A 56336-nucleotide genomic window follows, 5' to 3' on the forward strand; every position below is an offset into this window, starting at 1 on the left:
AAACCCGTTAAACGCTGTTAGCCCACGCTCGTGAGGCCCTGTTTAACAGATGGTGTGAACAGCAAAAGTCATAAAAAATAAAACCTGAGTAACGCTTTATATGAGCATTTGTTTATTCCCAGCCCCTCATCACAAGATCAGGTGGCGAATAAAATCTTACTCAGCACGGCAAATTGCCGCAACATAGTATTGATAAACGCCATTTTACGATATATTGTGCTATTTTTATAAAAAATTACGATACTAATTATCGCGCGTTGATTTGTTCAACGTTATTTTGGATAAGTTGATGAATGAAAATTGAGAAGGAATACAAGCAGAGCGCGTAAAAAAAACGCCAGGGCGGGATGCAGAACGTGAGTTAAGGTGAAAAAAAAGAATGATTTTTTTTCTAATGTGGATTTTTAGTAAAAAAAAACGCCAAGCCCATTCAGGTTTAGCGTACAAGTGGCGCAGTGGAGTCGTCTTACGTCCTTCTGAGTCCGCTACAGAACGTTAACCCGTCTTGCAAATAAAAGCAGGGATGATATGCGTTCCGATAAGGAATGCACTATCAATTTTGGATATCCGGTTTATCGTAACATAGGAAAAATTCGTAATGAGTAAGTCATTGGGTACCGTATCCCGGTTCCCCACAATAAGCTCTTTATCAGAGAGTTTGTATAGCGAGGAACTAAAATGCGAATATGTAAAGTTAAGTGTTCGTCGGACGACGTATTCCTTATTGTTCGAGCGATAAAAACCGTCTAATGAAATGACGCCATGCGAATTTTCAGCCATAGAGAAGACCACGCTGACGCTGATGACCTCATTGCTTAGCTCATTTTTTTGAAGAACGTTTCCTGAGCAGGCAAAGTTGTAAGTGTATTTTTTATGTTGATGATAGTTATAGAATGCATATGCAAGAAGAAATACAGATAAAAACAACGCTCCCAATTTTAAAATTTTTTTATTGGCTGTCATTTCGTTGACCTCCAGTTAAGGTATGTCGCGTTCTGACATGACTCATTCCCTTTGGATACTTTCCGGCAATAGGCAACAAAGACGTTGCCAATGTCTCCAGCATGAATATTTCGGTCAGCATAAAACATAATTTCATCACCTTCTGAACAGGTAAAACCGCTCGTCTTAATGATTTCGCCGACAGTCTCTTGATTAGGGTAAGCATGATGATCCGGATAAACCGGCAGAAAACTCACCTGACATTTTCCAATGGTTGCCAGGTATTGTGGATAGATAAGGTTGGGTTCGCTAAGAAACATCGATAATGTTGCCAGTCCCCCTGAAATAAGCATCAGCAGGTAAAAAAACCATTGCTTTGACTGTGATTTATAAACCGTTTCAGTATTAACTTTCGGCGTCACTGAAGGTACGGCAACGGCCTCATTTTTCTCGATAGAAATGAGTAAATCCGGATTAACGACAAAACCGACTTTGTATACTGTTGTGATGACCTCCTGCGACAATCCCAGTGAAACAAATCCTCTTCGTATGGCTGACACATAAGAGTTTATACTGTTTGAAGACGGTGTTGTGCCGGCATTCTTCCAGAAGTAATCCAGTATGACCTCCCGCGAGAGGACGACGCCCTGATTATTTAAAAAGAGTTCAAGAAGTTGATTACACGCAGGTGTGAGGGGGACGTTTGCCTCCGGACTGTCCTTCAGGCAAAGGAGACATTGAGACGGTATGAAACGGATTAACTCCTCAATGATATAATTACTATTCTGAGCTGGTTGGGGGGGTATTGGTACTGATATATCATTCATATTTAGCATTTCCATAGTCAACAGAATGCGTTACTGGGTGAATGTTAACGAGTTCTCTGTATTGTGCTTCGAAGTGAAGACTGCTCTACGCGTTTTTTGCCAAAAAACGTATCCCGCCTCCTCACGTCTGTCGTGAAAGTTAAGATAACCGACTCCCGACTGTATATCAGGTTGTGGACTGAAAGTGTAAGGCTTAACGAACTGCGATGTTATTTATCACTGAATTAACAAAGAGATGGCTATTTTTAAATAGCGATTTGACAAGGTGGTTAGCAACCCTTTTTACATGAAAACGGACGGTCGCAAAATAAGCATATATATCTTCTCCCCTGGACTATTTTGCGTAAATATGGCGAAAAAAAATAATAACCCGAAGTAAGCTTTTTCTATAACTGTGCGGGTCAGCGGCGTGCGTGCAAAAAAGAACGATAACAGTCGATGGACGATACTGCTACCGCTCCAAATCACAATATATAACAGTCATTCTTGTTTTTAGAAAATGCCTTTCTGTCGTATCTTCTGCATTTTCTCTGTGGGGGCATCAAACTTGTCCAGCTCAACTTCTTGCGTTGTAGGCGCTCGTGGGCCTTCCTGATTGTTAGACGGTTTCGTCGTCAAGCGTAGCTGCTGCATGGCCAACTTTTGTTGTTCCAGCAGCGTTTTGAGTACCGCCACCTCTTGTAAAATCTTATCGAGCTGCTCGCCAGATGTTTCAGGCTGTGGAGCGGGAAGTTGCAGAGGCAGCAACTTCTGCTCGACCAGTTCTTGCATCAGCGCTGTCAGCGTAAGATTTTCTCGTCCAACCGATTCGGCGATATGCCGACATAATGCCGGTTCCATCTGGTGGAGCTGCAGCCCCGCCAGATAGATACTCCGATGAAATGACCGGATTTCCATATTCGCGTCATCAATATCATCAGTGTGGTTCAGCGATCGATGCCACTGCTCTAATTGTTGCATTGCACGGAAATCGGCACGGGACTGTTCTGGCGTCAGATAAAGGGACAGATTGACGCGGCGTATCTGTCCCTTACGCATTATCATCCACCTCAGCCATTACGGGCTCTTCAACCGAGGTGGCTCCGGCCCCAGAGTGATACAGGCAGATTTCACGAGACAATGCACTCTGAGGATTTTCGATAGTAACCACACGATCGCCGAGCGAGAGATACGCCTGACGAACAGCGCCTTCAACCAAATGCGCCCCGCCACCGACTAAATAAACCCGGTTGGGGTTTTTGGCAAATTTCTTCGCTTCATAGGCAACCTGATCACCGAGCTCTTGAATTTTAATTTCGATTTTTTCCAGAATCGAATCAATACGCGAATCATCATTGATGACACTGGCAACGAAATGGCTGTCATGGCGACGTTTTATCAGTTCATTTGCCACCAGGTAGCTTGAATCACTGTCTGCCGCAGCCAGTAGTTTACGGGTTGCATCTGTGACCATCGCCACGCCAATTTCATTGTTCCCGTATATCGCAGAAACATCGTCAAACTCACCGATCACTATTCCCATATCCAGGGTGGTACCACCGCAGTCAATCACCAAAGATTTCGTAAACTCATTAACATCAGAATTCAATAAGTGCGACAGCGCAGCGGGCAAACTTTCCGGCATAACTTCAACATCTACAATGCGAAATAATTCACCTTTATTCAGCGAGATATCACGCATGAGGTTACGCCGTTTTGCTTCTATGCACTCTTCATTGCGCTGACAGTCATCCGGTTTATAAAACTGGGTGATGGGCAGCGTGACAATGACGGTGACGTCACAGGGTGTGATACCGGTCTGCAGCAGGGCATGATGTACAGCCAGTAAATTCAGATCGTCATATTGATAGTCAATATGCGTGGTTGACAGCGCTTTATCTGACGTCGCGTCATAAGTATATTTTGTGGTGCCAATGGTATAGTTATAAACGGTCTGACCACGAAGTAAGGCCGCACTTTTCCAGTCTTTGCGGAAGGAGTTAGGTGAAACCACCGTTTTCAGAATACCGTTGTCAATCCAGCTAATTTTTACGTTAGTTGACCCATCGTCAATGGCGAGTTTCATGTGTGTCTGTGTCATGGTTTGTTCTCAATCAATTTCATAATAAAGCTGTCAGATTACAGCGTCGCGTTTTAAGCATAAGCGGCAGCGTTACAGAATCGCCTCTTCCGTTAAAATTCGTCGCGCCCCAAGAAAACGTGCCTGCCAGAAGGCATTAGAAAGCTGGCTGATGCGAATATTCAGACCATGCCGTGGCGCTTCAATAAACTTGTCATCACCGAGGTAGACGCCTACGTGATCGGCTCCCGGACGCTGATTAATATTAAAAAAAACCAAATCGCCAGTGCGTAATTTATGCGGTTCAACCTGATGTAAGGTCCGGTCCTGATACAGGCCATCTGCGGTACGGGGTAATGTGCGATTGAGCACCGGCGAAAAGGCAAAAAATACCAGGCCACTGCAATCAAAGCCTTGCGCAGGGCTTTGTCCACCCCATACATAAGGTTTGCCAATCTGCTCGTGCAGGCGGCTAAGCACGTTTGTCAGCGAGGCGTGCAGTCGTTGGCTAATGTGTTCGTCGAACCGCAATTCCTCACGCGGGTCTTTTGACGTGTGTCCGGGCTTACGGCGTTGATACATGGCCAGCATGTTACGGTTAGCGGCACGTTCAAGCCGACGTTGCTCGCTGAGGCTGTGTTTCTGTTCAGGCGTAAGCGGTACCAGGGCGGCACGGCTGCGCCCTTTTTTAAGTAACACATCACGGTTATGCATACGTGCTTGTGCTGCTTGCAATGCTGTATCTGGGTTATTATTGGGCCGTTTATTATTGTGGGCTTGAGCGGGTATTACCGCACTCACGAATAATATTGCAGCAAACACCTTAATGCGGCTGCGGCCTGATTTAACTATGCTGAACATCCGATAACCATTTAATTCCGCTGAGAAAGCCTGTTAGCGATTGGTTTGATAACTTTCCCCCCATTAGTGCCAAAAAACTGATATAGCGACTCACTCGCCGATTTTGTTAACACCATAATTTCAATACGTCGGTTAGTCGAGTTGAGCGGATTAGCCTCGTCGATTAACATCTGATCAGCCATGGCGCTGACCTGCAAAATCTTTTTCTGATCCAAACCCGCCGCCGTTAATATCTTTCTGGCCTGTAAGGCACGTTCCCCTGATAAATTCCAATTGTTGTAGCGATTTTGATCGCGAAAACGGGTCGAATCCGTATGACCGGTAATAATGATTTTATTATCAATGGTGTTAAGTACCGAGGCGAACTCTGTGAGTAATCGTTTAAAAAAAGGTGTCAATATGGCGCTACTGCGCTGGAACATTTCTCGTTTCTGATCGTCAGCGACCAGGATACGTAGCCCTTGCGGCACAATTTCTATCTTGAGATTCGAGTGGGCATCGTAAGCAGACGTGATCTCCATAATAATGCGCGCCAGTTCCTCTATTTCACGCTGTGAGCGCGCATTAACATCTTCAAGGCTTTCACCACTTGCCGCCAGCACCTGATTTTTTACTGTCTGAGCGTGCTCCTGTTTAGCGTCTTCTTTATTTTTTTGCGCGTCGCGATCGCGCTTATCGGTAACCGCAATTTTCCCGCCGCTGCCATTGGGCTGAGTAATGGCTTTTAACGTATGGCCTTCAAAAATAGATTCGCCCTGAAGCTGTGAAACAATCTCTTTGCGTTCGTCTTCCGTGACCGATCCCATAATCCACAGCACCATAAACAGCGCCATCATCGCCAGTGTAAAATCGGCAAAGGCCACCTTCCATGCACCGCCATGCATAGCATCATGACTTTTGTGCATTGAACGCTTGATGATGGTTGTATTTTCTTTACTGCGATTACCACGCATCAGAGTTCACCCGTCATCTGATTGACCCAACCGTCCAGGGTGGCAAAGGTCGGTTTTGAATCCAGAGGTAACATTTTGCGCCCGGCATCCACCGCTAACAGCGTGGGTTTTCCTGCCACATGGCCAACCAGCACGGTGCGAATGCATTCAATCACCGACATCAGCTTCTTAGTCCGTTGTTCCATGGCATTTGCCACAGGGTCCATCAGGCAGTAACAAAAAAACACGCCAAGAAAGGTGCCGACTAATGCTGCCGCCACTTTTACGCCAATAATGGCAATGGAACCATCAATAGACTGCATGGTGATAATAATCCCCAGTACCGCAGCACAGATACCAAACCCCGGCATGGCTTCAGCGGTACGTTGCAGTGAGCGTGAGGGCTGCAGCAGATTATCTTCCATTGAAACCAACTCTTGTTCCAGAATGCCTTCAAGCTCATGCTCATTGATTTTACCCATCGCCATGAGCCGAAAATTATCCGCAATAAAGGTGATGATAGTGACGTTCTGTAAAATTAACGGGTATTTTTGAAACAGCGCGCTGCTTTGGGGGACTTCAATATGCTCATCCAGTACCTTTAACCCACCGTCCTGTACCAGTTCCAGTAATTCATATAACAGCATGAGTAGCTGACGCTGATATTCCTCCGTGTTGTACTCATTTTTTTTCATTATGCCCCGAAACTGACGATACATTTCTGCCAGCACAGGCCGCGGATTGGCCAACACCATGGCACCCAATCCGGCTCCTAAAATAATGATAATTTCGCCCGGCTGCCAAAATGAAGACAGGTTGCCGCCGGACATCATAAAGCCACCAATTACGCAGCCGAAAATAATAAAAACACCAAGAATCTTTTGCATTAAATTTTCACTTCTGAAAAAAAGATTGAATTTTCTGAGCTATCTTTTTATTGATCTGACAAACTCTGGCCTCAGTCAGGTCGAGAACCAGTGCAATTTCTTTCAGGTTCATTTCTTGCTGATAATAAAGCGTAAGAATTAACTGTTCACGCTCATCGAGTTCAGCCAGTGCAGCTCGTAATGTTCGGCCAATGATAATTTCATCTTCCAGCGGTCTGCTGTTCAGGCCGTTTTGAATGGCATCCTCACTGAGTAAATCATCAAGGCTCTCCAGAGATTTGGCACAATCCAGCAGCAGATATTCCTGATACTCCTCAGCCGTAATGGTGAGATGCTGTCGCAGGTCGTTAAGGTCAGGAACCCTTCCCAGCTTACGTGTCAGTTCGCGTATGGCGTCATTGGTTTTATGACTTTTCTGTCGTAAACGACGTGGACGCCAGTCGAGCTGCCGTAACTCATCCAGCACCGCTCCACGAATACGCTGTACGGCATAGGCCGCGAATTGATCGTCAGGATGCCCATAGCGGCGGAGGGAAGTGAGCAGGCCCATCAGGGCTATCTGCTCCATATCTTCCCGGTCCATAACACTACTGGTTTGCCATGCTAATTGTTTAACCACTTTGTGAACCAGCGGTAAATAGGCGTCAACGTATTGCGCCTCCTGTTTGGGCGTCAATGCGTCATGAGCAATAAAATCCATCATTTCCATCAGCGATTGTTCATTACTGGAAAACCATTTTATTAATGATCACGTCTTTAAATGGGATACGCGTATTCAGACTCTTAAAGCTTTCCCTATAGGCATCCATCAACCTGTCGTGAAGTTCTTCGATGCTCATTGCCCGCACGGCTTTATAATCTATGCTGGATAGCAGATTCACCGTGGCACCACGAATCGCCGGCGACATATCTTCGGTACGCGTGGCATCCTCTTTTGAATTTGTCGTCAGTGCGAATTCAAGTAATAAATATCGGACACTTTTTTCATCACTTCTTAAAGTAACTACAACATTTTTTATTTCAACAAATTCCACCACACTCTCTTTTGATGCACTAAAAAAGTCATTTATCAGTGAGCGCTTTTGTTCATCCCCATTCAGATACTGTGTCGCAAAAACAGTTAGCCCGGCGGCAAAAATGGCCGCGATAAGGGCAATAACCAGCCCCAGAGAAAAATTTTTAATTGTCATAATAAATCGTTAAACCGTTAGTAAAAGTAAATCGTCTTCCCCTTCTGCGGACGAATGATCCTCAGAAGCGATCTTAGCGCCAGCGTCGGGGCTTTTTATCGGGGTGTACATCTGCTGTCCGCGTTCCTGCTGTTGCCCGGACTGGGATGAAACATTAATGTTTACCTGCAAAGCATATTGCTCAGTTAAATGCTGCCTTAACTCGTTACAGCTCTGCTGCAAGGCACGAAGCGTCTCATGGTTGCTGGCGCTGATATGTATGTTTAAACGCCCATTATCAAATTGCAGGGAAATATCCATTTTTCCCATTTCGGGTGGGTCCAGTCGCAACGTCGCATGCTGGACCCGATTATCTATCTGAACCTGTAAACGCGCCTTCAAGGCTCCCTGGAGTTGCTGTGCCCATAATGAATCGTCAGTATCGGGGTTGATCGTAGAAAGCATCACCGGTTGAGGGTGTTCTGACGTCATCACACCCGGTGACATGGCCCCTGCTAATGCTGGTGAAACGACCGCGGTCATTCCCGGCTTTGTATTATCAACGGTCATTTGCCGTAGCTGGTTAACCGCTGTTTCAGTTAAAGCCGGCGGCAATGCGGGCGACGGCGTTGCCGATAAACGCGCAGACGACGCTGGTTCTGCTGAAAAATCCATCGTTATCAAACGGTCATCAGCCCGGAGGAACGCGTTCCGGTTTGCCGTATTGTTCAGTGGCAACTCGCTTGCCATCAGCAATGTATCAAGTAGTTGTTGAGGATCGGTTTCCTCCGTCAAATAATGTGCTTCGGCGGGATTCTCAACGTCATTCCCGGCGAGCACCAGGCTGGTATCTGGCTCTGCATCTGGCGTGATCAGGGTGTTTAGCATACCCAGCAGAGCATCATTAAAGGCGGACGAGGGCACATCTTCACTCAGTATCGCCGCTGTGCCAGTGGAGACAGGCAACGCGGATTCACTTTTAACGGATAACGGCGTCAGCTGTGAAAGAACCGGATTCATTTTTAATCCTTTGCGTCAGAAAACTGCGCGTATGCCATTGCACCTTGCTGGTTATTACGCGTGCGGGCCATCTCTGTTTCCAGTTCGTCACGCTTATGTTGGCAATATTGATTAACGCGCTGGTGAACAGCGCGAAGCTGCTGGAGAGCTTCGCGCTTTTCCGTATCCATCGACTGCCCTTTCAGGGAGATCAAGAGCGATGCAATCTGCGCATCCACCTGTTGTAGCCTTGACCAGTCCTGATGCGCGGCGGCCTGCTCAAGTGAGTCAGCCAGCGAGCGCATGACGTCGATATCATCCATTTGCCTGTCCCATTTTTACCCATCCGTCCTGAATATTGCCCAGAATGAGTTCAACCTCCTCAATGGCAACCACGGAAAGCTTATGGCTGGCATCGTAAAGCCGATAAACGCAGTAGTCATAAAGATTGGCCAGGCTCAACGCCAGTTCGTTGCCTTTATCAAAATCCAGGGCACTCGTCAGTGCATTCAAAATATCGATACATTTATTGATACTGTTGGCTTTACGGTCATAACGACGGGCATCAATGTGACCTTTGGCACGGACCAGTTCATCCATCAGACCGCTAAAAAGCATAAGAACCAGCTGGTGTGGATTAGCCGCCGCTGCCTGAATAGACAGGTCGGATTGCTGATATTCACTGAGGCTTGGTTGTTCGGGGTGATACATGACATCGTGTTCCTTAAACTAATCCAAACATACTCATGGTGCTATTCATCTGCGCCATGGCCTGTTGTAACTGGGTAAATTGTTTCAGATAGCGGTTATAAGAAGAGTTGTAGCGGGTATTCATGGCGTCAGTTTTGGTATCAATATCTTTTTGCTGACGATCGAGCACATCCTGACGGCTTTGTAATAATCCAGAGTTGGAATTAAGGTAGCGATCAAGGGATTTATCGATAGAAGACAGCAGACCTTCTTTACCATTAAATAAGTTGGTTAAAGACTGTGGATCGTCCTTCAACACGGCCGTGAGCTTGGTATCATCAATTTCGAGCTTGCCCTCTTTATCGGCGGTAATACCGAAGGCTGACATCTGTTTACCACCAAAAACCTGACGCATGACCTGATTTAATTCACGATCAAGCGACACCATAGTGGCATCCCCAGCAAAAGCACCGCGCGTCTCCTCTTCACCACTGCCGCTTTTGGTCAGTTTGCCTAAGGTGTCCTGCAAGGTGTTATAAGCGTCAACAAAGGTTTTTAATTGTTCTTTGGTCCCTTCCGTGTCAGTTTCCACGGAGATCGTCAACGGCTTGCCGGCTTCTGTTGTTGATTTCAGATTTATGGTCACGCCATCAATCAGCTTATCCAGTGTGTTAGTACTGTTGGTGAACGTCATATCACCCATAGCAACAATGGAATCGGCCGCTTTGGAAATTTCCGTGGCATTGGCTGAATCAATGCCTGCCGTTCCCCCAATGGATATGGTGTTGGCAGCACCCGTTTCATCACTGCTGAACATCAGAGCCACATTGCCATCGGTGCGCATCAACGAAGCGGTTACACCGGGATTATCCTCATGATTGTTTATTTTCCTGGTCAGGTCGCTGAGTGTTTCCATGTCAGTGAGATCGACCGTGATGGTTTTTGCCGTCTCCCCTTCACCAAGCGTAATCTCCATCGTTCCGGACGCGTTTCTAATGGATTCGTCGGTCAGGTCGCTAAAGCCAATTTGGTGTGAGGAGGCAAGTTGCTTAACATCCAGGTTATAGGTGCCCTTTAACGCGTTCGAATTCGCCGTCACATTTGCAACACTGGCACTGCTGAGCGTTGCGCTGTTCTTCAACACGCCGTCGTTCGTGCTGTTTAAGCCTGACATCGCAGTGCGGAAATCAGTCAACGCCGTGCGTAATTCATTCAATGCCTTCTTTTGAGAATTCATTGTTGTCGTTTTGGTACTCAGCTGGTTTTGTAAAGATACGATGTCATACGCTGCCAACTGCTGAGCCAGGCTCTGCGGATCAATACTGCTAAAATCGGCCATGTCTATCTCCTTGTTCGCACCTGCTACTAAAATGACACTTCTGTATAGCAAGGTTCATGCCAACTTAATAATTACGTATTTACAATGAGTTATATTGAGCCACGGAAAGAAAACTTCCTTCCTCCTGGATAAAGGCGGAAGCGCTTTCCGCAAAAAAAAACACCGCGCAAAGCGGTGTTTTTTCTGACAGTGTGACTTAGCCCAGCAGGTTCATTACCATGCTTGACATGCTGTTAGACTGTTTCAGCATTGACATACTGGTTTGCACCAGCATTTGGTTACGCGTCATGTTCGATGCTTCTGAAGCAAAGTCAGCGTCACGAATATTGCTCAATGCTAAATCCGTGTTGTCTTTCATATTCGCCAGGTTAGAAGACGTATGACCCAGACGATTAATATTGGCACCTAATTTGGAACGCAGTGTACCCACCTGGGTCAGGGCATCTTCAACTTTGCCAATCATCTCCTGCGCACCGGATGAGGTGGTTAATGCATCAGCGGTTTGTAATCCTGTCATACCGCTGGCACCAGTCACGCCGGTCAATTCCGCGCTGAAGTCGACTTCCAGTTTTTCATCTTTCGACGCACCGATCTGGAAGTTCATTGCTTTACTTAATTTGCCAGTGCTGCCAAACAGGCTTTCCCCGGCATATTTGGTGTTGTCCATAATGTTGGTCAGTTCTTTATTCAGTTCATCCATTTCAGACTGCAGGGCTTTGCGATCCTCTGCACCGTTGGTGTCATTCGATGCCTGGGTAGCAAGATCTTTCATGCGATACATAATGTTGCTTACCTCATCAAACGCGCCTTCAGCCGTTTGCAAAAGTGCAGTGGCATCCGAGATATTACGCTGAGCCACGTCCATGCCGTTCGTTTGCCCTTGCAGACGCGTGGCAATCTGTAAACCGGCTGCGTCATCGGCTGCAGAGTTAATACGTTTACCGGTGCCCAGGCGCTCCATCGCAGTAGAAAGCATACTGTTGGATTTATTCAGCGCGTTCACGGAAGCCATAGAAGAAGCGTTAGTAAAAATTGAAAGTGCCATATTTATAATCTCCTGGTGAATCTGCCTTTCAGATTCATTCATCTGGTAGTCCTATAAAACGGCACAGGGATTCGGCAAATTAAACAGGTGATGAAAATAATTTTATGATAAGAAAAAAAAGAACCAGGCCGTGCAATAAACAGGCACTAAAAATGCCTGTCAGACGACACCCAGGGGCTGAGGTTAATATTACTTACCTGGCATAGCGCGCTATTTCTCTTTCTTCATCCTGCACTGACAGCGCATTACAATATTGTTAATTTACGTCATAAAAAATCCCATTTCGCGTTATTAGTTAACGTTAAGCCTATTAGCGCTACAAGTTTGCAGCATCAAACCTTAATAATGTGTTGCGCATCACGTTATTTCGCGTGAAAATAGCCCCCCATAGGAAATCGCCCTCATCCGGGCGATGCGGTACAGACTACACTTATGGCAGGTAAGCTAATAAGGAGGTCAATAAAAAGCGACGTTATTAGCCGAAATAATCAGGCCCCGTGGCAAGATCCGCAAGGCACACGAAAGAATAACGATTCATGTACGGTTAATAATATTCATCCGTATTATACTGCAGCTTGAGGATAGTCCATTCAGGAGTGGTAATTCACCTTCACCTAACATGTGTAAGACTCACTACGTTGTTAATAACTGGCTCCTTGACGTGCCATCTTGCTCAATCATCCATTTAAAATCGGGTGAGAAAAAACGTCTGGGTGAATTTCAATTAAAATTACTCGGTATTTTAACTGAAAACGCGGGAAAAATACTCCTTCGTGATGAGTTGACTACGCTGGTATGGGAAGGCCGGATTATTGGCAACAACAGTCTGCCCAGTGCAATTCATGCGCTGCGTATTGCGCTTGAAGATGACGGTAAAACGCAAAAAATCATTAAAACCGTGCCGAAGAAAGGCTATGTGTTAGAAAAGAAATGGTGCCAGTCTTTTGAAAAAGATGTCACGGAGAGTGAACCGCCCCCTAAAACAGATGCCGATCTGGTTATCCCCGAGCCCGTCATTGCCATAGCGAAAAGCGACACGCCCACGCTTCCCCTTCTCTTGCCTTCACCCGCAACATCGCCGCTTCCCGGCTCAAATCTGCCCACCGCAGACGGCCCGATGCCGGGCCGCCATTCGCTGACCGGCTTTCTTATTATGCTGCTTGTCGTTGTATTCAGCGCGGCAATCAGTTGGGAGTGTGCGAACTCCCGCACTGCACGGTTGGCCGCTGTCGAACAGCACGCCGGAGAATACAGTCATATTCAAATGTATGAAATAGCCAGTCCTGACCGCACCGCGATCGATGAAGATCATGTTTATTTCAGCATTAAAGATACGCTTTTTGCTTTGAATGAGCAGATCAAAAGCAGGGGAATGACCCTGAAAATCTACTACCGTACACAGGATCAAACGCTCAATTACTCTTTTGCTTTAGCCAGTCAGTGTGACAACAAACAACTGGTTATGGTCATTTACCACTGGCGTACCAGTCATGCGCGGTCAAACAGCCTGATATTTAATGAAACAATGAGAAAAATGAATGAGATGGTTAGTTGTTCCTAAAGGCAAATGGCTTGGAGCCGGCGTGCTTTGCGCGGCGCTCGTTTTTGCATTTGTTTTCTATTTTCACCCCATTATCCCTGCCCCGAATCATGCGGGTGCTTCGTTGCAAATTGGGTTTTACGACGTGATGTCAGAGCGACAGGAGATTTATAACGCGGAGGTTAAAACCGAAGACGGCAAACATCTCGCGACAATAACCAGTGCGCAAGATAGCCACTTCATGCTTAAAACGAATTTTACGGAAACCAATGAGATCAGCGGACATCATTTTTTTTCTTACAATCCCGTCATCTACCAGCCTTCGCAATCAAATGCGATGCTTGAAGGCATGGCAGACATGTTGCAGCATACAGGTATCTGGGCACAAACGATGGATGTGCATGGGCAGCCCCTGATAGCAACTGAAAATGGCGTGCTCATACTTTACACGCCGCACTCCCCACCACCGCTTCCCCCTGCAAGCCCTTCTGAAAATCTGCACCCCCATGATGGCTGAAACATCAGGCCGGAACCCGACAAAGAGGGATAGGTTCCTGTTGTCGCGCGGTTAACCGGTTTCAGTGCGTCACCGTGCTTGCACGCTTTTATCCGCAACCTACCGCATTACCCCAGGATATTCCTGACGGTTGCTGCCCGAACGTTTCCCTGTACCGACAGCGCTTTTGACAGCAGTTGATACTGGTCGATGCTGTTTGCCAGAATCTGGCTCAGCGCACGGGACGTTTCCAGTGCCTCCTTTGGCGTATAGAACGTCGACATATCCTTGATGCGGGAGGAAACCCGCTCCTGATGATGATGCAGGGTTGTTCTTTCGCGGGTGATTTTGTTTAGCGTGTTCTGAAGCTTAGCCGAAGCACCGCGCGTCCATTGTTGGCTTAATAAACCGATTTCATCTTCGCGACTGGCTTCAGCCTGCGAGGTTAGCAGGGTAAATGCATCAGCAGGAAAATGCAGACCTTCACCGCGAACACTCAGGTATTGGTTTACCCGTGTCCACCGATCTTCACTTACCTGAAAAACACACTTGCCCTGATCGTTTAAAGCGGCGTGAATCCCCAGGCGTCCGAGCCCGATATTCAGTTGTATCAATGTCTGGCGAGGGGAAGGCTGCTGCGGTAAAGACACTGCCGTATATTCACGTTTATTCCCGCCCAGGGCAAATACCAGTATCTCCCCTCCTGGCTGTTGCAGGACGTTTTCTATCGCAGGCAACGTGAAATTAACATGGCTTTTTTGTTGCAGCGTCACGTTAAGATTTCGATCTACGGTGCCGCCTGAAGCCTGACTACGCTGTTGAAGCAGTTGGTGTAGTGACGCCAGCGGCGCGACGACATTGCCTCTTGCTGCCTGGTGACGCAGCACTAACAGGTGCTTCTCGGTTTCAGAAAGATAGTTTTCCGCCTGCTGCATGGCGGTCAGCTGGCGGTTGAGTTGAATATTGTAACGTAGCGGCCGACGGGAAAGCAGCGCAGCTTCTGGAAACTGCGCCACAACCGCACGATCGCGAGCTGTACGATCAATGGCCGTAATGGGCTGCGTCGTGTCGGCCGGCGTCCGGATAAACGCAGCCGTCGCCGACCCTGTGGTTGTTTTTAAGCCTATTTGCATGGCATCACAACATGCTGAACAGCGATAGCTCATTGATCATGCTATACGCTTTGTTGGTAATCTGGACGGAATTAACATACAGCTGCAAATTGATACTCGATGTTGCCAGGTCAGTATCCGACAAATCACTTATCACTCGCTCATTCGCCATGCTGACATCGACATGCGCATCCCCTATCATCGTCAGACGATTTTGGCGGCCGCCGAGTTCGGTAAACAGGGCGGCCACTTTATCGCGGCTGGTTGATGAAAGTGCAAGCACATCATCTATCTCACTTTGGTATTCCGTGCTCGGTATATCGGGGTTTTTCATCTTCTCACTCAGGTCTTTCAGTTTATTCAGTAACGCCAGGTCGTCACCTTCACTGGAAAATGCCTGAACCACATTGGTGTTCTCTGTAATGTTAACGCCATTTGCTACCGTTGTTTCACGCACGCCGTGGTTGCCCTGATAAAGATACGCGCCTTTCTCTTCATCCCAGACGATCGGCTGTGCATCCGTTTTCGTGCCAGAAAACACATAACCACCGCTTTCATTTTGGGCATTCACAGACGCCACCAGAGAATCCAGCATCGACGACAATTCGTTACCGAAACCTGCCATGTCGCTGCTGTTGTGCGTACTATTTGCGGCGACCAGCAACTTATCATTTAGCGCTAAAAGCTGATTACTCATTGCACTGACGTGGGACTCCTGAATAGCCAGTGAGCCACTCAGTGCCGTAATGTTCTTTTGATACTGCTTGATGGCTGCCTGCTCGCGGTTAAGTTGTACCATACGCGTCGCGGCGACAGGATCATCCGACGGGACGTTGACCCGCTTCAGCGTCGACATCTGCTCCATCAGCTTAATCAGGCGTGATCCGTTTACATTGAGCTGAGATTGCATGGCATCGGAATTATAAAGACTACTCACTCGCATAATTACGCTCCTTGCTGAGGTTAAAACAGGCCAAGTAAATCACCGAAAATCTGATTGCCTGTAGAAATGACTTTAATGTTTGCCTGATAGGCTTGCATGTAGACCTGCAGATTGATGGCCTCTTCATCCTGATTGACCGAGCTAAGATTGTTGCGTTGCAACTGCGACTGTTCATACACACTTTGTGCCGCCTCCAGCTCACTCTGCGATTTTTTACTGGCAATGCCGATGTTAGAAATAATCGCCGCCGCCCCTTCGTTAAGGCTCATGTTGCCCATTCCGCCGATATTGACCTTTTGATTTTTCAGATCGATCAACTTTTGCAGGTTATCCCCGTTCCCCTGCTCATCCGGGTTCGCAGACAGGGCCAGTTCATCCGGCTTAAGATCGTTAACCTTTAAGATGCCATCAGGGTTTTTCAGATCAAAAATAAACAGGGGCTTACCGGGTTCGCCATTCTTGTCAAAACCCTGGGCCAGCTGTTCATTGAATACGTTGGTGAGCGCTTCGGCCATCCCCTGAATGGATGACTGCATGTCAGCCAGATCGCCGGTTTCATAGTCGTACAATGCGCCCAGCTGTCCTCCTGTCGAGGGCGTTAATGAAAACTCGCTTTCGGCGAAACGCAGACCTAACAGCTGATTGCCATTGCTGTCTGTGGTGATGTTTAGCTGCCCGGCGACATTGCCGCTGACGAGCGGCTGACCGTTTTTCATGGCAACGGTGTAACTGCCCGTGCTGTCTTCAGTCACGTTAATATCACTGTAGGTACTAAGCTGTTTTACCAGTTCGTCGCGTTGATCGCGCAGGACATTGCTATTCCCGCCCGTCGACTCCATCTGGATGATTTTTTGGTTATAATCCGCGATACCGGATGTCAGCGTGTTCATCTGCTCAACCAACGTATTACGCTGGCTCGCGATGGCGCTTCTCTGGCTATTGATGAAGTCATTCATATTATTGAAGCGCGTTGCCAGCGAATCTGCCTGATTGAGTAACTGCTGGCGGTTAGCTTCACTTTCTGGCTGGGTGGTTAACGCATTCAGTGCCGAAAAGAAGTCATCCAGTCCTGTGCCCAGACTGGTTGAATCCGTGCCAATCACCTTTTCCAGTGAGCTGAGATATTGATTGCTGAGGCTGTAATAGTTAGCCTGGCTGTTACTCTGCCAGACCTGATTGGTTAAATATTGGTCGGAAATGCGGCGTATGCTTTCAACCTTTACCCCGGCACCGCCTGATAATCCTCCCTGCCCCATAGTGACCACTGAACTCTGGATAATACCCTGACGACTGTAGCCTGACGTCAGCATATTTGAGATGTTCATTGAGGTGACACTCATCCCTAACTGGGCGGCCTGCAAACCGCTCCAGGCGATATTTATCATGTTCATTTTTTACTCCTGCCCACGGTACATTACGGGGAGCACAGGGGGCGCTAATTGCTGAGAATGTTGATTTAAAGCGACCCTGTCCGGTGCAATCTTAAGCGCCTCATCAGCCCGACTTCCCAGTTGTGAGATGATCATGTGTGCAATGCCGGTGCTACGTTGTGATGCCAGCTGAGAGGCCAGCTTGTCATCATAAAATTCCTGCATCATTCGCTGCTGTTTGCTGTCGAACGGATTATTGTTGTCCGCCAGTGCCTGAGAGGCTTTACGCATCTGTTTGATCATTGAACGTAGAAACATCGCTTCAAACTGCTCGGCGGCCTGCTCCAGATTTTGCGGTTTGACCTCACCACCCATGTCTGCTGGCAACATGTTTTTGCCAGAAGTAATCGCCTGTACCATGCGTTCTCCTTAAATCACCACCAGTTCTGCATCAAGCGCACCGGCTTCATGCAATGCCTGTAATATCGCCATGGTGTCATCTGGCGAAGCACCCAAACTGTTTATGGTATTCACGATACTGCGCAAACTGGTACCGGCGGCGATGGTCAGCATTTGCCCATTTCCACGATTCACATTGATGTCGCTGTCTGGCGTTACCGCCGTTTGCCCCTGACTAAAGGCACCCGGCTGGCTGACATTCGACGATTCACGAATAGTCACGGTCAGATTACCGTGGGAAACCGCTGCAGCACGCACCACGACGCCATCACCAATCACGACCGTGCCGGTGCGGGCATTGAACACCACGCGCGGCTGCTGTTTGCCGGCATCGATTTGTACATCTTCCAGCGTGGACATAAATGCCACACGCTCGCCGGCCGACAAGGGAGCATTCACCACCACGTTGGTGGCGCTTTGTGCCGTTGCGGTTCCCGCCCCAAATGTGCTGTTCAGTGCCACTGCCACGCTGTTGGCAGATTTAAAACCAGGACGTTTCAGGTTGAGAATGACCTGATTATTTTGTTGAAAGTCAGTGGGGATTTCGCGTTCCACCGAGCCGCCATTGGGCACGCGACCTACCGTGGGCGTATTGATGGTAATGCTTGAGCCACTGTTCCCTTCGGCTTTTACCCCACCTACCACCACATTCCCCTGAGCAAGGGCATAGACTTCACCATCCGCACCCCGCAGCTGCGTCAACAGTAATGTGCCGCCTCGCAAACTTTTAGCATCGCCGATGGAAGAAACAGTGACATCAATATTCTGCCCGCGGGCATAACCGGGCGGCAACGTTGCGCTGATAGCCACTGCCGCCACGTTTTTCACTTTTGGGTCAATTTTGGTCGGCAACTGTACGCCAAACTGACGCAGCATATTGGTGACTGACTGACTGGTGAACTTCACCTGATTCTTGTCACCGGTACCGTCCAGGCCCACGACCAGGCTGTAACCGACCAACTGGTTACCGCGCACGCCCTGAATATCCACAAGATTCCCTAGCCGCTCTGCCCGTAAACCGGGAGTGCATAACAGCAGCAAAATGAGTATGGCTTTACGCATAGCAGGCTCCATTAAATTGGGAAGAGTGGATGGTTAAAGAAACGGGTCAACCAGCCTGCGGAATTGGCATCACTCAGCGCCCCACGTCCGGCATAAGAAATACGCGCATTAGCAATGCGCTGGGATGACACTGAGTTATCCCGTTCAATGTCGTCTGCACGAACCAGACCGGTCACGCGCATATATTCATCCCCTTGGTTTAGGGTCAGCCATTTCTCGCCACGCACCGCCAGAACACCATTTGGCAATACCCGGTACACGGCGACAGTAATGGCGCCGCGCAGGCTGTTTTGCTGCTGGCTGGTCGCATTACCATTAAAATTTCGGTTGCCGCTGACGGCGCCAGAAAATTTCTCCACGGATTCACCTAAGGCTTCAGGAATGCCCAGCGCGACATCGTTTTTCTTATCGAAATTTGTTTTCGCCTGCTTGCTGGCCTGAGTGGATTCATCCAGCTTTACCGTCAGAATGTCCCCCACCCGGTAAGCCCGGCGATCCTGGATGAGTGACCAGTTATAACCGGCGTTATAAAGACCACCGCCCTGCACTTGCACGGGTGGCATGTCAAAATCTTCAGGTGGCGCATAGGCCACATCATCTTTATGCACCAGCATTGCCGGGCTTTCACAACCTGACAGAAGCACTGCGATAAAGAGTAAAGCTATCTGCTTTTTCATTTCGTCTTCACTTCATGCATTACATCGACTGCGTAACAAATTTCATCATGTCGTCAGCGGCAGAAACCATTTTGGCGTTCATCTCATAAGCGCGCTGAACCGTGATCATATCGACCATCTCTTCAACCACCTGGACGTTTGAGCCTTCAAGTGAGCCTTGTTCAAGTTGACCAAATGCCTCTTCCCCTGCGATGCCCTCTATCGCTTCACCACTGGCTGCGGTTTCGCGATACAGATTGCCGCCAATGGCCTCAAGGCCGGCCGGATTGACAAAATTAACCAATGTGATCTGGCCCAGTTCCACTAGGTCGGTTTCCCCCGCTATCGTGGCCATTACCGTGCCATCTTTACCTATGTGGAGATCCGTCACATTATCGGGTAACTCAATGCGTGGGTTCAGCGGTAGCCCTTGGGAGTTGGTCAATAAACCATCAGCATTCTTTTGAAAAGAACCCGACCGGGTATAGGCCAGATCGCCATTGCTGTTTTCGACCTGGAAAAAACCCTGCCCGGTTATCGCCACATCCAGCGTTTGCCCGGTATTTTGGATGTTGCCGGTGGTGAACTCTTTTTGTGTGCCTAAAATTTTCACCCCGGTGCCAAACTGTATTCCGGTGGGAGACATATTGTTTTCGTCTAACTGACCGCCGGGAACACGCTGATTTTGATAAAAAAGGTCAGAAAACATGACCCTGTCACGTTTAAAGCCGGTGGTGTTGACGTTTGCCAGGTTATTAGAGATGGCGCTCATCTTGGCGTCCTGCGCCGCCAGGCCGGTTTTACTGATCCATAAAGCGGGATTCATGACGTTTCCTTTTCAGTTGTAACCACGAAATTAGCTATTACGCAGCAGGCGGTTGCCAGCCGTAGCCAGTTCTTCCGCCGCTTTCATCATTTTTATCTGTGCTTCAAACTGCCGATTCAGCGCAATGCTGGCGACCATTTCATTGATAGCCGATACGTTCGAGTTTTCGAGATGGCCTGCTACCACTTCCACCTCTTCGCTGCGCGGATTTTCATTGGCAGTGGTGACTAAAAAACCGGCGGCGTTTTTACTGAGGTCGGAGGCGGGAATATCCACCAGTTTGATACGATCAACATCCATCGGTGCCGTGATATTGCCGTCTTCGGCCACGATAGTGATGATGCCATCATCGGCAATACTGACAGAGGAAAAAGCGGGCAGCACAATCGGGCCGTTATCACCGGACACGGGTAATCCATCAATGGTGAGATCCCCGTCCGGGCTCACGTCGATCTGGCCGTTGCGGGTGTAAACTTCGCGATTACCGCTGACAAGGGCAATCAGCCCGTTACCTTTAATCGCGATATCGAGCTCACGCCCTGTCTGACGTGTCGGGCCAGGCGTCATATCGATGCCTGCCTGCTGCTGCTGAACCAGATAGCGAGAGGAAAAACCTTCCCCTTGAATCTGTTGCGACAGCGCCTTATCCAGGTCATGCCTGAAACCAGGTGTATTCACATTGGCCAGATTATTGGCATGGATTTGTTGCTGAGACAGACTCCGCGATGCGCCACTGACGGCGGTATAGATTAAGTGGTCCATTACACCGCCTGGAAAAGCGCAGTCATCATGCTGTCATTGGTGCTGATGACCTTGGTGTTTGCCTGATAGTTTCGCTGTGCCGTCATCAGCGAGACCAGTTCCGATGTCAGGTCAACGTTAGAACCTTCAAGCGTACTTGAGCTAAGTGCACCGAGTAGCCCTGTGCCGGGCGTCCCCATCAGCGCCTCTCCAGACGCAGAGGTCTGGGACCAGGTGGTGCCATTCTGCGAAGACAAACCATTGGGATTCGAAAAGGTGGCCAGAACCAGTTGTCCTTGTAGCATCCGTTTTCCATTGGAGAAGGTGGCATAGACGCTGCCATCGCTTTCAATCGCTTGCCCGGTTCGTTCGCCTGACGTGTAGCCATTGCCATTGTTTTTGCTGACGGACAAGTCGGCCCCAAACTGCGTGGTGCCATTATAATTAATCTCAAGTTCAATCGCTTCAGCCCCCACAATGTTCGCAGTGACACTTACGCTGCCGTTAGGTACAGTCAGCCCGCCCTGCTCGCTAAAGATCATCTCTTGTGTGGCATCCAGCCTGGTATCATCCATGTAGTAGTGGACGGTCCATTGATTATCATCTGTTTTGACAAAGTACTGCTTCAGGGTGTGTTCTCGTCCTAAAGAGTCATATACCTGGCTTGCATAGGTGTGGTTATAAGATGACTCATCGGCAGGATCGAATGTGGTGGTTTCAGGTAAGGCGACGTTGGCGTTGAGGTTAGCCGTAAAATCGAGTGTGCTGGTCGCTTTCGCGGGGATAGAACCACTGCTGATATTAATATTGCCGATCGTTCCCGTTTGCACGACACCGTTGGCATCAACCGGATATCCTTGCAAATACATCCCCTGGTTATTCACCAGATACCCACTGCTGTCAATTTGCATATAACCGGCACGGGTATAGGATGTCGTACCGGAACTGTCGCGCAGCATGAAGAAGCCGTTGCCGTTGATTGCCTGGTCAAGACTGTTGGAAGAGGAAAAAATGTCGCCGCTTTTGGAAATACTTTGAGCGAGATTCGTCACTCCCACACCAAGCGCTTGCCCTTCCGCATACTGTGAAGCAAACTCGGCCCGGCCGGATTTAAACCCTACAGTGCCACTGTTAGCGATATTATTTGAGATGGCCCCAAGCTGTTGGTTTATGGCATTCAGGCCTGAAATTGCGATATCAAAACTCATAATAGATCCTGGTTAACGTATAACTTGTTGATTGTTTAGTCGTCGGGTTGGCCAAACTGGGTAATCTTGTTGTAAGCGACCTCTCCCAGCCCGATGATATTCAACACCGTCGCGCTGCCATCCAGAGGAATGCGCACGTTGCTGACTCGTCCTCCGATTTCAACCGGGACGTGACTTTTTTCGGCGTCGGTCATGAGCGAAATGCTGTATTTACCTTCACTCAATCCCAATGCCTGCGGATTAATGTTGAAATTGACGTCGCCGACCTCTTGTCTGCCCAGCTCAATTTCGGTTTCCTTTCCTGTCTCATCTTTAAGGATCACCGTAACGGAATTGGCCGCATGATCGAGGGTGAATCGACCTTCAAGCGTGGTGACACCATCGCTATTGATCGTATCCGTCTGGACCATGACCTGTTGCCCAACCAGGTTGCCGGTTGTCAGGGTTTGCAGGTTGTCCATCAACACGGAATTGTTGGCCATAAGTTGAGTCAGGGTTTCCATAGACTGAACCTGAGTCAGTTGCGCAAGCTGCCCAACATATTCAGTACCGTCCGTCGGATTTAAGGGGTCCTGGTTTTGGATTTGTGCGACCAGCAATTGCAAAAAAAGGCTGTTCATTCCTGCCGCACTGTTGTCATTTGCGGAAACGCTGCTGCTACTGCCATAGGCGGTAGTAACAGATTGAGTGGAAACACCATTCACGCTCATCGGTTACGCCTCGCCGAGACGCAGCAGGCTTTGCTGCATACTTTTTACATTATTAAGCACGTCGACACTGGTTTCGAAATTGCGCGATGCCGACATCATGTCAGCCATTTCTTCCACCACGTTGATGCCGGGATACCAGACGTAGCCATCCTGGTTTGCCATAGGATGATTCGGTTCATAGCGCTGTAACGCATTGTCTGTTTCCACAATATCGAGTACCTGCACGCGCGCACCGGATAGCCCGTTGTGATTCATCAACTCATCGTTTTTATAAACTGCAGCAAAAACCGGACGACGCGCTTTGTACACATCGCCCTCCTCCAGCGCAGGGGTTTCGGCATTAGCCAGATTGCTGGCGATCGTATTCAGTCTCAGGGTTTGTGCCGTCATTGCTGAACCTGAAACGCGATAAATATCGGTAAAAGCCATTTCTCGTCACCTGAATTAATTACTTACCTTCTATAGCCTGCTTCAGACCGGTAAATTTCATGTTCAAAAAAGCCAGGCTCATCTGATAGTCCTGAACATTTTTTGCAAATTCAGCCTGCTCCACATCAAGCGCAACCGTATTACCGTCCGAAGCGGGTTGCCAGGGCACGCGATACCTCTCTTGCGCCGAGGTGCCTGGGAAATAACCCTGTTGTGAACGTTGCATCTCCGCGGCAAAATCAATATCTTTAGCCTGGAAATGCGGCGTATCAACGTTAGCCAGGTTTGCTGAAAGCAGTTCCGCCCTGGAAAGTCGAAGTGCTACAGCTTGCGGATGAACGCCCAAAGCCTTTTCAAAACTAATACTCACAACTCACTCCTTCGTGATAATGACCGCTGCGATAGCCTGTGCTGCCCCAATTAATAAGCAAATATCGTGCCAGGTTATTAACATCATGAATTATATAGTTTTTTGTAGGAAGTTCGTCGAAGAGAGGAAGTGTTTTTTCCGCAAGGAAGTCATCGTAATACTCAGCGTTGTTGGCCTGGCGGTGCCACCTGCTTCTGCCCAGTCGGTTAGCGCCTATAAACAAGTCTCTGTGCATGTGCGGCAAATGGCAGCAGAGGCGATTCGAAATGAGGCTAATCAGCAGCGCTGGCAGCGTTATCAGGCCAAATTAAACCTGTTTATCCCCGCTGAAGCTTCCCAACTTCCGCCCTGCGTTACGCCACTTAAGGCCACGCTTTCTGGAAGTGAGCGGCCTGACCTACGCCGGCTGCGCTATGACGTTCGCTGTGAAAGCGGCAAAGGTTGGGCGGTGCCTGTCACGGTAAAACCCGATATCTATATGCCGGTACTTGTGGCCAAAAACACCCTTGAACGTGGGCATATTGTTGGCCCTGCCGACGTCACCCAGAAAAAATTCAATATCACTCAAGTGCGCAGTGGTTACCTGACCCATCCTGACGATATAACCGGGCTTACACTGAAGCGCCGGGTGCGTGAAATGCAGGTGTTAACCCCGAACCTGTTCGATTCTCCCGTACTCGTTGAGCGCGGCCAGCGGGTAACGATGATTGCTGAACAGGATGGTGTTGAAGCCCGCACCACCGGGATTGCCATCAAAAAAGGACGTAAAGGCGAAATGATTAAAATAAAAAATGAAAACAGCGAGCGTGAAGTGAACGCCATCGTGATCGGTATGGGGATGGTCAGAACCACGCAGGCTGCCTCGCGTGAAAAAACAGGTGGCTGACGTTTAAGTTGACGCCCTCAAACGTCGCTTTGAGCAGGTAAGGCAAACGGAAGTCCAGCTTCCGCTTTGAGATGTGCATGACAGACCTGAACATGGAGCTACATGATGAAAATAACATCGACCCAATATGCAATGACCCGCGCGATCAATCAGGCCAACGCTACCACGCCTTCTCGCAGCGCAGGTCGTGAAGACATGAAAATTAGCCGTTCTGCCGCAATCGATCCGGTGATCGGAGAGGCTCAAACTAAACTCTCTGCTTTACCAGAGGTGGATATGGCGCAGGTGGCTGCTGTTAAAGACGCCATTGCCAATGGGCAAATTAGCATTGATCTGGATGCATTGGCCCACGCCATCGAGCAATATCATCAGAGGTAACCATGAGTAACGCCACACAGTGCGTAAAACAGCTGGTGCAGGATATGGTTGAAGACAATCAAGCCTATGGCCAGCTTAAAGCCCTGCTCAGGGAGCAACGTCAGGCGCTGATTGCCCGCGATGTTGCTGAACTGGACCGGCTGAATCCGCAAATTTTTGCGCTTTATGAGCAACTCGCCCACAACAGCCAGCAGCGTTACCAGTTGCTGACCCAGTTGGGTATTCCTGCAAGCTCCAAAGGCTTGCGCCTGTTGTTCTCCCGCCTGCCTGCCAGGCACCAGGCTCAACTTGACCCACTCTGGCAGTCGCTGGAAAGCGTGGCGACAGAATGCCAGGCCCTGAATGACGGTAATGGTCTTGTTGTCAGTATGCAGCAGGACATACTCCAGAAACTGGTTAACGTAGGTGAACCCGAGAACTGGCTTTATCAGCAGGTTTAAGCCCTATCCAGGTACAGCTGACATACCGGGCGCCAGTGTCGCATCATTGGGCCGCGCGTTTTACCCGCCTTTTACTGATAAGCCGCTTAAAACGTCCTTTTCATTTTCTGTTTACCGGGGAGACGTCAGCACAGATTCTCCTGTCCGGCGAACGTTATCCGCACATTTATTCGATACAACATACTATGCAATTTATTGACTGGGCGACCTTTTCTCAGGTGATCTATATTAATCTGCCGCACCGGCGCGATCGTAATTTCCGCATGAAACGTCATCTGAGAGAACTGAAGGCACCTAAAGAGAAGGTCTTACGCTTTGACGCTATACAGGCCAGCCCCGGTTCGGTGGGATGTGTAAAATCACATATTGCGGTACTGGAAATGGCTATCGCCCAGGGTTGGGAAGATGTTCTGATTCTTGAGGATGATTTTGAATTTACCCATGATGCCCCCAGCCTGACGCGTCTCAATCTCTGGCTGCAAAGCCTGGGGAATGTCCACTGGGACGTGGCGTTTCTTGCAGCCAACTATCAACATGTTACCCCTTTGAAAAGTGTCGATTACCTGCTGCGCGTTAATCGGGCATGGTGTGCGTGTGCATATTGGGTTAAACAGCATTATTTTTCGCAACTGCTGGAAAATTTACGCCAGAGTCTGCGGTTTCTGGAACAGGGTGGCCAGCCACAACGCTATGCTCTGGATGTACACTGGTGGCAGTTAATGGCAAAAGATTGCTGGCTTGGCCTTTACCCTTGTGCAGGGTTCCAACAGGCTGACAGAAGTGATATTGAGCAACGCCATGTCGATTATCGCCCCCTGTTTTATAAATCACTGGAGGCTATATGTTAACGCCGTTGCTTAAATCAATGACAATCCACACAGCAACATATAATCCGCACTGTCTTCACTGTCAGCCTCTGGGGTTTTATGCTGCTGCCAGCTAAACCAGGCGCTGGCCAGGATTACCAGATCGCGCGGCATCAACCGGTTATGATCTTCCAGCCACAGCGCGCACAACATTTTTAATTCAAATATCTGGCGAGTGAGTAACAGAAATGCATGACCATAATGTTGCCCACATCCACAGGGAAAGACCTCACCATAGAGACGATAAATCAACAGATTGCGTAAAATGTGGGGATGTTCGCTAAAGAATGTGTTGCTGGCAGCAAGGGTTTCCAGCGTTCGTAATCGTTGTTGCAATGCTGAAGGTGACATAACGGCCAGTTCGCTGAGTTTAAGCATCATACTCATTTTTTGGGTCGCGGGTAGATTAAGGTTTAAACGAAGCGCCCCCATCTGTGCCAGGGCATCGATGCGATTACTTTCGATTGACGGCAACATCCCATGTTGCTGCTCAAGAATGCCGTTATCCGCAAGTTGTGATAGTTGCTCCCCCATCGTGTCCAGCAGTTGCACGTCATGCTGCCCGTTGCTCTGGTGATGCTGGGCTTTACTAAGCAGCACGCCAATCGCATATAAACTGGTTTCTAAGGCTAATGCCGGGTGCACTGCCAGATTGATGCACTGTTGATTTAAATTTTCATCCCATTGCGTCAGTTCGCGACGATCCTGACATGGGGTCTGGGTGGTATGCAGGATAAAGGCCTGAGGATTTAACAGGATTTCCGTTGCGGCAGTTTCGCATCCTGCATTGAGGCTTTGCCGTTGCTGATTTTTAAGTTTAATGCTGACTCTCGGCCAGTCATCCTGCTCTGATGCCCGGCAAGAGGGACAACAACAGGGCGCTGGCATGGCATCGAAGCGAACAACATATTCTGGACGATAGTTTTCAATTAATTCCATTTGTAATACTCCGGCCGCCCGTTAAGCGGCACTGATTAGTGAGCTTTTTTTCGGAAAAACCAGTGAGTACAGTCGACAACCGCGCCATCAATGGGATCGGTTATTTCAGATAAAAAAGCGAAACCTGGCTGCAGACCAAGCCAGCAATGGTCCCGCATTTGCTCGGTCCAACAGGCATTCAGTGAACTCCCCTGCTGAATTGCCCGCTGGTAATGGGCAAGAAGCGTTGGGATATAGTTGCCATTAACGGCATAGGCGCAACCGCAGTCACCATCAGTAATCCGTGACACGCCAGGCAACGCGTTGAGGGGAACAACCCGATGATAGCGGCCACCCAGCAAGGTGACCTGCCAGTGAATATGCGGCAAACGGACTAACAGATGGTTAAGCGTCTTGAGCGATCGTTCTTTATGGACATAGCGTACCGCCGCGTCCAGCAGCAGTACGCTTGTCCAGTGGTGATGCAGTGCGTGCGTTAATACCTCACAGTGGTTTGCCAGTTCTGCTGTGCTGGCGTCAGCGGCGCGGCGTTTTGCAAACGGCACTATCTGCTGCGGATCAACCCCAAGCATGTTCAGTTTCTGCCGCTGCTGCTGCAGTGCTTCAGGCTGCGTGGCGTCATAAAGCACCGCGATTTTGTCAAAGGTTTGCCAGGCGACCACGGTGCTGAGTGGCGCCTGTCCCAGACGTCGATAGTGATTAAGCAAATTACGGTCGGTCACGAAGTCTTCCAGCGTTAAATTCACCGGTTGTGACGACCCCAGCACAAAGTCCTTATCGTAAGTATTGGCGCTGTGAGAGATGCACAGAATGGCCTCTTTGGGGTCAATTTGCTGCACAGGGGTGGTGAAATTATTCAGAAATGCCTGCTCTTCAGCCAGCGTGGCACTGTCGTTATAGCGATGGTTCCTTAGGTAATTTCGGTGATAACCAAAGGTGCCGTTCAACGCGTGCCGTTCACCAAAAGAAACGGTGCGGTAGATTTTATCAAGATGGCTGTACCAGATATAAATCGTATCGCAGCCTGAGAAGCGCGCGTTATTACGCTGCATCGACGCCACCTGGTGGCTGATTTTGCTGGGGGGATAATAGTCATCATCATCAAAACAGATAATGTATTCACCACGGGCCATATCATTGAGCATGTTGCGCTTTTTACCCAAATCCAGCCGAACCGGGCTGTGGACATAGCGCACATGTTGACAGGTGTGATCGACCAGCATCGCGATCAGATCTTCATTACTTTCAGCAGAATCATCCAGAATAATCAGTTCGCGTTTGAGCGCGGGATAATCCTGATACTGATAGATATACAGAAGATAAGGTAAAAAGGCCCGACGATTCCAGGTAGGGCATACCACACTGACAAAGGGTAATTCGCTGTGTCTTTTTTGCTGTCGGCGGTTAATCAGTGACCGCATCAGGGTTGGTGTTTCAGCCATCTTATTTCTGCCGTGATGTCTGTTGTCTCAACCAACTCTGCGTCGACAGCGCATCCGTGGTTTTTTGCTCACGTTGATCCTGGGCCTGTCTGAGCGTTTTCCTTCGTGCATCCATGACGTGCTCAATGCTCTTTTCCCGTCGAAACTCAGCCAGTAAATGGCGCTGTATTTTTTGCGCTTCGACGTTCGCCAGCGCCTGCTCCTGCTTTTGCCAGTCGATAACACGTTGCAGATTGCGTTTATACACCGACTGATTGCTCAACATCACCGCGTTTTCCTGGCTGGACTGCACGCTCTGCTTTAGCCCGGATAAAGCGTGAATGTTGTTTTCCAGGCGCTGGCAAAGTCGCTGCTGGCTGGCAAGTTTACGGGTAAGGTCGTTCACCGCGCGATGGCGCAGAAGGTGAAGTTGTTCAAGTGTGTGTATCAGTTTGCTCATGATGAATTATCCTGCTTTCGCCAGCATGTCCAAATCAGAAAGGGTTTTCTCCAGCGATGCCGCATCCTGCACCTCCTGCTGTAAAAAACGGGCAATCGCGGGAGCGAGATTGACGGCTTTGTCTGCCATTGGATCTGCGCCGGCGACATAACCACCCAAGGGAATTAGAGGCTTAATATTTTGATACTCTGCGTAGAGTTGCTTGAGCGTACGCGCGTTACGCTGATGTGAGATATCCGTGACCTGGCTCATACACCGGCTGATGGACTGTCCGATATCGATGGCCGGATAGTGCCCAGCCTCTGCAAGATGACGCGATAATACAATGTGTCCATCCAGTACCGCCCGAGCACAATCCACAATGGGGTCCTGCTGATCATCGCCTTCAGCCAGCACGGTATAGATCGCGGTCATGGAGCCGCTGCTTTCGCTGTTTCCGGCGCTTTCTACCAGGCGGGGGATCAGACCAAATGCCGAGGGTGGATAACCTTTAGTGGCTGGCGGCTCGCCCAGTGACAGTGCGATTTCACGTTGTGCCATGGCATAACGGGTCAGGGAGTCCACCAGTAACAAAACATCTTTGCCTTTGTCACGATAATAGCTGGCAATGGTGTGGCACAGCTCGGTGGCTTTGATTCGCATCAGCGGGGATTCATCGGCGGGTGCCGCCACAATAACCGACTTACGACGCCCGATTTCCCCCAGTGAGTGTTCAATAAACTCTTTGACTTCACGCCCACGTTCACCAATTAACCCGACCACGACCACTTCCGCCTGGGTATAACGGGTAAGCATGCCAAGCAGCACGCTTTTGCCCACACCGCTGCCTGCCATCAGGCCAACGCGTTGGCCTTTACCGATGGTGAGCAAACCGTTAATGGCCCGGACGCCAACATCCAGCGGCGCCACGACGGGCTGCCGACGCAAGGGGTGCACTTGTGTCACCTGTTGAGGAAGCACGCTATCGCCTGAGAGTTTGCCTTTATCGTCAATCGGTTCGCCAATACCGTTGACCACCCGGCCCAACCACTGATCACCAATCAGAACCCCCTGCTGCTTGTCGAGAGGAAAGACACGTGCACCGGCAATGAGTCCGGAAGTGTGTTTAAAAGGCATCAGGAAGGTGACATCACGATCGAAACCCACCACCTGCGCATCAATCAGTTGGCCATCAATGCCTTCAATCTGGCAGAACTGTCCAACCGCCAGACGACATCCGACGCACTCCAGTAAAATGCCGGCCACCCGTACCAGGCGCCCTGCCACTCTGGCGAGATGAATCTTATCGATAGAGCGTAAAGCCTGTTCGAACGCGTTATCACTCATCATGGGTGTCCGGTAATAAGTTTTCTTTCAGCACGTCCATGCACTGGTCCAGACGATGCTGGCAGCCGACGTCCATTTCTGTCGTGTCAGTGATGACCCGGCACTCACCTGGGGCAAGCGTCGGCTCGGCCATCAGCCCCCACTGGGCGGTTTTTTCCGGTTCAGCTTCGCTAATACGACGATATTCATCGCTACTGAGCAGCACTTTGATCTGTTCTGGTCGCTGCGGTAATGCCGCAAGGGCTTCTTCGACAAGCGTCAAAATCTGCGTGGGTTGCAGCGTTAATTCACAACGGATGACCTGGCGGGTGACTTTTTCTACCAGTTGCAGCAGTTCTTCCCGACGGCGCTGTTCGTAACTGGCCATAAACGACGAGACACTATGAATAAGATTGTCCAGCGGCTGGGCCGCTTCCAGAAACTGCTGGCGGGCCTGAACTTTTCCCTCTGCCAGTCCCTTACGCAACCCTTCTTCAACACCAAGGCGAACGCTTTCCTGATAGCCTTCTTCTTTGCCCTCCTCCATGCCTTGCGCGAAACCACGATTCATGCCCTCTTCAAAACCATGTTTCAACTGCGCATGGACGGCGGCACTGCCTTCTTCAGGCGATAACACATCACTCTCTGATGCCTGCCGGCGTTTACGCAATGGCGGGAATTTATGCAGGCGCGGTTTAACAACGGCATCACGACTGTCAGTGAGTGCACTCAAGGGTAAACTGTGCTTTTTAAACATGGTTACTCCATTGTCTTTTCTGCAAACAGCTGTACCTGGATTTCCCCTTCTTCCGCTAGTTGTCGTACGGTCATCATAATATCTTTACGAATCTGTTCGATTCGGCTTACAGGTACGGGCCCCATTCGCGCCGTTGTGGATTGCAACAGTGCCACCTGACGTTTCGGCATGACGTTGAAGATGGTCTGACGCAGAACCGGCTCGGTGCCTTTTAATGCCACAGCCCATTCCTCAATCGGAATCTCTTCCATCAGGCGTTGCAGGGTTGCCGGTGTCTGGCGGCTGAGGATAAAGAATTCGTACATCTCTTCTTCCAGTTCATCCACCACTTCGGCATCCCGTTCCCGCAGCTGATCCAGCAGTTGCTGCTGATTAGTCGGAATACGGTTAACGATGTTAGCCGCATGTTTGATGCCGAGAACTTTAGAACCATGTTCAGAAAGAACGGCGACACCGCGTTCAATCAGGCGGTCGAGTTCATCGATAACATCACGGTTAATGTCATCAAGGCGGGCAATGCGCCAGACGATCTCATCCTGACGTTCCTGAGGCAGCACGCTGAGTACGCAGGCAGCCACATCCGGCGGCAGGAAGGCAAGAAATACCGCCTGCATTTGCAAATGTTCCTGCTCAATCAGTGCGGCCAGTTGGGGGACATCTACCCATTGCAAGCGCGCCATGCGATGACGTATTTCGTCACCGTAAATACCGTTTATTACGCTGCTGGCAATTTCACCCCCAAGCGCTTTTTCAAGAATGCCGCGTAAGTAAGTACGCGATGCCCCATTGATGCCACTCTGCTCACGGTAATCATCAAAAAAGTTATTCATTGCATTGCGAGCATGATCGACCTTAATGCCATGCAAGCGTGCCATCGTGTCACTCAGCAACAGAACCTCATCCCGATTCATCTTTTGCATTACTCTGGCAGCGGCTTCTTCCCCCACACTGAGCAATAAAATGGCGGCCTGTTCCAGGCGGTTCCTTCCCGTTTTAACACTGCTTTTACTATTCTTGTTTATTAGTAGTTCGCTCATTACTGTTAACCCATTGTTTCAGCACTTCAGCAACACGTTCAGTTTCTTTCTCTGCCAACATTTGCAGATATTCCACTTTGGTTTCCAGGCCGGAACTTTGCGGTGGCAGCTCGGTATCCTTATTGAATGCGGCCCCGGGCAGACCCTGAAGGCCCGCGTCAGTGGCGATCAGTTCTTTTGCTGGCGCTGTATCTGGAACGATGACGTCTTTCTCCTGGTTTTCGATAAGGTCATTTCGGCCAAAGCGTTGTGCCAGGGGGCGCACGCCAAATATCAGGGTGAGCAGTGCCAGGATGCCAATACCGCCATTTTGTCCCCAGTACTGAATTGACGGGTCCTGCCACCATTGCAGTTCCGGCACTACATCGGTCGCCAGGTGAACAAACGCCATCTTGTTAAGGGTCAGCGAGTCTCCTCGGGCCTTTTCGATGCCTGCAGCCTCCTCAACCAGACGTGTCAGCGTGCTGAGTTGCTCTGGCGTCATTTTTGCTAAGGCCTCTGCGTTTTCGTTCAGCGCCACCGCGACGCGAAGTTTTTCCAGCTTGTAACCTGGATGGCGGATATGGCGGATATCACGGTCAAACGCATACTTGCGTTGCTGCTGGCTACGACTGGAAAGTGAACGTGGGTCGTTGTTCTGCGGTTGCTGCTGAGATTGTTCCCCGGTCTGGGGCGCTGCTGGCACGGTCTGCTGGGCTGGCGCAGGTGACGGGTTAACGGGTCGATTGCTTAACGAACCCGGGATGCCAATCGCCAGTTCGTTGGTGCTGTTCTCCTGAGAGATATTTTCGTCGCTGACTTTTGGCTCTGAACCCAGGCGTTCTTGTGTCTCTTCTACACTGCTCATATCGACGGTGGGCGTCACGCTAATACTGTAGTTTTCACTGCCAAAAAGTGGATTAAGCAACTTAGCAATATTGGCCGTCGTTTCTTGTTTAATTCGCCCGGTCACATCCCGTGCCTGGCGCAGACTGGCAACGTTACTGGCGCCCTGCGGACCATTGTCAGACAGCAGATTCCCTGCCTGATCGACAACACGAACGCTGCTGGCTTGCATACCGGGCACCGAGCCAGCGACCAGTTGCACGATAGCCGCCACCTGTTGCTCATCAAGCTGTTTTCCATAGTGTAATTGCAGTACGACGGAGGCACTGCTTTGCGGCTTATGGGTTAACACAAATGAACTCGATTCACTCAGCCCCATATGAACCCGCGCTGATTCAACCGGATCAAGCGCCATAATGCTGCGTGCCAGTTCACCTTCCAGGCTGCGTTTATAACGGACATTCTGAACAAACTGGCTGCTGCCGAGCATCTCGTCTTTATCCATCAGCTCGTAGCCATCGGGCATCACCGCCGTAATACCTTTAGCCGCCAGTGCCATACGCGCACGTGGTAACTGATTTTCCCGGATCAGAATCTGACCATTGTCGGGGTTAACGCGATAGGCAATGGCTTCCGCACCAAGAACCTCAACAACCTGGGCGACGGGAATGCGTTCCTGACTGCCGTAAAGTGGCACGTAGCCATGGCTGGTGCGCCAAAGGGAAAAAACAATCGCCATCCCCAGCAAAAAACCACCAACAGTAATGAGCCACTTTGGTTTTAGCAGGCCCACAGGAAGTGATGATTCTGAAAACTTTTCTTTTAACTTATTCAGCACGAGAAGACCTTACAGCGAAGTATTCATGACTTCGTCGAGTGCGGTGGTGAGTTTATTACGGACCTGCATCATGGCTGAGAACATAACACTCGCTTTTTGTGTTTCAATCATGGCACCCGCCAGATCGTCGCTCTGCCCCATTTCAATCGCCTGCTGTTTTGCAGCGGCGGCATGTTGCACAGCGTCAACATTGTCAATGGCCTGATTCAGCACCTGCGAAAAGGAATAAGCGCTCGTCGCCGCCGTCTCAGAAAAGGATGAGGCTGAAACCGTTGACGGTGCTGCCGGATGAATGCCTGATGACGCCAATGCAGCAGCCTGTTGCATTTTTGCCAGCATCGCCTGCTGGCTGGCCCCTATATCGAAACCGATGGTGTTAATCTTGTTCAATGCTTCAATCTCTTACGCCTGTTATGAGTAATATTCAGCGTCAATGCCTTCTTCACGCATCGATGCCAACCGGTAACGTAATGCACGTGGTGTAATGCCTAAGCACTGAGCCGTTTTCGATTTATTACCGTTATGGCGCTTCAGTAATTCAATAATGTACTGATACTCAGCCAGTCGGCCGTGGAGTTTTACATTGCTCATTGCGGAGGCTGGCACTGAAAGCTGTTCACGATATTCTGGCATTATGTCTGGACCGGGTTTTTCCAGTGACCTGCGTAAAGGAAGACCAAGATCACTGGCGGCGATCTCTTCACCATTACTTAAAATCATTCCGCGTTGAATAACATTTTCCAACTCACGCACATTGCCGGGCCAGTCGTATTCCAGTAAGACCTGACGCGCCTCATCGCTTAACTGCATATTCCCTTTATGGAAATCTTTGTATTTAGCAATAAACCTGAGTGCCAAAGGAATAATGTCTCGACGTCGCTCACGCAGCGGTTTGATATGAATAGGCACAACGGAAATACGATAAAACAGATCCTGGCGGAAACGCCCTTCAGCAATCTCTTTTTGAAGATCTTTATTGGTGGAGGCTATTAGCCGAATATCTAACGGGATGCGTTTATTACTTCCCAGCCGTTCGACTTCCTGCTCCTGCAAAACACGCAATAATTTTGCCTGTAACGCTAACGGCATATCGCCAATTTCATCCAGCAATAATGTTCCGCCATTGGCTTGTTCAAACTTACCGGCAACGCCCGTCACTGCCCCAGTGAAAGCGCCCTTTTCATAACCAAACAGGACAGCTTCTAGCATGCTTTCTGGAATTGCGGCACAGTTAACCCCCACATAGGGTGCATCCGAACAGCCCGAGGCTTTTTCATGAATGTAACGCGATACGCACTCTTTTCCCGTCCCCGTCTCACCTGTGATGAGTACAGCAACATTGAAGTTCGCCACGCGGCGAGCTAATGAAAATACACTTAAGCTTTCTGGCGAACTGGCCACAAATTTGTTTTCATCGCGCACATCGCACTCATTCAAAAAACGCATAACGATCCACCACTCATCACTTTTCGTTTACCTTTCGCAGAGCTGAAAGCCTATATCGCCTCAGGACAGCGAACGCATTTATAATGCAACCACTAATTCAAAAAAAGAGGGGAATAAGAATGATTGCCGAAGACTTCTTTTAATTTGTCTTAGTTTATCCATGCAAAACAACCTGTCGCGCTATTAATTGGTATTAATTTTTTAATCGTTTAAAATCAGTAATTTACGATTATAATAAGATGTGATTAATAATTTAAGTATAATGAATTAATAATTCAGGGTTTATTGACCCGCTTATTAAAAAAGGGTTTAATTCACCTCTGTTATAAAACAAAAAGCAGTGAGACAGAAAAGCAATACTGGATAAGCACCCATAACAATTCCGGTTTGGAAAACCTGATCCAGGTCAAATCATCGGCATTGTAATTCATTGCTCATCATTTTCATGCGGAACAAGTATGCACGTAGCGCCTCAAAGAATAAAAATATACCAGCGTCAGGAACTCACTGACATCGTGAAGCTTGATGTCAGTAAGCTTGGTCGGCCCTGGCATAAATTACCGAAAGTGATGAATGATAACTTTGATATCTTTGATTCACGCATCAGTATTTATTTTCTCAAGAAGCTACGGGTTAATATTGCGTTAAAATCATTGTCATTTAGTATCGATCAAGCCTATAAAAACACACAAATTTTCTCTACCTGTTTTGGTTCAATTGCCTTTGATATTGAACGCCCCCTTCTGCTGCAAATACTTCATGACTATTATGGGCTCGGTAAAGACAACAACAATTTAACACCAGATATTAATCAGCCCGTAACAAAGACAGAAGGACGTTTAAAAACAAAAATCGGCCTTGACCTTACTAACCTGCTCATTGATAGCGAAATTTTTGGTCAGGACATTGCAATAAAAAGTGACAGCACGACGGTAATGACGCAATGGGCATGGTGCGTAACTTTTACGCTTGAGGGCTATGAACATGGCAATTTTACCCTGTTATTCGATGACAACCATGTTGATCAGTTATTAGCCAAAATACGCGCACCGGAAAAAAATATGGCTGTCGCGCCGCAAACGCCACCGACTCAGGCACAACTGGAGCGACTGTTTCACAGCATGCCTTTGAAGTTAAACGGTAAGGTCGCAAGCCTGAATTTAACGATTGCTCAGTTATCAAAGATAAAACCCGGGGATATTATTCCTGTCCTTATTAATGATCCTGTCCCGGTTTTTATTGGGAAAGAGCAAATCTTTGATGCTGAAATCGCCGAAGACCGAGGCAAGTTATTTTTTTGTGAATTTAATGACAGAACTATCGAGAAATATCATGAGTGATGCACAACAAGACCTTAGCCAGTCCCTGGATTTTGATGACCTGAACATTGGCGACATCGCACGCGAAAAAACAGTTGAAGGTAACATCCGGCTTGATATTCAGGAAAAACCAGACGTCGTCAATGAAAATGATGACTTACGCAAAATCGCGCTATTCAGTCGTATCCCGGTTAACCTGACGCTGGAAGTCGCTTCGGTCGAAATATCACTCGCAGATTTGCTAACGGTTAACCATGATTCAGTTATTGAACTGGATAAAATGGCAGGCGAAGCCCTGGATATTAAAGTCAATGGTATTTTATTCGGCAAGGCGGAAGCCGTCATGCTGAATGATAAATATGGTTTGCGTATCCTGGAGTTCAACAGTAACAATTTGGGCGAACTGACACGATGAATCCGTTGCGCAAAACCGGCACGTTTTCGCTGCTACTGTCTGGTTTGCTTTTTTCACCGTTGCTGTATGCCGCACAAGGCGATGTCACCCTGCTCAGTACCGCAGTCACTGAAGGGGGTCAGGACTACAACGTAAAGATTGAAATCCTGATTCTGATGACATTGCTGGGGCTGCTGCCGCTCATGGTATTGATGATGACCTGCTTTACGCGATTCATTATCGTCCTGGCTATTTTACGGCAGGCGCTTGGCCTGCAACAAAGTCCACCCAATAAGATTCTCACCGGTATTGCACTGGCGCTGACGCTACTGATTATGCGTCCAGTCTGGACGACGGTTTATCAGGATGCCATCGTGCCATTTCAGCGCGATGAAATAACCCTGAAGCAGGCGCTTAGCAAAGCAGAAACGCCCTTTAAAAATTTTATGCTGTCACAAACCAATACAAAAGCCCTGTCCCAAATGATGACCATTGCCAGGGTGACAGGCGAACCGCAAGCACAAGATCTTACGATTATCACCCCTGCCTATCTGCTGAGTGAGTTAAAGACCGCCTTTCAGATTGGTTTTATGATTTACATCCCCTTCCTGGTCATCGATTTAATTGTTGCCAGTATATTGATGGCTATGGGGATGATGATGTTATCGCCGTTGATTGTTTCCCTGCCTTTTAAGCTGATGCTTTTTGTGCTGTGTGATGGCTGGACGCTGATTGTCGGCACCCTGACATCCAGCGTGCAGGGGCTTTAATCATGATCACAATGGACATTGCCGGCGATATTATGGCGGGAGGCATCAAGCTGGTGCTTATCATCTCTGCCGTGGCGATTATTCCCAGCTTGATTGTCGGCCTGTGCGTCAGCATCTTCCAGGCGACCACCCAAATCAACGAACAAACACTCAGTTTTTTACCCCGTCTGTTGGTGACGCTGACCGTGTTAATCGTTGGCGGAAAATGGATGCTTACCCAACTGGTGGATTTTACCGTCACGCTTTTTCAGCAGGCAGCGGCGCTGGTAGGTTGATGGCGATGAGCATTGATATTCATACCCTGACAGACCCGCTACTGGCGCTGGTGTTTCCTTTTACCCGCATCATGGCATTTATCCACTTTTGCCCGGTACTGGATAACAGTGCATTTAGCCGACGAATAAAAATCGCGATGGCCCTGACGCTGGTCGTGGTGATAACGCCGATGCTGCCGGAAAAAATTCTGCCTGGCTCACTGCTCTCGGTGCGCACGATACTGTTAATCGGTGAACAACTGTTATGGGGTTTACTGTTTGGCATGGCGCTGCAGTTGGTTTTCGTTGCGTTACAGACCGCCGGACATATTTTATCCATGAATATGGGATTGGGTATGGCCACGATGAACGATCCGGTTAATGGCAGCTCAACTACGGTTATTTCCCAAATCATTTATACCTTCTGCGGATTGCTGTTTTTCGTTATGGATGGACATTTACTGGTCGTCACCATTTTATATAAAGGGTTTATCTGGTGGCCGATAGGAACAGCTATTACCTCCCCGCAATTGATGTTTATTGCTCAGGGGCTAGGCTGGATCATGTCTTCAGCCACGCTGATTGCGCTTCCCACGACATTTGTGATGTTAATTGTGCAGGGCGGGTTCGGGCTGCTTAATCGCGTCTCCCCCACCCTTAATCTTTTTTCGCTGGGCTTTCCGATTAGCATGCTGTTTGGCCTGCTGTGTATTTCAATGATGATCACCAATATCCCTGATCATTACCTCAATCTGACCAATGACATTCTGGCAAGACTGGAAGCCATGAGGAATGACTGATGGCTGCGTCTGGTGATAAAAGCGAAAAACCTACCGCGCAAAAACTACGTAAGGCGCGAAATAAAGGCGATCTTCCCCGTTCCAAAGATCTGACGATGGCTGCCGGCCTCCTGACCTCTTTTATTACGCTGAGTGCTTTTTTCCCCTACTACAAACACCTGATTGAAGAATCATTTACCGCAGCAGGAACAATGGCAAGCCAGATCAAAGACGACGATGTTCTCGGTCAGTTTCTGTTGGTTAACGTTTGGGTTTTGCTGCGTTTTATCGCCACGCTCACCCCGATTCCCGTTGCCTGCATTGTCGCCAGTCTGGTGCCGGGCGGTTGGTTATTTACACTGGAAAAACTCAAGCCTGATTTAAAAAAAATAAATCCGATCAGCGGATTAAAACGCATGTTTTCAGCCAGTCATTATGTTGACGTCGGAAAAATGCTGCTGAAATGCGGCATTATTCTGGCCGTGCTCTATTGCATGATACACAACGCCCTGAATCCGCTGCTGCACCTTCAGCGTCTGAATCTGAATCAGGCCATTCATCAGGGGCTTGGCATTCTGCATGGTGTGCTGATCTACTTTATCGCCGTGATTATTGTCTTCGCGTTTTTAGACGTTCCGCTCAGTAAATTCATGTTTACAAAAAAAATGCGCATGACGAAGCAAGAGGTTAAAGAAGAGTACAAAAATAATGACGGTAATCCTCAGGTTAAAGGGCGTATTCGCCAGTTACAACGGCAGATGGCGATGGGGCAGATCAACCGTGCCGTTCCTGAAGCCGATGTGATTATTACTAACCCTACCCACTTTGCCGTTGCACTTAAATATGACCCAGACAAGGCAGAAGCCCCCTATATTGTGGCAAAAGGCATGGATGATATTGCCCTTTATATCCGTGAAGTAGCCCAGCAGCACGAGGTGGAAGTCGTGGAATTTCCGCTGCTGGCGCGCGCTGTTTATCACACTACCCGCGTTAATCAGCAGATTCCGGCCCAGCTGTTTCGTGCTATCGCACATGTTCTGACTTATGTCATGCAACTGAAGTCATGGCGAACAGGCCAGTTGATGTCCAAACCCCATCTGAACAAACAAATAACGATTCCGAAAGAGGTACTTAAAGCCCATGGCGAACGGTAAGTTACAGCAAATCCTTGCTCTAATCCGCAGAGGCAATATTGGCATTCCGATATTACTGCTTAGCGTGCTGGCAATGGTGATGTTGCCTTTATCACCCTTAATGCTGGATATTTTATTTACCTTCAATATTGTGCTGTCTGTGATTGTCTTACTGGTGGCGGTCAATATGCAACGTCCTCTGGACTTTGCGGTCTTCCCGACGCTGCTGCTGATCACCACGCTCATGCGTTTGACCCTTAACGTCGCTTCAACACGCGTGGTATTACTGCATGGACATGAAGGCGAAGGTGCCGCAGGTCAGGTCATCGAGGCCTTTGGGCAGGTCGTGATCGGCGGTGATTTTGTCGTCGGTTTTGTCGTGTTTATGATCCTGATGATCATCAACTTTGTGGTTGTCACCAAAGGTGCAGAACGTATTTCCGAAGTCTCGGCGCGTTTTACGCTGGATGCATTGCCGGGTAAGCAGATGGCGATTGATGCCGATCTGAATGCAGGATTAATTGATCAACAAAAAGCAAAAGCCCGTCGTAAAGAGGTCGCGAAAGAAGCGGACTTCTATGGCTCAATGGACGGCGCCTCTAAATTTGTCCGTGGTGACGCCATCGCCGGCATCATGGTGCTGATCATTAACGTGATTGGTGGTATTTGCATCGGTATTTTTAAATACGATCTTGATGCCAGCCATGCCTTTCAGCAATATGTTTTACTCTCCATTGGTGACGGTCTTGCGGCACAGATCCCTTCCCTGCTGCTGGCAACGGCTGCCGCCATCATTGTTACCCGGGTGAGTGACGGCAACAATATCAGCGATGAGATAAAGACGCAGCTCTTAGCCAGGCCACAGGTGCTTTATACCGCTGCGTTTGTGATGTTTATTCTGTCCATTGTGCCCGGCATGCCCCACGTTGCGTTTCTGTGTTTTACCGCGCTGTTGTTGTTTGCCGCCTGGCGACAAAGTAAAGCGATTAAACCGGCGCAAGAAGACGTTGATTACGATGCGATTAACGCCGCGCTGAACGACGATAGTGCGACGAAGATCGGCTGGGAAAACATCCCCCTGGTTGAACCTATTGGTCTTAACCTGGGCTATAAGTTAGTGAGTCTGATTGACAGCAGTAAAGGGAATCCGCTTTCACAGCGTATCCGTGGTGTGCGTCAGGTCGTTTCTGAACAGTGCGGTATCCTGTTACCTGAGATTCGGATTCGTGAAAACTTTCGCCTCAAACCCGCTCAATATGCCATCTATATTAATGGTATTCGCCTGTCGGTGGGCGAAGTCCATGCGGATAAACTGATGGCGATTCCCGGCACAGAGTTATATGGCGAAATCGATGGCGTGCTCGATATCGATCCCGCCTACGGAATGGCAATTGTATGGATAGATCCGAATCAAAAAGCACATGCGCTCAATCTTGGCTATCAGGTGGTCGATTGCGCCAGTGTGGTCGCTACCCACGTCAATAAAGTTGCCCGGCAATACTTACCTGACCTTTTTAACTACGATGACATTACGCACTTACATGCGCGACTGGCACAGCAGGCGCCCAAATTAACGGAGGATCTGACCCACGCCCTGAACTTCAGTGTTCTTCTGCGTGTTTACCGTCAGCTATTGCTGGAGCAGGTTTCGCTAAAGGATATTGTGACAATAGCAGCCACTCTGCTGGAAAGTTCAGCGGTAACGAAAGATCCCCTTTTACTCGCTGCTGATGTGCGCTATGCGCTACGTCGGGCCATCATCCACAGCATTAATGGCGATCGTAAACACTTATCGGCGTACACGCTCGATAATAATTTAGAAAGTATATTGCTGAGTGCACTTAACCAGTCGCAGCAGGCGGGGAAAGTTGCGCTGGACAGTTTCCCTGTCGACCCCAATATACTGACGCAGCTTCAAAACACCATGCCCATGATTCAGGAACAAATGAAAGCGAAAGGATTACCGCCGCTGTTACTGGTGACGCCACAGCTACGTCCGCTTATTTCACGCTACAGCCGCTTGTTTGCGAGTGGCTTACACGTGCTTTCCTATAATGAAGTTCCTGATGACAGTGATTTAAACATTGTGGGCACCGTGGCATAGCCTCTTCTACAAAAAACCTGGCCACACCTGATGGCGGTTCTGGCCAGCTACCGGCGAATGCCCTCTCTGTCATACCGATCCTCTATATCCTTCTTGTGGCAGTGTGATTTTTATTTTCACAAGGTTAAGTACGCCAGGGGTTGTGTCGTTTTTTAATATATTCATTTATTTAATGAGGCTTACATGGAAAAAAGTTCACATTACGTGGTTCAGTGTATCGAAAAGAACAAAATCGATGCGGGTATTGATTTTATGATCCAGCCCATTTTTGATCTTTCCCGTGTCGCCTGTATCGGCGGCGAAGTACTGGTTCGGGGAAAACATCGCCGTAATGTTGTTCCACCTAATTTTTTCATCAGCCAACTTGAAGCGACAGGCGGCATATTACTCATGGGTGATTATATTATGGTCCGGCTGTTCGAATTTATTGCTGAACAACCGCGAGAAATAAGGGATAAGCAGGTATTCACTCTTAATGTTTCTCAGGTTCAGTTAAACGATAGCGCTTTTGCAGTTCGCGCGAACGGCCTGCTGGAGCAATATCAGATAACACCACAGCAGATTATATTTGAAGTCACCGACAGCGCTGAACAACCTGAGCAGACAATGATAGATAATCTTCAACAGCTAAGGGACGCGGGTGCTAATCTTGCCTGGGATGGCATAGACTGTCTTGATAAGCTAAAAAGAAAACTGGACACTTTTCAGCCTGATTATATTAAGCTGGACAGAAGTTGCCTTGCCAGTAATCACCTCAATGACACGTTCATGATGCTCGAATATCTGGATAGTTATGATTGCGATGTTATTGTCGAAGGTGTGGAGAACTATACTCACATTTCTACCATGCTTCATCGCGGGGTAAAATATGGGCAAGGTTTTCTTTTTTCTCGTCCTGTCAGTAAAGAGCAGTTTCAAAAAGAATACATGGTGCCTGTTTAACCCTTTCATCAGGTAATGATATGTCGCCTTGTCATCAGTAACGGGCGGGATATTTTGTCATGTTCAGCGTCGGATCAGATGACATTATTGTCTGATCATAAGCGTAAAAAAGGTGCGCCTTAGCGCACCAGGTGCAACAAATCAGCACTGTCGGGGGGTTTACCCCTTGCCTTTAACACTGCTGATAAATGTTTGCCGCGCGGACGTCGAGCCGAGCCGTTCGGCCTCATCCAGCAGTTTAAGCGCTTTATCAATATTGCCCTGCGCCACCGCCTGGCGAATGTTGTCGTTGAAATAGCTTTCGGTGTCTTGCACAATCGGCTGCGCCTTCACGGCAGGTGCCGCAACGGGTGCGCGACTGCTTACTGTCGCCTGACTGTTGCCTACCGTCACCGGCGCGGGGCCAGACGATCCAAACAGCGGCCCAACCAGTATCGATGAATCCTGGCGGGTACTCAGCTTGATTTTTAGCGTGCCAGACGTTGTATGACGGGCAATGGGATCGGGGATATCCGGTACCGCATGGCCTGTGCCTTTTGCATAGGCTTTTGCCGGATCGAGCAGCGTCGTGGTTTGGGCAAGATCCTTCTCCGTGGTGAACACCAACAGATAGATTTTTTGCTGTCCGGGCACTGGCGTCAGCTTCATCACCCCTTCAAGCCGGTCGGCAGCCATCACTCCCGGTTGCTGATAAGAAAACCAACGGCTCGGAAACCAGGCAGCCGGACGCAGATTTTCATCCAGGATAAGCACATTGGGCGCAAAGACCTGGTTCTGCTGTACCTCACTGCTTAAGGTGATTGTTAGCTCACCCACATTGGCGGGCAGGCTGTAAGCGGCGACCGGGCCAGTGATACCGGCAAGGTTCAGCTGGCTGTTATCCGGCGGTAAGGTTGTCACCTGCGGGCGAGACATATCCAATGGCTGCCAGTGAATGTGCTGCAGACTGGACACCGGAATAGCGGGCGCGGCAGAGACATCCTGCGGCATCAGATTGATCTCGGCGCTTGCCGTCACGCTGTGCCCTGCCAGCAGCAGCGTGCTCAGGCAAAGTGCGGTGAATGTTTTATACGTTTTCATTTTTAACCTCAAAGAATGGCAGGCAATAGCCGCCGCGGCCTGAAAGTCATAGCGAAACGGTTAGCGTGAATGACTCAGCGAAGGGATCACCACCAGATTTCCATTTGCGCGCCAAAGGTCCACTCATCATTATTGCCGCGGCTGTTGGTGAACAGGCCATTTCCTGTAGTGTCTTTGGACGCTAACGTGGTGATATCGCCGGACGCGTCCTTGTTATAACCCCACTTCTCATCCCATTTGGCATAGGTGGCAAATACCCGCAGCGCCGGACGTGACCAGATGCTGTCGCCCGCCTGCCACTGCTGTGCCAGAGTGATTTTGTACTGGCCGTTGTGTTCGTTAACCTGTTGGGACTTCACGTTGTCATAACCGACTTCCAGTAAGGTGCTCATAATCGGCGTCCATTTGTACATGGGCCGCACGCCAACGGTGTACCACTCGTTACCGCGGTTGTTATCCAGATCGGTGTTTTGGTACATCGCGACATACATCAGGTCCCAGCGCTCGGCCAGGGTGATGGCACCGTGATCCAGCACCCGATACATCTTGCCGTTGTTATTAATATTGCTGCCCTGTGCCAGTCCCTTGCCCTGCGACGTCAATGCGTCGGTCGCGTACTGCAGCACAAATTTGTTGTAGCCTTTGAGCATGCTCTGCGTATGTTCAGCGGTGAACAACCAGCCATCTCTGGATGCGCCATCCTCTAAGCGGTAGCCGTCACGCGCGTTGGCACGTCCATAATCCACGCCCAGCTCCAGCACGCCGTTCGGGTTGGTTTCCAGCCCGGCGAGACGGACGTCAAACACATCATCTGCGGTGCTGGTGGCGTAGTCACGAATCCGATCGTTTGAAAAGGTGTAAGATCCGCCCGCTTCCGATGAGCGCGTGGCGGCGAACGAGAGTTTACCGAAGCCCAGATCGACATCTTCCAGACCGGCACCCGGGCCGGAGATATCCCAGTAGTAGAAATCGATCATATGAACGTCATGACGCTGGTAGAAACGTTTACCGGCCCAGATGGTGGAGCCTGGCAGCGCATCAATCAGGTTTTTACCTTTGACGTTCGCCTCACGGAAAGCGGGTGAGGTGGATTCCCAGTCATTTTGCTGTGAAACGGAGTACGCCACGTTGGTATCGAAATAGAAGCTCTTGTCGCCCTCTTTCCACACTTCCTGGCCCAGCTTCAGCTCAGCGTAGGTTTCGCACTCGTTACCCAGACGGTATTTACTTTGAGCGCCAGTAGCCTGGAAGCATTGCTGCTCGCCGCCGCTGCCCGTCCAGCCGATGCCGGAACGAGCATAACCGGTAAAATCCACCGCCATAAGTGGCGAAGACAGCGTGCCTGTCGCCAGCGCCACGGCAAGGGAAAGTTTGCGCAGAGTTAACATTTTCGATCTCCTGAGGTCATTGCTTTTATTGTTTTTCCGGACTAAATACCGGGCTCCTGATGCAGCCTGCGACACGCGCGTCCGTCCTCGCGGAACAGATGACAACGCTCGGGTGGCAAGCCAATGCCCATCGTGGCGCCTTCTTTTACCAACACCACGTCCTCCTGGCGGTACACCAGGTTTTGACGGATGGCGGGGATTTGGATGTGGATTTGAGTTTCGTGTCCCAGTTGCTCTACCACCTGCACTTCACCCTCAAGGGTGACATCCGCGATATCACTGGACAGCAAATGTTCTGGCCGAATTCCTAATGACATATTGCTGCCGACCTGCACATCGGCGCTGTCTACTGGCAGCCAGACCAACTGGCTATTGGGCAGGCGCACCTGCACCTGATCAATCGCGGTGGCAGTGACCTTCACGGGGAGGAAATTCATTTTTGGCGATCCGATAAATCCCGCCACAAAACGGTTTGCCGGATAATGATAAAGCTCCAGCGGTCGGCCCACTTGTGCCACATGACCGGCGTCCAGTACGACGATTTTATCGGCCAGCGTCATCGCTTCGATCTGATCATGGGTGACATAAATCATCGTGCGCTTGAGGCGCTTATGCAGACGGGAGATCTCAATGCGCATCTGCACCCGCAACGCGGCATCCAGATTAGAAAGCGGTTCGTCCAGCAAAAACACGCGCGGTTCTGCAACCAACGTGCGGCCTATGGCAACGCGCTGACGCTGCCCGCCAGAGAGCGCCTTTGGACGGCGGTCAAGCAGGTGTGCGAGTTGCAGCACCTCAGCGACCTGCTTCACGCGTTGCGCTCGCTCGGCTTTTTTGACCCCCGCCAGCTTCAGGCCAAACGACATGTTTTCTGCCACGGTAAGATGGGGATAAAGGGCGTAAGACTGAAATACCATACCAATGCCCCGTTCCGCAGGCGGCACCTCATTCATCCGTTTATCGCCGATGAACAGATCACCACGGGTGATGGTTTCCAGACCGGCGATCATGCGCAACAGCGTGGATTTGCCGCATCCCGACGGCCCGACAAACACCACAAACTCCCCTTCGCCAATTTCCAGGCTGATGTTATTCGACACGACCGTGTCGCCCCAGGCTTTGGTGACATTGCGTAACACGACGCTCGCCATAGTGCTTTCCTCTTTACTCGCTAATGCAGCCTGCACGGCAGCGGACAGATTCTGGTGCCCACTATGCGTCGCGCGCTTAGCCGCCACATCCTCCACCGGCGTGCTTTAGCTGGGGGAGGAGACGGGAGGAGGAGAACGTCCCAGCGCGCGCGCGCCGCCCTGTGCCGCACTGTTTTTTGTGATCGGCAACGCAGTCTGGCCCCCACTTTTCTGTGAGCCATACCGTGATAACCCGTTCACTTTGCAACAGCGATCACAACTCAGCACGGGCAGGCGTAGACGTCAGGAGGATGAGAAGCCGGTCAGAACACGCAGAATGTGCTGCAAGCAACATGTTCGTTTCCGCTAACAGGATGGAGTGTTAAAGATGAAAACCGGCACTAAAATTTTGGCGCTGTCAGCCCTCTCGGCAGTGCTGTTCTCGGCCTCCGCAGTGGCGAAGATAGAAGAAGGTAAACTGGTCATCTGGATCAACGGCGATAAAGGCTATAACGGCCTGGCCGAGGTTGGAAAAAAGTTTGAACAGGAAACCGGTATTCACGTCACGGTGGAGCACCCGGATAAGATGGAAGAAAAATACCCGCAGGTAGCCGCAACCGGTGACGGCCCCGATATTATCTTCTGGGCACACGATCGCTTTGGCGGTTACGCGCAATCTGGCCTGTTAGCGGAAGTCTCGCCAGACAGCAGTTTCCAGCAAAAAATCTTCCCCTTTACCTGGGACGCGGTGCGCTTCAATGGCAAGCTGATCGGCTACCCGGTGTCGGTTGAGTCGCTGTCGCTGATTTATAACAAGGACCTGTTACCTGCTCCGCCGAAAACGTGGGAAGAGATGGCCGCACTGGATAAGACCCTGCGCGCAAAAGGCAAAAGCGCCATCATGTTTAATCTGCAGGAGCCCTACTTTACCTGGCCGCTGCTGGCCGCAGGGGGCGCTTATGCCTATCAATTGACCGACGGACGCTATGACCTGAAAAACACCGGCGTCGACAATGCAGGGGCAAAAGCGGGTATGCAGTTCCTGATGGATCAGGTTAAAGCCAGGGTGCTGAACGCCGATACGGATTATTCCATCGCAGAAGCCGCCTTCAATAAAGGCCAGACGGCGATGACCATAAACGGCCCCTGGGCCTGGAGCAATATCGATAAAAGCGGGATCAACTATGGCGTTGCGCCGCTGCCGACGTTAAAGGGTAAGCCCACGAAGCCTTTTGTTGGCGTGCTGAGTGCTGGCATCAATGCGGCCAGTCCGAATAAAGAGCTGGCAAAAGAGTTTCTGGAAAACTATCTGTTAACCGATTCAGGTCTTGAGGCGGTGAATAAAGACAAGCCGCTGGGCGCGGTCGCGCTGAAGTCCTATCAGCAAGTGCTGGAGAAAGATTCGCGTATTGCCGCCACCATGAACAACGCCCGCAACGGCGATATCATGCCCAATATCCCGCAGATGTCCGCGTTCTGGTACGCCATGCGCACCGCCACGCTGAACGCCCTGAGCGGTCGTCAGTCGGTTGATGCTGCGCTCAAGGATGCGCAGTCACGTCTTAACAAGTAAATCGTCTAACGCAGGCCCGTTTTGCTGGCCTGCAACCTGCCGTTAAGGAAATCGGGTTATGTCAGAAAAACCGCAAACGGGACGGCATCGTTCTCTGTTGAAAGGCGCACTGGTGGGCATTTGCTGTCTGCTGGTCGGTTACCTGCTGGTGCTGATGTACGCGCAGGGGGAATATCTGTTTGCCCTGCTGACGTTGGTCATGAGCGGACTGGGCATCTGGATTTATGCCAATCGTCGGGCCTACGCCTGGCGTTACGTTTATCCCGGCATCGCCGGAATGATGCTGTTTGTATTGTTTCCCCTGGCCTGCACGGTGGGCATTGCCTTTACCAACTACAGCAGCACTAACCAACTGACCCAGGAACGTGCGCAGCAGGTCCTGCTCAGCAGGCAATATCAGGACGGCGCGGGCCTGAATTTCAATTTGATTTCGGCAGGCGACCGCTGGCAGTTGGTTCTTACCGACAGCACGGATAACCGAACCTGGGTATCACCGGCGTTTGACATTGCTCGCGTAGCGCACCTCAAGATGGTCAGCGCCCCTGCGCCTGCGGGCGAACGGGCAAACTTACGGGTGATCACGACACATCGTCAGGCACTGGCGAAGATTCGGGCTGAATTACCTGACGGTCGAGAGCTGGTCATGAGTTCTCTGCGCCAGTTTTCCGGGACGCGCCCGCTGTATGTGATAACGGAGAGTCAAACGCTAAAAAACCAGCAAAGCGGCGTGACCTATCGCGCAAATCTGGATACCGGTTTTTATCAGGCGGTGGAGCCAAATGGCCATTGGGGGGAAGAACGCCTGAGTCCCGGCTTTACCGTCGGCGCGGGCTGGAAGAACTTTATTCGGGTGTTTACCGATGAGGGAATTCAAAAACCCTTCCTGGCGATCTTTGGCTGGACGATGATTTTCTCTTTGCTGACCGTGGTGCTGACGGTGGCGGTAGGCATGGTTATGGCCTGTCTGGTGCAGTGGGAGGCGTTAAAAGGCAAAGCGGTTTATCGCGTGATGTTGATCCTGCCTTATGCGGTACCCGCCTTTATCTCTATTTTGATCTTCAAAGGATTATTCAATCAGAGCTTTGGTGAGATCAACGTGATGCTCAACGCCCTGTTTGGTATCAAACCCGCGTGGTTCAGCGATCCCACGCTGGCGCGCGCCATGTTGATCATCGTGAACACCTGGCTGGGCTATCCCTACATGATGATTCTGTGCATGGGGCTGCTTAAGGCGATTCCGGAGGATTTGTATGAAGCCTCTGCGATGGACGGCGCCGGGCCGCTACAAAACTTCTTTCTGATTACGGTGCCGCTACTGTTAAAGCCGCTGACGCCGCTGATGATTGCCAGTTTTGCCTTTAACTGTAATAACTTTGTGCTGGTGCAGTTACTGACGAATGGCGCACCCGACAGACTCGGTACCACCACGCCTGCGGGTTATACCGACCTGCTGGTGAACTACACGTGGCGTATTGCCTTTGAAGGCGGTGGTGGTCAGGACTTTGGTCTGGCGGCGGCTATCGCCACGCTGATCTTCCTGCTGGTTGGCGCACTGGCGGTGATCAATCTGAAAGCCGTGCGGATGAAATTTGATTAAGGAGTCGTTATGGCGATGGTGCAACCCAAATCGCAAAAGTTACGTCTGTTGATGACGCATCTGCTGCTGCTGGCCTTTATCGCGGCAATACTGTTTCCGTTACTGATGGTGGTGGCAATTTCACTGCGCGCAGGCAATTTCGCCACCGGCAGTATCATTCCTGAACATATATCCTGGGAACACTGGCGGCTGGCGCTGGGTTTCAGCGTTCAGCATGCCGATGGCTCGGTTACGCCGCCGCCCTTTCCTGTTTTGCTGTGGCTGTGGAACTCGGTAAAGATTGCAGCCATCAGCGCGATGGGCATTGTGGCGCTGTCCACGACCTGCGCCTATGCGTTTGCTCGCATGCGCTTTAAAGGTCGCGAAAGCCTGCTAAAAGGCATGCTGATTTTTCAGATGTTCCCGGCGGTGCTCTCTCTGGTTGCGCTCTATGCCCTGTTTGATCGTCTGGGACAATACCTGCCGTTTATTGGGCTGAATACGCATGGCGGCGTGATCTTTGCCTATCTTGGCGGCATCGCGCTGCATGTCTGGACGATAAAGGGCTATTTTGAAACAATCGACGGTTCGCTGGAGGAAGCGGCTGCGTTGGATGGTGCGACGCCGTGGCAGGCATTTCGACTGGTGCTGCTGCCCCTGTCGGTGCCCATTTTAGCGGTAGTGTTTATTCTGGCGTTTATCGCTGCGGTGACTGAAGTGCCGGTGGCCTCGCTACTGCTGCGCGACGTCAACAGCTACACGCTGGCGGTGGGAATGCAGCAATACCTTAACCCGCAAAACTATCTGTGGGGCGATTTTGCCGCCGCCGCCGTTCTCTCTGCGATTCCTATTACCCTGGTGTTCCTGCTGGCGCAACGCTGGTTGGTGAACGGCCTGACCGCCGGTGGCGTGAAAGGCTGATCTTGTCATTCTTGTAACGACCAGATGATAAGGCGCACTCTGGCGGCCAGTGGCCGCCTTTTTTAGTCGTTATTTACCAGATCGTCGTAGACCGCACGCAAGCGCATACGCAGATACAGCACCGCTTTATGCTTGCGCGACAGCAAGGTCTGAACACTGATCCCGGTTGATTGTGACAGCGCTTTATAGCTGATCCCCTGTAGCTCCGTCTGGTCAAACACCTCAAACTGAGCGGGCGGAAGTTCGGATAATGCCTCTTCCAGCGCGTCCCAGAGCAGTGCTCTGAGGTAATCATCTTCTGGCGTTTGCGGAAGGCCAAACAGGGTTTCAGCCAGTTCGTTTTCTACCGCCTCCTCCTCATCGTTTTCCCTGAAGACGGAAAGCGGCAGTTCCCGCTTCTTACGCGCCCGGTCCGTCATTTCATTCCGCGCCGCCCGAAACAGCCAGGCGGAGATATTCTCAACCGGCTGTTCCACACCCATCAGCTGACAGGTAATTTCCTGCAAAATATCCTCAGCCTCATCGCGTGCTGAGGTACGGGCGCGAATAAAAGAGTGGAGTTTTGTTCTGCAGAGCGTAAGCGCTTTTATCCATGATGAGGTTTGCGATGCGCTGGCCTTCATCATTTACTCAGTCCGGGCATCATGGCTGTCATTGGGAGACGGCGGCTGTTCGTTCCGGGCTTTATCCCGGCAATGGTGTCCCCGATGACCAAAACCGTCACGACGTTGCTTCATAAATGCGTCTCGTTGTTCTGGTGTCATCTGCATCCAGCGCTCATGCATACGGCGTCGGGCATGGCCAAACATCCCCGGCCTGATCCCCAATCCGCCAAACAGAATCCGGCACAGTAACAACAGCCCCGCAGCCTGCCAGAAACCGATCGTTTTGACCCCAATAATGGCGGGCAGTAAGGCGTTCCATAGTGACATGACCAGCAGACACAGCGCGACAATTAAAACGACACCGACGATCAATGGCTTCGCCAGTCGGTTTCTGCCCATACCACGGGCATGACGGAACGGATGGTTATCAATATCTCTCATATCAGGGTGACCTCATCGGTAATTAACAATCCTGTGTGATGAGGTAGACGAATGAGGCGGCATAATATTGCTGACGTTGTAAAAAAAAGCGGCAGAAACGGGATGGTTGAGTTCATCACGATGTTAAAAAACAACGGTGCCGGTCAGCTATCGCCACCGGCACCGGGGGAAAGGCGTGGATCTGAAAAGCGTAAAACGCCCTGTTTTATATGACGTTGTCACATCAGGATTTACTGGCCTGTCCGGGCGTGATTTTTTCAACCGCCTTTCCTTCCAGCACGGCCTTCACGACGGTAAAAACATCGGTGTTATCGATGTAATTGCCATCATTCAAACCGACATGTCTGGCATAGCCCGCATCGTGTCCACGTACACGTTGGGCAAAGGCTTCAGCCCCCACACCTTTCGCCCACAGCGGAACCAGTGCGTTGGAGTGATTACCGGTCGGACGGAAAGAAATACCGGGCATCACGCCTTTACCTTTATTGATGACAGGCTGGAACGCGGTAGTCTGCGCATCGGGCCCCATCGGCATACCGTTATCGTGGTCCGTTGTCACGATCAGCAAGGTCTCATTCCAGTTACTGTTTTTCTCGACCCATTCAATGACGGAGGCAACGGCGTTATTAAAATCGGCGCTTTCTTCAATCAGACGACCGTATTCAACGCCCACACAATTGGGGTTATACGTATTGCCCCAGTCGCCTTTGCCGCTACAGGCGTTGCTGGTATGCGCAGACCAGTCGGTCGCCCCACCTTCTACCATCATGAAGAAGCCAGCCGGATTTTTACTCAGGTGCTGCATCGCGCCTCGGGTCATCATATTCAACGTTGGCACGGTGGTAATAAATGCATCGCCGGACGGGTTAGCTGCATCTTTACCGACAAACTCAGCCTGACGTCCCTGCTGCAGCGTACCGTTGGGTGCCACATTCGGCGATCCCAGCAGCGGGCCGTCATAGTTCAGAGAGCCATTAGCCAGTTGGGTGAACGCTTCTGTACTGCGCACCATTTTCCACGGCTGACCGCCTGCCGGTGCCAGCTTACCGGCACGCAGCTGATCCCACTCGGCGTTCGCCAGATAGCGGTTCGCATCAGCGCCACAGCCTGTCGTGGATTCATTGTGTGCCAGATGCTGGCAATCCGTTCCGTTCACATTAAAACCGGGTAGCCCGGTTCCCATGATGAGATCGAGCTGACCGGCGGTGAGCATTTGTCTGGCGATCGCGTGGTAGTCATTACGTGACGCGTTTTGCGCCCCAAAGGCGGCTGGCGTAGCGTGCGAGAACGGCACGCTGGTGACTACGCCCGTGGCTTTCCCCTGCGCTTTGGCGGTGAGGGTGATAAAGTCGACCGGCTTGCCGTTATTGTCGACGTTAATGGCGTTGTTATAGGTTTTTATCCCCGATGCCAGCGCGGTGCCTGCAGCAGCGCTGTCGGTAGGGTTAATGGCCAGATATTCATAGCCTTTAAAGGGCAGATCCCTGTTATCTGTTTTCGTGGTATCCCAGGCTTTCTGCGCATCGTAATTAACCAGGGATTCATCGCTGTGTGTCGCCTTTTTCGAAGCATTAAGCGGATAGGTTGTCATGGCATATTTTGCCGGAAATCCGGCATAAGGCGTTTTGTCGCGCCCGCCATATTGCCAGTATGCTGTTGCATCCCATGTTCCCCACCCTGCACCGTCGTTAATCATGACAATCACGTTTTTCGCTTTCATTTCGACGGCAGGTGCGGCGGCACTGGCTGTCATACTGCCCAGCACCAGCAGGCACAGGCTTAATTGACGTCGTGAAAATGTTGCAGAGGCATTGTATTGACGAGGTTGGCGTGACATAAAACTCTCCTTATGATTGCAGCAACCGCCTGAACGCAAAACAGGTTTCAAATGATTTCAAAAAATGTCTTTTTGTGACTTCGTGGCTGCGCAGTATTGCGGCACGGTATGACAGTTTTATGAAAACCTTCGGTTGATGAACGGATTATTTCCTTAAGACAAATTTCGTATTTTTCACATCTTTTATTTATCAATCAATTACAGCCATAAACCGGCTATTTTGCGATTTTCCTGGCAATGTAAAGCTCTGTAAGCCTGCTGCAATCCGCCTTTTGCGGCGCGCATTAATGCGCTCCCCGCTCAATTGTTTGTTTTGTGTTGATATTTTGTATCTGGATTTCACAACCTGTAAGCAGACACGAAAAACCTGCCATATTTCAGCTCAAGTGTGGCTGAAGCTTTCATAAGCATCTGATTAGCAAGAAAAGCCAAATTCGTTAACTCGAAAAGGTATTTTATAACTTTTGCCGACAGTCCTTAACATGCATGCGTTAATCGAACCCATGGCGAATTAATAAATCGATGGCGCTTAACAGGCGCGTGATGCTGTAAATTCAGATACTCAGGAGCACGAAAATGAAAGCACTTGTTCAGGATATTTTGTCTATCTTTTCTCCTCAGACAGTAAGCCCTGTTTTTATCCGCACTGGCTTATCCCAGGAAGAAAAAAATGCCATCAAGCCGATGGGCGTGACGACCGTGACCTGGGCAACGTCGATGGAAGAAATCACGGATGCACTGCTGCGCAAAGCGACTGAGGCCGGTGCGGTCGGCTATCACATTACCCACGTTGATTCCCATAAGCCGGGTAATGACCAGCAGCATATTCTGGAAGCGACAGCTACCCTGTATTCGCTTGATGAGAAGGCATTGCAGAGAGCCTGATTGTGACCGATCAATCTTCGCAACGCGTTATTCTACTCCCTGAACCCTGCTGTTATCATCGGCATTAACAGCAAGGGTTCATGCCCTCTTTTCCTGCTAACGCTGACAGGTTTCTCTTCATACAGCCCATGACTTATCTTCATATTGCACCTGTTGGTGTGATTTTATATGTATGCTGTAACTAAAGGCGGTAACCGTCATCATCAATAAATTGTTACGCTGCTATACGCACGCGTTTGCCAATCAGCCACTATAGTTTTCACCAGACTGTTAACCGAGCGCAGACAATGAGGTTTTTATGAGCAAACTCTTTTCCCCCTTCTCTCTGGGTGAGTTAACCCTGGATAACAGGATCGTTATTGCGCCCATGTGTCAGTATTCGGCCGAAGAAGGTCGTGCGACCGCCTGGCATCGTATCCACCTTGGCCATCTCGCCCTTTCGGGCGCAGGCTTGTTGATTATTGAAGCCACCGCCGTTGAAGATATTGGCCGAATCACTTACGGCGACCTGGGATTGTGGAACGATGAAACCGAAACCGCGCTGGCTGACGTCCTGCACGATATTCGCCACTATTCCGACATGCCTATCGGGATTCAGTTAGGCCATGCCGGGCGTAAAGCCTCCTGTACCGTTCCCTGGGAAGGTGGCAAGCAGATTGCGCCTCAGGATGGCGGCTGGCAAACCCTTGCCCCCTCTGCCCTGTCGTTCAGTGATGGCGAGCATCTTCCGCTGGAAATGCAGGTCAGCGATCTTGAGCGCGTTAAAAATGCCTTTGTCGCGACGGCAAAACGCGCCGTTCGTCTGGGGATTGAATTAATTGAAGTTCACGCCGCCCATGGCTATCTGCTGCATCAGTTCCTTTCCCCGTTATCTAACGTGCGGAGCGATGAATACGGCGGCTCGCTGGAAAACCGGATGCGTTTTCCTTTAGAGGTGTTTAACGCGGTGCGCGAAGCCGTTCCGGCAGAGATTCCGGTTGGCGTACGGATTTCAGCCAGCGACTGGGTAGAGGGTGGATGGGATGTCAGCCAGTCCATCGCCTTCTCAAAGCAGCTTGAATCCCTGAACTGCGCCTATATTCACGTCTCCAGCGGTGGGCTGTCTGAACAGCAGCAGATCAAGGTCGGACCAAACTATCAGGTTCCCTTTGCGCGCGATATCCGCCAGCAAATTGGTATTCCGGTGATTGCGGTGGGATTGATTACCGAGCCGCAGCAGGCCGAGGCGATTTTGCAACAGGACGAAGCCGACCTGGTCGCACTGGCCCGTGGAATGCTTTATAACCCGCGCTGGCCATGGCACGCCGCGGCTGAATTTAGCGCCAACGTCAAAGCGCCACCACAATATCTGCGCTCAGAACCCCACGGGGCAAAAGGCACGCTGAAGCCAGACGAATAACCTGTACGGGCCGCAACCTGGTTGCGGCCTCAACGGTTGAGTTGATGATGACACTGCAGCAGCGCCAGATGAGGCCCTGACAGCGGCTGACGTTGCGGTGTAAAAAACTGCGCAACCGGTGCCATCGAACTTTGAGCCAGCACCACCTGCTCTGCGCCCTGCAGCCAGGCATCTTCTACCGCCGTACGCACACAGTGAAGATATCCCGCCTCATCACCCGCTTTAAATCGCTGCCAGGCATCCGGGATAAGCCGTACTTCAGGCGTCCGTCCGTTAGTGCAGAACAGTGCCCGTGTTGCGCCGAGCGTGGATTCAGCGGCACAAAGCACCACCGTTTTTTTCTCATTGCTGTGCACGGCTTTTGCCAACATGCCGTCGGTACGCCAGACAGCGCAGGGTTTTTTGAGCGGAAAAAACGCGGCAGAAACCGGCCCAAGCGTTGAACAGGTGATCAGAATGACATCAAAATGCGGTTGCAGATCCTGCAGCAGCATCACCAGCCGATCGTAAAGCCCTGCCGTCAGGCCACCACTGGC

60 protein-coding genes and 2 pseudogenes (1 of these 62 cut by a window edge) are annotated in these 56336 nt (G+C 50.1%); 20 read left to right on the plus strand and 42 right to left on the minus strand.

Annotated elements, in window-relative coordinates; translation table 11 throughout:
• Positions 1 to 495: 495 nt before the first annotated feature.
• From CMR03_RS02125 to CMR03_RS02190, 14 genes are all read right to left on the minus strand, one after another.
• Positions 496 to 963, minus strand: coding sequence for a hypothetical protein (locus CMR03_RS02125; protein ID WP_096010612.1), 468 nt, complete (start codon positions 961 to 963; stop codon positions 496 to 498).
• Positions 960 to 1769 (minus strand): winged helix-turn-helix domain-containing protein, encoded by an 810-nt coding sequence (locus CMR03_RS02130; protein WP_158087002.1) that lies wholly within the window; start codon positions 1767 to 1769, stop codon positions 960 to 962. The genes CMR03_RS02125 and CMR03_RS02130 overlap by 4 nt, the downstream gene beginning before the upstream one ends.
• Before the next feature lie 492 nt (positions 1770 to 2261).
• The gene (locus CMR03_RS02135; protein WP_096010614.1) at positions 2262 to 2807 is read right to left on the minus strand and encodes a hypothetical protein; all 546 of its coding nucleotides are present in this window, start codon (positions 2805 to 2807) and stop codon (positions 2262 to 2264) included.
• Positions 2800 to 3849 (minus strand): plasmid segregation protein ParM domain-containing protein, encoded by a 1050-nt coding sequence (gene parM / locus CMR03_RS02140; RefSeq protein ID WP_063879624.1) that lies wholly within the window; start codon positions 3847 to 3849, stop codon positions 2800 to 2802. Before parM ends, CMR03_RS02135 begins: the two co-directional genes overlap by 8 nt.
• 72 nt (positions 3850 to 3921) lie before the next feature.
• On the minus strand, positions 3922 to 4563 hold the full coding sequence (locus tag CMR03_RS02145; RefSeq protein WP_244181285.1) for a C40 family peptidase: 642 nt from the start codon (positions 4561 to 4563) through the stop codon (positions 3922 to 3924).
• A gap of 137 nt (positions 4564 to 4700) precedes the next feature.
• Positions 4701 to 5642 (minus strand): putative lateral flagellar export/assembly protein LafU, encoded by a 942-nt coding sequence (lafU, locus tag CMR03_RS02150; protein ID WP_096010615.1) that lies wholly within the window; start codon positions 5640 to 5642, stop codon positions 4701 to 4703.
• A complete protein-coding gene (gene motA, locus CMR03_RS02155) occupies positions 5642 to 6508 on the minus strand; it encodes a flagellar motor stator protein MotA (protein ID WP_096010616.1) in 867 nt (288 codons plus the stop codon). The genes lafU and motA overlap by 1 nt, the downstream gene beginning before the upstream one ends.
• Before the next feature lie 7 nt (positions 6509 to 6515).
• On the minus strand, positions 6516 to 7211 hold the full coding sequence (locus tag CMR03_RS02160; protein ID WP_074181051.1) for a FliA/WhiG family RNA polymerase sigma factor: 696 nt from the start codon (positions 7209 to 7211) through the stop codon (positions 6516 to 6518).
• Positions 7212 to 7230: 19 nt separating this feature from the next.
• Positions 7231 to 7698 (minus strand): flagellar basal body-associated FliL family protein, encoded by a 468-nt coding sequence (locus CMR03_RS02165; RefSeq protein WP_063879619.1) that lies wholly within the window; start codon positions 7696 to 7698, stop codon positions 7231 to 7233.
• 9 nt (positions 7699 to 7707) lie between these two features.
• The gene (locus CMR03_RS02170) at positions 7708 to 8565 is read right to left on the minus strand and encodes a flagellar hook-length control protein FliK (protein ID WP_158087001.1); all 858 of its coding nucleotides are present in this window, start codon (positions 8563 to 8565) and stop codon (positions 7708 to 7710) included.
• Positions 8566 to 8699: 134 nt separating this feature from the next.
• Positions 8700 to 8999, minus strand: a complete 300-nt coding sequence (gene fliT, locus CMR03_RS02175) for a flagellar protein FliT (RefSeq protein ID WP_063879617.1) — start codon at positions 8997 to 8999, stop codon at positions 8700 to 8702.
• Positions 8992 to 9387: a flagellar export chaperone FliS gene (fliS, locus tag CMR03_RS02180; protein WP_063879616.1), complete on the minus strand. Its 396-nt coding sequence runs from the start codon at positions 9385 to 9387 to the stop codon at positions 8992 to 8994. Before fliS ends, fliT begins: the two co-directional genes overlap by 8 nt.
• 13 nt (positions 9388 to 9400) lie before the next feature.
• Positions 9401 to 10705 (minus strand): flagellar filament capping protein FliD, encoded by a 1305-nt coding sequence (gene fliD / locus CMR03_RS02185; protein ID WP_096010618.1) that lies wholly within the window; start codon positions 10703 to 10705, stop codon positions 9401 to 9403.
• Between the two features lie 196 nt (positions 10706 to 10901).
• Positions 10902 to 11750, minus strand: coding sequence for a flagellin N-terminal helical domain-containing protein (locus CMR03_RS02190; RefSeq protein WP_096010619.1), 849 nt, complete (start codon positions 11748 to 11750; stop codon positions 10902 to 10904).
• A gap of 619 nt (positions 11751 to 12369) precedes the next feature.
• Between CMR03_RS02190 and CMR03_RS25455 the strand changes: the two are divergent.
• The 3 genes and pseudogenes from CMR03_RS25455 to CMR03_RS02200 all read left to right on the plus strand — a co-directional run.
• Positions 12370 to 12612, plus strand: a pseudogene (locus CMR03_RS25455) (winged helix-turn-helix domain-containing protein); the annotation flags it as partial.
• Positions 12613 to 12666: 54 nt separating this feature from the next.
• Entirely contained in the window at positions 12667 to 13311 is a 645-nt protein-coding gene (locus CMR03_RS02195; RefSeq protein WP_244181302.1) for a hypothetical protein, read from the plus strand.
• Positions 13289 to 13807 carry a hypothetical protein gene (locus CMR03_RS02200; RefSeq protein ID WP_096010621.1) on the plus strand — a complete coding sequence of 173 codons (519 nt, stop codon included), beginning with the start codon at positions 13289 to 13291 and terminating at the stop codon, positions 13805 to 13807. The genes CMR03_RS02195 and CMR03_RS02200 overlap by 23 nt, the downstream gene beginning before the upstream one ends.
• A gap of 107 nt (positions 13808 to 13914) precedes the next feature.
• On the opposite strand, the gene CMR03_RS02205 is transcribed toward CMR03_RS02200, so the two are convergent.
• From CMR03_RS02205 to flgB, 12 genes and pseudogenes are all read right to left on the minus strand, one after another.
• A complete protein-coding gene (locus CMR03_RS02205; protein WP_096010622.1) occupies positions 13915 to 14919 on the minus strand; it encodes a hypothetical protein in 1005 nt (334 codons plus the stop codon).
• A 4-nt stretch (positions 14920 to 14923) separates the two neighbouring features.
• Complete coding sequence (flgL, locus tag CMR03_RS02210; RefSeq protein ID WP_096010623.1) at positions 14924 to 15841, minus strand: flagellar hook-associated protein FlgL; 918 nt, start codon at positions 15839 to 15841, stop codon at positions 14924 to 14926.
• 20 nt (positions 15842 to 15861) lie between these two features.
• Positions 15862 to 17232, minus strand: a complete 1371-nt coding sequence (gene flgK, locus CMR03_RS02215) for a flagellar hook-associated protein FlgK (protein ID WP_096010624.1) — start codon at positions 17230 to 17232, stop codon at positions 15862 to 15864.
• 108 nt (positions 17233 to 17340) lie between these two features.
• Positions 17341 to 17631, minus strand: a pseudogene (locus tag CMR03_RS02220) (rod-binding protein); the annotation flags it as partial.
• A gap of 9 nt (positions 17632 to 17640) precedes the next feature.
• Positions 17641 to 18732 (minus strand): flagellar basal body P-ring protein FlgI, encoded by a 1092-nt coding sequence (locus CMR03_RS02225; protein ID WP_096010626.1) that lies wholly within the window; start codon positions 18730 to 18732, stop codon positions 17641 to 17643.
• 11 nt (positions 18733 to 18743) lie between these two features.
• A complete protein-coding gene (gene flgH / locus CMR03_RS02230) occupies positions 18744 to 19409 on the minus strand; it encodes a flagellar basal body L-ring protein FlgH (protein WP_096010627.1) in 666 nt (221 codons plus the stop codon).
• Between the two features lie 19 nt (positions 19410 to 19428).
• Positions 19429 to 20214 (minus strand): flagellar basal-body rod protein FlgG, encoded by a 786-nt coding sequence (flgG, locus tag CMR03_RS02235; protein WP_063879605.1) that lies wholly within the window; start codon positions 20212 to 20214, stop codon positions 19429 to 19431.
• A gap of 30 nt (positions 20215 to 20244) precedes the next feature.
• The gene (locus CMR03_RS02240) at positions 20245 to 20976 is read right to left on the minus strand and encodes a flagellar basal body rod protein FlgF (protein WP_096010628.1); all 732 of its coding nucleotides are present in this window, start codon (positions 20974 to 20976) and stop codon (positions 20245 to 20247) included.
• Positions 20976 to 22163, minus strand: coding sequence for a flagellar hook protein FlgE (gene flgE / locus CMR03_RS02245; protein WP_063879603.1), 1188 nt, complete (start codon positions 22161 to 22163; stop codon positions 20976 to 20978). Before flgE ends, CMR03_RS02240 begins: the two co-directional genes overlap by 1 nt.
• 35 nt (positions 22164 to 22198) lie before the next feature.
• Positions 22199 to 22873 (minus strand): flagellar hook assembly protein FlgD, encoded by a 675-nt coding sequence (gene flgD, locus CMR03_RS02250; RefSeq protein ID WP_063879602.1) that lies wholly within the window; start codon positions 22871 to 22873, stop codon positions 22199 to 22201.
• 3 nt (positions 22874 to 22876) lie between these two features.
• Positions 22877 to 23302, minus strand: coding sequence for a flagellar basal body rod protein FlgC (gene flgC / locus CMR03_RS02255; RefSeq protein WP_063879601.1), 426 nt, complete (start codon positions 23300 to 23302; stop codon positions 22877 to 22879).
• Between the two features lie 19 nt (positions 23303 to 23321).
• Entirely contained in the window at positions 23322 to 23672 is a 351-nt protein-coding gene (flgB, locus tag CMR03_RS02260; RefSeq protein WP_063879600.1) for a hypothetical protein, read from the minus strand.
• Between the two features lie 85 nt (positions 23673 to 23757).
• Between flgB and flgA the strand changes: the two genes are divergently transcribed.
• From flgA to CMR03_RS02280, 4 genes are all read left to right on the plus strand, one after another.
• Positions 23758 to 24558: a flagellar basal body P-ring formation chaperone FlgA gene (gene flgA, locus CMR03_RS02265; protein WP_096010629.1), complete on the plus strand. Its 801-nt coding sequence runs from the start codon at positions 23758 to 23760 to the stop codon at positions 24556 to 24558.
• A gap of 102 nt (positions 24559 to 24660) precedes the next feature.
• Positions 24661 to 24936 carry a flagellar biosynthesis anti-sigma factor FlgM gene (flgM, locus tag CMR03_RS02270; RefSeq protein WP_244181288.1) on the plus strand — a complete coding sequence of 92 codons (276 nt, stop codon included), beginning with the start codon at positions 24661 to 24663 and terminating at the stop codon, positions 24934 to 24936.
• 2 nt (positions 24937 to 24938) lie between these two features.
• Positions 24939 to 25376 (plus strand): flagellar protein FlgN, encoded by a 438-nt coding sequence (locus CMR03_RS02275; protein WP_096010630.1) that lies wholly within the window; start codon positions 24939 to 24941, stop codon positions 25374 to 25376.
• Between the two features lie 185 nt (positions 25377 to 25561).
• Positions 25562 to 26224, plus strand: coding sequence for a glycosyltransferase family 25 protein (locus tag CMR03_RS02280; RefSeq protein ID WP_063881178.1), 663 nt, complete (start codon positions 25562 to 25564; stop codon positions 26222 to 26224).
• 9 nt (positions 26225 to 26233) lie between these two features.
• On the opposite strand, the gene CMR03_RS02285 is transcribed toward CMR03_RS02280, so the two are convergent.
• The 9 genes from CMR03_RS02285 to CMR03_RS02325 are packed head-to-tail and all read right to left on the minus strand — an operon-like array spanning position 26234 to position 35270.
• Entirely contained in the window at positions 26234 to 27181 is a 948-nt protein-coding gene (locus CMR03_RS02285; protein WP_096010631.1) for a hypothetical protein, read from the minus strand.
• Between the two features lie 35 nt (positions 27182 to 27216).
• The gene (locus CMR03_RS02290; protein ID WP_244181291.1) at positions 27217 to 28623 is read right to left on the minus strand and encodes a glycosyltransferase family 2 protein; all 1407 of its coding nucleotides are present in this window, start codon (positions 28621 to 28623) and stop codon (positions 27217 to 27219) included.
• Between the two features lies 1 nt (position 28624).
• A complete protein-coding gene (gene fliJ / locus CMR03_RS02295; protein ID WP_063879596.1) occupies positions 28625 to 29062 on the minus strand; it encodes a flagellar export protein FliJ in 438 nt (145 codons plus the stop codon).
• Positions 29063 to 29068: 6 nt separating this feature from the next.
• Complete coding sequence (fliI, locus tag CMR03_RS02300; protein WP_063879595.1) at positions 29069 to 30388, minus strand: flagellar protein export ATPase FliI; 1320 nt, start codon at positions 30386 to 30388, stop codon at positions 29069 to 29071.
• The gene (gene fliH / locus CMR03_RS02305; RefSeq protein ID WP_096010632.1) at positions 30381 to 31124 is read right to left on the minus strand and encodes a flagellar assembly protein FliH; all 744 of its coding nucleotides are present in this window, start codon (positions 31122 to 31124) and stop codon (positions 30381 to 30383) included. Before fliH ends, fliI begins: the two co-directional genes overlap by 8 nt.
• 2 nt (positions 31125 to 31126) lie before the next feature.
• A complete protein-coding gene (locus CMR03_RS02310) occupies positions 31127 to 32161 on the minus strand; it encodes a flagellar motor switch protein FliG (RefSeq protein WP_063879593.1) in 1035 nt (344 codons plus the stop codon).
• Positions 32133 to 33824: a flagellar basal-body MS-ring/collar protein FliF gene (gene fliF, locus CMR03_RS02315; protein WP_063879592.1), complete on the minus strand. Its 1692-nt coding sequence runs from the start codon at positions 33822 to 33824 to the stop codon at positions 32133 to 32135. The genes CMR03_RS02310 and fliF overlap by 29 nt, the downstream gene beginning before the upstream one ends.
• Before the next feature lie 9 nt (positions 33825 to 33833).
• Positions 33834 to 34214, minus strand: coding sequence for a flagellar hook-basal body complex protein FliE (gene fliE / locus CMR03_RS02320; RefSeq protein ID WP_244181293.1), 381 nt, complete (start codon positions 34212 to 34214; stop codon positions 33834 to 33836).
• 21 nt (positions 34215 to 34235) lie between these two features.
• A complete protein-coding gene (locus CMR03_RS02325; RefSeq protein ID WP_063881176.1) occupies positions 34236 to 35270 on the minus strand; it encodes a sigma-54 interaction domain-containing protein in 1035 nt (344 codons plus the stop codon).
• Positions 35271 to 35728: 458 nt separating this feature from the next.
• Here CMR03_RS02325 and CMR03_RS02330 point away from each other — a divergent pair, with 458 nt between their 5' ends.
• From CMR03_RS02330 to CMR03_RS02365, 8 genes are all read left to right on the plus strand, one after another.
• Positions 35729 to 36610: a FliM/FliN family flagellar motor C-terminal domain-containing protein gene (locus CMR03_RS02330; RefSeq protein WP_063879590.1), complete on the plus strand. Its 882-nt coding sequence runs from the start codon at positions 35729 to 35731 to the stop codon at positions 36608 to 36610.
• A complete protein-coding gene (locus tag CMR03_RS02335; RefSeq protein ID WP_063879589.1) occupies positions 36603 to 37004 on the plus strand; it encodes a FliM/FliN family flagellar motor switch protein in 402 nt (133 codons plus the stop codon). Before CMR03_RS02330 ends, CMR03_RS02335 begins: the two co-directional genes overlap by 8 nt.
• A complete protein-coding gene (gene fliP / locus CMR03_RS02340; RefSeq protein ID WP_063879588.1) occupies positions 37001 to 37753 on the plus strand; it encodes a flagellar type III secretion system pore protein FliP in 753 nt (250 codons plus the stop codon). The genes CMR03_RS02335 and fliP overlap by 4 nt, the downstream gene beginning before the upstream one ends.
• Before the next feature lie 2 nt (positions 37754 to 37755).
• Entirely contained in the window at positions 37756 to 38028 is a 273-nt protein-coding gene (gene fliQ, locus CMR03_RS02345) for a flagellar biosynthesis protein FliQ (protein WP_096010633.1), read from the plus strand.
• A 5-nt stretch (positions 38029 to 38033) separates the two neighbouring features.
• Complete coding sequence (locus tag CMR03_RS02350; RefSeq protein WP_096010715.1) at positions 38034 to 38807, plus strand: flagellar biosynthetic protein FliR; 774 nt, start codon at positions 38034 to 38036, stop codon at positions 38805 to 38807.
• The gene (gene flhB / locus CMR03_RS02355; RefSeq protein WP_162287598.1) at positions 38804 to 39940 is read left to right on the plus strand and encodes a flagellar biosynthesis protein FlhB; all 1137 of its coding nucleotides are present in this window, start codon (positions 38804 to 38806) and stop codon (positions 39938 to 39940) included. The genes CMR03_RS02350 and flhB overlap by 4 nt, the downstream gene beginning before the upstream one ends.
• Positions 39927 to 42023: a flagellar biosynthesis protein FlhA gene (locus tag CMR03_RS02360; RefSeq protein WP_096010635.1), complete on the plus strand. Its 2097-nt coding sequence runs from the start codon at positions 39927 to 39929 to the stop codon at positions 42021 to 42023. Before flhB ends, CMR03_RS02360 begins: the two co-directional genes overlap by 14 nt.
• Before the next feature lie 183 nt (positions 42024 to 42206).
• Complete coding sequence (locus CMR03_RS02365) at positions 42207 to 42965, plus strand: EAL domain-containing protein (RefSeq protein ID WP_096010636.1); 759 nt, start codon at positions 42207 to 42209, stop codon at positions 42963 to 42965.
• 159 nt (positions 42966 to 43124) lie between these two features.
• Here CMR03_RS02365 and malM read toward each other — a convergent pair whose 3' ends face one another.
• The 3 genes from malM to malK form a co-directional block, all read right to left on the minus strand.
• Positions 43125 to 44045 (minus strand): maltose operon protein MalM, encoded by a 921-nt coding sequence (gene malM / locus CMR03_RS02370; protein ID WP_096010637.1) that lies wholly within the window; start codon positions 44043 to 44045, stop codon positions 43125 to 43127.
• Positions 44046 to 44131: 86 nt separating this feature from the next.
• A complete protein-coding gene (locus CMR03_RS02375) occupies positions 44132 to 45433 on the minus strand; it encodes a maltoporin (RefSeq protein WP_096010638.1) in 1302 nt (433 codons plus the stop codon).
• Between the two features lie 41 nt (positions 45434 to 45474).
• Entirely contained in the window at positions 45475 to 46584 is a 1110-nt protein-coding gene (gene malK, locus CMR03_RS02380; RefSeq protein ID WP_096010639.1) for a maltose/maltodextrin ABC transporter ATP-binding protein MalK, read from the minus strand.
• Positions 46585 to 46951: 367 nt separating this feature from the next.
• On the opposite strand from malK, the gene malE reads away from it, so the two are divergent.
• The 3 genes from malE to malG are packed head-to-tail and all read left to right on the plus strand — an operon-like array spanning position 46952 to position 50633.
• Positions 46952 to 48136 (plus strand): maltose/maltodextrin ABC transporter substrate-binding protein MalE, encoded by a 1185-nt coding sequence (malE, locus tag CMR03_RS02385; RefSeq protein ID WP_096010640.1) that lies wholly within the window; start codon positions 46952 to 46954, stop codon positions 48134 to 48136.
• Positions 48137 to 48194: 58 nt separating this feature from the next.
• Entirely contained in the window at positions 48195 to 49733 is a 1539-nt protein-coding gene (gene malF / locus CMR03_RS02390; RefSeq protein WP_096010641.1) for a maltose ABC transporter permease MalF, read from the plus strand.
• 9 nt (positions 49734 to 49742) lie between these two features.
• On the plus strand, positions 49743 to 50633 hold the full coding sequence (gene malG, locus CMR03_RS02395) for a maltose ABC transporter permease MalG (RefSeq protein ID WP_096010642.1): 891 nt from the start codon (positions 49743 to 49745) through the stop codon (positions 50631 to 50633).
• Between the two features lie 62 nt (positions 50634 to 50695).
• Here the strand turns inward: malG and CMR03_RS02400 are convergent, their stop codons facing one another.
• From CMR03_RS02400 to CMR03_RS02410, 3 genes are all read right to left on the minus strand, one after another.
• A complete protein-coding gene (locus tag CMR03_RS02400) occupies positions 50696 to 51256 on the minus strand; it encodes an RNA polymerase sigma factor (RefSeq protein ID WP_063881174.1) in 561 nt (186 codons plus the stop codon).
• A 3-nt stretch (positions 51257 to 51259) separates the two neighbouring features.
• Positions 51260 to 51679: a hypothetical protein gene (locus tag CMR03_RS02405; protein WP_063879577.1), complete on the minus strand. Its 420-nt coding sequence runs from the start codon at positions 51677 to 51679 to the stop codon at positions 51260 to 51262.
• 223 nt (positions 51680 to 51902) lie between these two features.
• Entirely contained in the window at positions 51903 to 53516 is a 1614-nt protein-coding gene (locus CMR03_RS02410; protein WP_096010643.1) for an alkaline phosphatase, read from the minus strand.
• 576 nt (positions 53517 to 54092) lie between these two features.
• On the opposite strand from CMR03_RS02410, the gene CMR03_RS02415 reads away from it, so the two are divergent.
• Positions 54093 to 54401 carry a YdgH/BhsA/McbA family protein gene (locus tag CMR03_RS02415; protein WP_063879575.1) on the plus strand — a complete coding sequence of 103 codons (309 nt, stop codon included), beginning with the start codon at positions 54093 to 54095 and terminating at the stop codon, positions 54399 to 54401.
• A 298-nt stretch (positions 54402 to 54699) separates the two neighbouring features.
• Positions 54700 to 55800: an NADH:flavin oxidoreductase/NADH oxidase gene (locus tag CMR03_RS02420; protein WP_096010644.1), complete on the plus strand. Its 1101-nt coding sequence runs from the start codon at positions 54700 to 54702 to the stop codon at positions 55798 to 55800.
• Between the two features lie 29 nt (positions 55801 to 55829).
• Here the strand turns inward: CMR03_RS02420 and CMR03_RS02425 are convergent, their stop codons facing one another.
• On the minus strand, positions 55830 to 56336 hold the 3' portion of the coding sequence (locus CMR03_RS02425; protein WP_063881173.1) for a hypothetical protein. Its footprint extends 129 nt past the window's final position; only the last 507 of its 636 coding nucleotides appear in the window; its start codon lies off the right edge, out of view — the gene reads right to left on this strand; the stop codon is at positions 55830 to 55832.

The organism is Pantoea allii (genome assembly GCF_002307475.1).
Lineage (GTDB): Bacteria > Pseudomonadota > Gammaproteobacteria > Enterobacterales > Enterobacteriaceae > Pantoea > Pantoea allii.

Bases quoted from the DNA above. Each gene is read 5' to 3' on its own strand.
- CMR03_RS02125 (WP_096010612.1), bottom strand. From the start codon at position 963: ATGACAGCCAATAAAAAAATTTTAAAATTGGGAGCGTTGTTTTTATCT.
- CMR03_RS02130 (WP_158087002.1), bottom strand. From the start codon at position 1,769: ATGAATGATATATCAGTACCAATACCCCCCCAACCAGCTCAGAATAGT.
- CMR03_RS02135 (WP_096010614.1), bottom strand. From the start codon at position 2,807: ATGCGTAAGGGACAGATACGCCGCGTCAATCTGTCCCTTTATCTGACG.
- parM (WP_063879624.1), bottom strand. From the start codon at position 3,849: ATGACACAGACACACATGAAACTCGCCATTGACGATGGGTCAACTAAC.
- lafU (WP_096010615.1), bottom strand. From the start codon at position 5,642: ATGCGTGGTAATCGCAGTAAAGAAAATACAACCATCATCAAGCGTTCA.
- motA (WP_096010616.1), bottom strand. From the start codon at position 6,508: ATGCAAAAGATTCTTGGTGTTTTTATTATTTTCGGCTGCGTAATTGGT.
- CMR03_RS02160 (WP_074181051.1), bottom strand. From the start codon at position 7,211: ATGATGGATTTTATTGCTCATGACGCATTGACGCCCAAACAGGAGGCG.
- CMR03_RS02165 (WP_063879619.1), bottom strand. From the start codon at position 7,698: ATGACAATTAAAAATTTTTCTCTGGGGCTGGTTATTGCCCTTATCGCG.
- CMR03_RS02170 (WP_158087001.1), bottom strand. From the start codon at position 8,565: ATGCTAAACACCCTGATCACGCCAGATGCAGAGCCAGATACCAGCCTG.
- fliT (WP_063879617.1), bottom strand. From the start codon at position 8,999: ATGGATGATATCGACGTCATGCGCTCGCTGGCTGACTCACTTGAGCAG.
- fliS (WP_063879616.1), bottom strand. From the start codon at position 9,387: ATGTATCACCCCGAACAACCAAGCCTCAGTGAATATCAGCAATCCGAC.
- fliD (WP_096010618.1), bottom strand. From the start codon at position 10,705: ATGGCCGATTTTAGCAGTATTGATCCGCAGAGCCTGGCTCAGCAGTTG.
- CMR03_RS02190 (WP_096010619.1), bottom strand. From the start codon at position 11,750: ATGGCACTTTCAATTTTTACTAACGCTTCTTCTATGGCTTCCGTGAAC.
- CMR03_RS02200 (WP_096010621.1), top strand. From the start codon at position 13,289: ATGAGATGGTTAGTTGTTCCTAAAGGCAAATGGCTTGGAGCCGGCGTG.
- CMR03_RS02205 (WP_096010622.1), bottom strand. From the start codon at position 14,919: ATGCAAATAGGCTTAAAAACAACCACAGGGTCGGCGACGGCTGCGTTT.
- flgL (WP_096010623.1), bottom strand. From the start codon at position 15,841: ATGCGAGTGAGTAGTCTTTATAATTCCGATGCCATGCAATCTCAGCTC.
- flgK (WP_096010624.1), bottom strand. From the start codon at position 17,232: ATGAACATGATAAATATCGCCTGGAGCGGTTTGCAGGCCGCCCAGTTA.
- CMR03_RS02225 (WP_096010626.1), bottom strand. From the start codon at position 18,732: ATGCGTAAAGCCATACTCATTTTGCTGCTGTTATGCACTCCCGGTTTA.
- flgH (WP_096010627.1), bottom strand. From the start codon at position 19,409: ATGAAAAAGCAGATAGCTTTACTCTTTATCGCAGTGCTTCTGTCAGGT.
- flgG (WP_063879605.1), bottom strand. From the start codon at position 20,214: ATGAATCCCGCTTTATGGATCAGTAAAACCGGCCTGGCGGCGCAGGAC.
- CMR03_RS02240 (WP_096010628.1), bottom strand. From the start codon at position 20,976: ATGGACCACTTAATCTATACCGCCGTCAGTGGCGCATCGCGGAGTCTG.
- flgE (WP_063879603.1), bottom strand. From the start codon at position 22,163: ATGAGTTTTGATATCGCAATTTCAGGCCTGAATGCCATAAACCAACAG.
- flgD (WP_063879602.1), bottom strand. From the start codon at position 22,873: ATGAGCGTGAATGGTGTTTCCACTCAATCTGTTACTACCGCCTATGGC.
- flgC (WP_063879601.1), bottom strand. From the start codon at position 23,302: ATGGCTTTTACCGATATTTATCGCGTTTCAGGTTCAGCAATGACGGCA.
- flgA (WP_096010629.1), top strand. From the start codon at position 23,758: ATGAATTATATAGTTTTTTGTAGGAAGTTCGTCGAAGAGAGGAAGTGT.
- flgM (WP_244181288.1), top strand. From the start codon at position 24,661: ATGATGAAAATAACATCGACCCAATATGCAATGACCCGCGCGATCAAT.
- CMR03_RS02275 (WP_096010630.1), top strand. From the start codon at position 24,939: ATGAGTAACGCCACACAGTGCGTAAAACAGCTGGTGCAGGATATGGTT.
- CMR03_RS02280 (WP_063881178.1), top strand. From the start codon at position 25,562: ATGCAATTTATTGACTGGGCGACCTTTTCTCAGGTGATCTATATTAAT.
- CMR03_RS02285 (WP_096010631.1), bottom strand. From the start codon at position 27,181: ATGGAATTAATTGAAAACTATCGTCCAGAATATGTTGTTCGCTTCGAT.
- CMR03_RS02290 (WP_244181291.1), bottom strand. From the start codon at position 28,623: ATGGCTGAAACACCAACCCTGATGCGGTCACTGATTAACCGCCGACAG.
- fliJ (WP_063879596.1), bottom strand. From the start codon at position 29,062: ATGAGCAAACTGATACACACACTTGAACAACTTCACCTTCTGCGCCAT.
- fliI (WP_063879595.1), bottom strand. From the start codon at position 30,388: ATGAGTGATAACGCGTTCGAACAGGCTTTACGCTCTATCGATAAGATT.
- fliH (WP_096010632.1), bottom strand. From the start codon at position 31,124: ATGTTTAAAAAGCACAGTTTACCCTTGAGTGCACTCACTGACAGTCGT.
- CMR03_RS02310 (WP_063879593.1), bottom strand. From the start codon at position 32,161: ATGAGCGAACTACTAATAAACAAGAATAGTAAAAGCAGTGTTAAAACG.
- CMR03_RS02325 (WP_063881176.1), bottom strand. From the start codon at position 35,270: ATGCGTTTTTTGAATGAGTGCGATGTGCGCGATGAAAACAAATTTGTG.
- CMR03_RS02330 (WP_063879590.1), top strand. From the start codon at position 35,729: ATGCACGTAGCGCCTCAAAGAATAAAAATATACCAGCGTCAGGAACTC.
- CMR03_RS02335 (WP_063879589.1), top strand. From the start codon at position 36,603: ATGAGTGATGCACAACAAGACCTTAGCCAGTCCCTGGATTTTGATGAC.
- fliP (WP_063879588.1), top strand. From the start codon at position 37,001: ATGAATCCGTTGCGCAAAACCGGCACGTTTTCGCTGCTACTGTCTGGT.
- fliQ (WP_096010633.1), top strand. From the start codon at position 37,756: ATGATCACAATGGACATTGCCGGCGATATTATGGCGGGAGGCATCAAG.
- CMR03_RS02350 (WP_096010715.1), top strand. From the start codon at position 38,034: ATGAGCATTGATATTCATACCCTGACAGACCCGCTACTGGCGCTGGTG.
- CMR03_RS02360 (WP_096010635.1), top strand. From the start codon at position 39,927: ATGGCGAACGGTAAGTTACAGCAAATCCTTGCTCTAATCCGCAGAGGC.
- CMR03_RS02365 (WP_096010636.1), top strand. From the start codon at position 42,207: ATGGAAAAAAGTTCACATTACGTGGTTCAGTGTATCGAAAAGAACAAA.
- malM (WP_096010637.1), bottom strand. From the start codon at position 44,045: ATGAAAACGTATAAAACATTCACCGCACTTTGCCTGAGCACGCTGCTG.
- CMR03_RS02375 (WP_096010638.1), bottom strand. From the start codon at position 45,433: ATGTTAACTCTGCGCAAACTTTCCCTTGCCGTGGCGCTGGCGACAGGC.
- malK (WP_096010639.1), bottom strand. From the start codon at position 46,584: ATGGCGAGCGTCGTGTTACGCAATGTCACCAAAGCCTGGGGCGACACG.
- malE (WP_096010640.1), top strand. From the start codon at position 46,952: ATGAAAACCGGCACTAAAATTTTGGCGCTGTCAGCCCTCTCGGCAGTG.
- malF (WP_096010641.1), top strand. From the start codon at position 48,195: ATGTCAGAAAAACCGCAAACGGGACGGCATCGTTCTCTGTTGAAAGGC.
- malG (WP_096010642.1), top strand. From the start codon at position 49,743: ATGGCGATGGTGCAACCCAAATCGCAAAAGTTACGTCTGTTGATGACG.
- CMR03_RS02400 (WP_063881174.1), bottom strand. From the start codon at position 51,256: ATGAAGGCCAGCGCATCGCAAACCTCATCATGGATAAAAGCGCTTACG.
- CMR03_RS02405 (WP_063879577.1), bottom strand. From the start codon at position 51,679: ATGAGAGATATTGATAACCATCCGTTCCGTCATGCCCGTGGTATGGGC.
- CMR03_RS02410 (WP_096010643.1), bottom strand. From the start codon at position 53,516: ATGTCACGCCAACCTCGTCAATACAATGCCTCTGCAACATTTTCACGA.
- CMR03_RS02415 (WP_063879575.1), top strand. From the start codon at position 54,093: ATGAAAGCACTTGTTCAGGATATTTTGTCTATCTTTTCTCCTCAGACA.
- CMR03_RS02420 (WP_096010644.1), top strand. From the start codon at position 54,700: ATGAGCAAACTCTTTTCCCCCTTCTCTCTGGGTGAGTTAACCCTGGAT.